This window comes from Bradyrhizobium cajani, from assembly GCF_009759665.1.
In the GTDB taxonomy this organism is placed as follows: domain Bacteria; phylum Pseudomonadota; class Alphaproteobacteria; order Rhizobiales; family Xanthobacteraceae; genus Bradyrhizobium; species Bradyrhizobium cajani.
Genome location: NZ_WQNE01000029.1, coordinates 1 through 55,735, shown reverse-complemented (window position 1 = coordinate 55,735; position 55,735 = coordinate 1). Strand labels below are relative to the sequence as shown.

55 protein-coding genes and 1 tRNA gene (1 of these 56 cut by a window edge) are annotated in these 55,735 nt (G+C 64.2%); 41 read left to right on the top strand and 15 right to left on the bottom strand.

The window, feature by feature from the left end:
- The 8 genes from GPL20_RS28540 to GPL20_RS28505 all read left to right on the top strand — a co-directional run.
- Window positions 1-883, top strand: the 3' portion of a protein-coding gene (locus tag GPL20_RS28540; RefSeq protein WP_167533267.1) for a 6-hydroxynicotinate reductase. Its footprint begins 575 nt before the window's first position; only the last 883 of its 1,458 coding nucleotides appear in the window; its start codon lies off the left edge, out of view; the stop codon is at window positions 881-883.
- Window positions 880-1,776: a UPF0280 family protein gene (locus GPL20_RS28535; RefSeq protein WP_157333919.1), complete on the top strand. Its 897-nt coding sequence runs from the start codon at window positions 880-882 to the stop codon at window positions 1,774-1,776. The genes GPL20_RS28540 and GPL20_RS28535 overlap by 4 nt, the downstream gene beginning before the upstream one ends.
- 27 nt (window positions 1,777-1,803) lie before the next feature.
- Window positions 1,804-2,388: an amino acid synthesis family protein gene (locus GPL20_RS28530; protein WP_084803796.1), complete on the top strand. Its 585-nt coding sequence runs from the start codon at window positions 1,804-1,806 to the stop codon at window positions 2,386-2,388.
- A 79-nt stretch (window positions 2,389-2,467) separates the two neighbouring features.
- The gene (locus GPL20_RS28525) at window positions 2,468-3,670 is read left to right on the top strand and encodes an ABC transporter substrate-binding protein (RefSeq protein ID WP_157333917.1); all 1,203 of its coding nucleotides are present in this window, start codon (window positions 2,468-2,470) and stop codon (window positions 3,668-3,670) included.
- 172 nt (window positions 3,671-3,842) lie between these two features.
- The gene (locus GPL20_RS28520) at window positions 3,843-5,732 is read left to right on the top strand and encodes an ABC transporter permease (RefSeq protein WP_157333915.1); all 1,890 of its coding nucleotides are present in this window, start codon (window positions 3,843-3,845) and stop codon (window positions 5,730-5,732) included.
- Window positions 5,729-6,520 carry an ABC transporter ATP-binding protein gene (locus GPL20_RS28515; protein ID WP_157333913.1) on the top strand — a complete coding sequence of 264 codons (792 nt, stop codon included), beginning with the start codon at window positions 5,729-5,731 and terminating at the stop codon, window positions 6,518-6,520. The genes GPL20_RS28520 and GPL20_RS28515 overlap by 4 nt, the downstream gene beginning before the upstream one ends.
- On the top strand, window positions 6,517-7,221 hold the full coding sequence (locus GPL20_RS28510) for an ABC transporter ATP-binding protein (RefSeq protein WP_157333911.1): 705 nt from the start codon (window positions 6,517-6,519) through the stop codon (window positions 7,219-7,221). Before GPL20_RS28515 ends, GPL20_RS28510 begins: the two co-directional genes overlap by 4 nt.
- Before the next feature lie 13 nt (window positions 7,222-7,234).
- The gene (locus GPL20_RS28505) at window positions 7,235-7,690 is read left to right on the top strand and encodes a MarR family winged helix-turn-helix transcriptional regulator (RefSeq protein ID WP_092183272.1); all 456 of its coding nucleotides are present in this window, start codon (window positions 7,235-7,237) and stop codon (window positions 7,688-7,690) included.
- Between the two features lie 123 nt (window positions 7,691-7,813).
- Here GPL20_RS28505 and GPL20_RS28500 read toward each other — a convergent pair whose 3' ends face one another.
- Window positions 7,814-9,010, bottom strand: a complete 1,197-nt coding sequence (locus tag GPL20_RS28500; RefSeq protein ID WP_157333909.1) for an amidohydrolase family protein — start codon at window positions 9,008-9,010, stop codon at window positions 7,814-7,816.
- A gap of 156 nt (window positions 9,011-9,166) precedes the next feature.
- Between GPL20_RS28500 and GPL20_RS28495 the strand changes: the two genes are divergently transcribed.
- From GPL20_RS28495 to GPL20_RS28470, 6 genes are all read left to right on the top strand, one after another.
- On the top strand, window positions 9,167-9,940 hold the full coding sequence (locus GPL20_RS28495) for a ferredoxin--NADP reductase (RefSeq protein ID WP_157333900.1): 774 nt from the start codon (window positions 9,167-9,169) through the stop codon (window positions 9,938-9,940).
- 95 nt (window positions 9,941-10,035) lie between these two features.
- Window positions 10,036-10,362: a hypothetical protein gene (locus GPL20_RS28490; RefSeq protein ID WP_157333898.1), complete on the top strand. Its 327-nt coding sequence runs from the start codon at window positions 10,036-10,038 to the stop codon at window positions 10,360-10,362.
- 117 nt (window positions 10,363-10,479) lie between these two features.
- Window positions 10,480-11,748, top strand: a complete 1,269-nt coding sequence (locus GPL20_RS28485) for a cytochrome P450 (protein WP_157333896.1) — start codon at window positions 10,480-10,482, stop codon at window positions 11,746-11,748.
- A gap of 145 nt (window positions 11,749-11,893) precedes the next feature.
- The gene (locus GPL20_RS28480; RefSeq protein ID WP_157333889.1) at window positions 11,894-12,079 is read left to right on the top strand and encodes a hypothetical protein; all 186 of its coding nucleotides are present in this window, start codon (window positions 11,894-11,896) and stop codon (window positions 12,077-12,079) included.
- A gap of 42 nt (window positions 12,080-12,121) precedes the next feature.
- Window positions 12,122-12,379, top strand: a complete 258-nt coding sequence (locus GPL20_RS28475) for a hypothetical protein (RefSeq protein ID WP_157333888.1) — start codon at window positions 12,122-12,124, stop codon at window positions 12,377-12,379.
- Between the two features lie 36 nt (window positions 12,380-12,415).
- A complete protein-coding gene (locus GPL20_RS28470; protein WP_167533259.1) occupies window positions 12,416-12,658 on the top strand; it encodes a hypothetical protein in 243 nt (80 codons plus the stop codon).
- 34 nt (window positions 12,659-12,692) lie between these two features.
- On the opposite strand, the gene GPL20_RS28465 is transcribed toward GPL20_RS28470, so the two are convergent.
- Window positions 12,693-13,943, bottom strand: a complete 1,251-nt coding sequence (locus GPL20_RS28465; protein WP_157333886.1) for a DUF763 domain-containing protein — start codon at window positions 13,941-13,943, stop codon at window positions 12,693-12,695.
- A gap of 128 nt (window positions 13,944-14,071) precedes the next feature.
- Between GPL20_RS28465 and GPL20_RS28460 the strand changes: the two genes are divergently transcribed.
- A complete protein-coding gene (locus tag GPL20_RS28460; RefSeq protein WP_157333884.1) occupies window positions 14,072-15,214 on the top strand; it encodes a mechanosensitive ion channel family protein in 1,143 nt (380 codons plus the stop codon).
- 41 nt (window positions 15,215-15,255) lie between these two features.
- Here GPL20_RS28460 and GPL20_RS28455 read toward each other — a convergent pair whose 3' ends face one another.
- Both GPL20_RS28455 and GPL20_RS28450 read right to left on the bottom strand, forming a co-directional pair.
- Window positions 15,256-15,399: a hypothetical protein gene (locus tag GPL20_RS28455; protein ID WP_246251053.1), complete on the bottom strand. Its 144-nt coding sequence runs from the start codon at window positions 15,397-15,399 to the stop codon at window positions 15,256-15,258.
- Between the two features lie 4 nt (window positions 15,400-15,403).
- A complete protein-coding gene (locus GPL20_RS28450; protein WP_157333882.1) occupies window positions 15,404-16,384 on the bottom strand; it encodes a tripartite tricarboxylate transporter substrate binding protein in 981 nt (326 codons plus the stop codon).
- 116 nt (window positions 16,385-16,500) lie between these two features.
- Between GPL20_RS28450 and GPL20_RS28445 the strand changes: the two genes are divergently transcribed.
- The 8 genes from GPL20_RS28445 (at window position 16,501) to GPL20_RS28410 (ending at window position 23,760) form a co-directional block, all read left to right on the top strand.
- On the top strand, window positions 16,501-17,211 hold the full coding sequence (locus tag GPL20_RS28445; RefSeq protein WP_157333881.1) for a TetR/AcrR family transcriptional regulator: 711 nt from the start codon (window positions 16,501-16,503) through the stop codon (window positions 17,209-17,211).
- Between the two features lie 74 nt (window positions 17,212-17,285).
- Window positions 17,286-18,242: an amidohydrolase family protein gene (locus GPL20_RS28440; protein ID WP_157333879.1), complete on the top strand. Its 957-nt coding sequence runs from the start codon at window positions 17,286-17,288 to the stop codon at window positions 18,240-18,242.
- Window positions 18,242-19,126 (top strand): amidohydrolase family protein, encoded by an 885-nt coding sequence (locus tag GPL20_RS28435; protein WP_157333877.1) that lies wholly within the window; start codon window positions 18,242-18,244, stop codon window positions 19,124-19,126. Before GPL20_RS28440 ends, GPL20_RS28435 begins: the two co-directional genes overlap by 1 nt.
- Entirely contained in the window at window positions 19,123-20,424 is a 1,302-nt protein-coding gene (dctA, locus tag GPL20_RS28430) for a C4-dicarboxylate transporter DctA (protein WP_157333875.1), read from the top strand. Before GPL20_RS28435 ends, dctA begins: the two co-directional genes overlap by 4 nt.
- A 67-nt stretch (window positions 20,425-20,491) precedes the next feature.
- Window positions 20,492-21,205, top strand: a complete 714-nt coding sequence (locus GPL20_RS28425) for a PIG-L deacetylase family protein (protein WP_027517331.1) — start codon at window positions 20,492-20,494, stop codon at window positions 21,203-21,205.
- Window positions 21,202-21,885, top strand: coding sequence for a 4-carboxy-4-hydroxy-2-oxoadipate aldolase/oxaloacetate decarboxylase (locus tag GPL20_RS28420; protein WP_157333873.1), 684 nt, complete (start codon window positions 21,202-21,204; stop codon window positions 21,883-21,885). Before GPL20_RS28425 ends, GPL20_RS28420 begins: the two co-directional genes overlap by 4 nt.
- 85 nt (window positions 21,886-21,970) lie before the next feature.
- On the top strand, window positions 21,971-22,840 hold the full coding sequence (locus GPL20_RS28415) for a substrate-binding domain-containing protein (protein ID WP_157333871.1): 870 nt from the start codon (window positions 21,971-21,973) through the stop codon (window positions 22,838-22,840).
- Window positions 22,837-23,760, top strand: coding sequence for a DUF1932 domain-containing protein (locus tag GPL20_RS28410; protein ID WP_167533266.1), 924 nt, complete (start codon window positions 22,837-22,839; stop codon window positions 23,758-23,760). Before GPL20_RS28415 ends, GPL20_RS28410 begins: the two co-directional genes overlap by 4 nt.
- Window positions 23,761-23,771: 11 nt before the next feature.
- On the opposite strand, the gene GPL20_RS28405 is transcribed toward GPL20_RS28410, so the two are convergent.
- A complete protein-coding gene (locus tag GPL20_RS28405) occupies window positions 23,772-24,083 on the bottom strand; it encodes a hypothetical protein (RefSeq protein ID WP_254125203.1) in 312 nt (103 codons plus the stop codon).
- Between the two features lie 201 nt (window positions 24,084-24,284).
- Window positions 24,285-25,526, bottom strand: a complete 1,242-nt coding sequence (locus GPL20_RS28400; RefSeq protein WP_157333867.1) for an amidohydrolase family protein — start codon at window positions 25,524-25,526, stop codon at window positions 24,285-24,287.
- A 147-nt stretch (window positions 25,527-25,673) separates the two neighbouring features.
- Here GPL20_RS28400 and GPL20_RS28395 point away from each other — a divergent pair, with 147 nt between their 5' ends.
- Together GPL20_RS28395 and GPL20_RS28390 are read left to right on the top strand one after the other, a co-directional pair.
- On the top strand, window positions 25,674-26,093 hold the full coding sequence (locus GPL20_RS28395; protein WP_157333865.1) for a nuclear transport factor 2 family protein: 420 nt from the start codon (window positions 25,674-25,676) through the stop codon (window positions 26,091-26,093).
- 177 nt (window positions 26,094-26,270) lie between these two features.
- Entirely contained in the window at window positions 26,271-27,179 is a 909-nt protein-coding gene (locus tag GPL20_RS28390; protein ID WP_157333863.1) for an amino acid ABC transporter substrate-binding protein, read from the top strand.
- A gap of 680 nt (window positions 27,180-27,859) precedes the next feature.
- Here GPL20_RS28390 and GPL20_RS28385 read toward each other — a convergent pair.
- Entirely contained in the window at window positions 27,860-29,071 is a 1,212-nt protein-coding gene (locus GPL20_RS28385; RefSeq protein ID WP_157333861.1) for an acyl-CoA dehydrogenase family protein, read from the bottom strand.
- A 47-nt stretch (window positions 29,072-29,118) separates the two neighbouring features.
- Window positions 29,119-30,744, bottom strand: a complete 1,626-nt coding sequence (locus GPL20_RS28380; RefSeq protein WP_157333859.1) for a long-chain fatty acid--CoA ligase — start codon at window positions 30,742-30,744, stop codon at window positions 29,119-29,121.
- A gap of 176 nt (window positions 30,745-30,920) precedes the next feature.
- Between GPL20_RS28380 and GPL20_RS28375 the strand changes: the two genes are divergently transcribed.
- From GPL20_RS28375 to GPL20_RS28345, 7 genes are all read left to right on the top strand, one after another.
- Window positions 30,921-32,780 (top strand): flavin-containing monooxygenase, encoded by a 1,860-nt coding sequence (locus GPL20_RS28375; protein ID WP_254125205.1) that lies wholly within the window; start codon window positions 30,921-30,923, stop codon window positions 32,778-32,780.
- 5 nt (window positions 32,781-32,785) lie between these two features.
- Entirely contained in the window at window positions 32,786-33,592 is an 807-nt protein-coding gene (locus GPL20_RS28370) for a shikimate dehydrogenase family protein (RefSeq protein ID WP_157334012.1), read from the top strand.
- A gap of 118 nt (window positions 33,593-33,710) precedes the next feature.
- Window positions 33,711-34,529 carry a lytic murein transglycosylase gene (locus GPL20_RS28365; RefSeq protein WP_157333857.1) on the top strand — a complete coding sequence of 273 codons (819 nt, stop codon included), beginning with the start codon at window positions 33,711-33,713 and terminating at the stop codon, window positions 34,527-34,529.
- A gap of 105 nt (window positions 34,530-34,634) precedes the next feature.
- Window positions 34,635-34,856, top strand: coding sequence for a hypothetical protein (locus tag GPL20_RS28360; protein WP_157333855.1), 222 nt, complete (start codon window positions 34,635-34,637; stop codon window positions 34,854-34,856).
- 12 nt (window positions 34,857-34,868) lie between these two features.
- Window positions 34,869-35,291 carry a hypothetical protein gene (locus GPL20_RS28355; protein WP_157333854.1) on the top strand — a complete coding sequence of 141 codons (423 nt, stop codon included), beginning with the start codon at window positions 34,869-34,871 and terminating at the stop codon, window positions 35,289-35,291.
- A 448-nt stretch (window positions 35,292-35,739) separates the two neighbouring features.
- Window positions 35,740-36,186 (top strand): MaoC family dehydratase, encoded by a 447-nt coding sequence (locus GPL20_RS28350; protein WP_157333853.1) that lies wholly within the window; start codon window positions 35,740-35,742, stop codon window positions 36,184-36,186.
- Window positions 36,187-36,284: 98 nt separating this feature from the next.
- Window positions 36,285-36,782, top strand: coding sequence for a hypothetical protein (locus tag GPL20_RS28345; protein ID WP_157333852.1), 498 nt, complete (start codon window positions 36,285-36,287; stop codon window positions 36,780-36,782).
- A 124-nt stretch (window positions 36,783-36,906) separates the two neighbouring features.
- Here the strand turns inward: GPL20_RS28345 and GPL20_RS28340 are convergent, their stop codons facing one another.
- Window positions 36,907-40,095: an efflux RND transporter permease subunit gene (locus GPL20_RS28340; RefSeq protein WP_157333851.1), complete on the bottom strand. Its 3,189-nt coding sequence runs from the start codon at window positions 40,093-40,095 to the stop codon at window positions 36,907-36,909.
- Window positions 40,096-40,255: 160 nt separating this feature from the next.
- Window positions 40,256-41,500, bottom strand: a complete 1,245-nt coding sequence (locus GPL20_RS28335; RefSeq protein ID WP_157333850.1) for an efflux RND transporter periplasmic adaptor subunit — start codon at window positions 41,498-41,500, stop codon at window positions 40,256-40,258.
- A gap of 200 nt (window positions 41,501-41,700) precedes the next feature.
- Between GPL20_RS28335 and GPL20_RS28330 the strand changes: the two genes are divergently transcribed.
- From GPL20_RS28330 to GPL20_RS28315, 4 genes are all read left to right on the top strand, one after another.
- On the top strand, window positions 41,701-42,303 hold the full coding sequence (locus GPL20_RS28330) for a TetR/AcrR family transcriptional regulator (RefSeq protein WP_157333849.1): 603 nt from the start codon (window positions 41,701-41,703) through the stop codon (window positions 42,301-42,303).
- Window positions 42,304-42,357: 54 nt separating this feature from the next.
- On the top strand, window positions 42,358-43,263 hold the full coding sequence (rnz, locus tag GPL20_RS28325) for a ribonuclease Z (protein WP_157333848.1): 906 nt from the start codon (window positions 42,358-42,360) through the stop codon (window positions 43,261-43,263).
- A gap of 171 nt (window positions 43,264-43,434) precedes the next feature.
- Complete coding sequence (locus GPL20_RS28320) at window positions 43,435-43,854, top strand: hypothetical protein (protein ID WP_157333846.1); 420 nt, start codon at window positions 43,435-43,437, stop codon at window positions 43,852-43,854.
- 441 nt (window positions 43,855-44,295) lie between these two features.
- Complete coding sequence (locus GPL20_RS28315; RefSeq protein ID WP_157333844.1) at window positions 44,296-44,592, top strand: hypothetical protein; 297 nt, start codon at window positions 44,296-44,298, stop codon at window positions 44,590-44,592.
- Between the two features lie 159 nt (window positions 44,593-44,751).
- Here the strand turns inward: GPL20_RS28315 and GPL20_RS28310 are convergent, their stop codons facing one another.
- The gene (locus GPL20_RS28310; RefSeq protein ID WP_157333842.1) at window positions 44,752-45,144 is read right to left on the bottom strand and encodes a hypothetical protein; all 393 of its coding nucleotides are present in this window, start codon (window positions 45,142-45,144) and stop codon (window positions 44,752-44,754) included.
- Window positions 45,145-45,226: 82 nt separating this feature from the next.
- Window positions 45,227-45,658, bottom strand: a complete 432-nt coding sequence (locus tag GPL20_RS28305; RefSeq protein WP_157333840.1) for a hypothetical protein — start codon at window positions 45,656-45,658, stop codon at window positions 45,227-45,229.
- 461 nt (window positions 45,659-46,119) lie between these two features.
- Here GPL20_RS28305 and GPL20_RS28300 point away from each other — a divergent pair.
- Together GPL20_RS28300 and GPL20_RS28295 are read left to right on the top strand one after the other, a co-directional pair.
- A tRNA-Gln gene (locus tag GPL20_RS28300) sits at window positions 46,120-46,193 on the top strand.
- Window positions 46,194-46,365: 172 nt separating this feature from the next.
- Window positions 46,366-46,728: a DUF1428 domain-containing protein gene (locus GPL20_RS28295; protein ID WP_157333838.1), complete on the top strand. Its 363-nt coding sequence runs from the start codon at window positions 46,366-46,368 to the stop codon at window positions 46,726-46,728.
- Between the two features lie 9 nt (window positions 46,729-46,737).
- Here the strand turns inward: GPL20_RS28295 and GPL20_RS28290 are convergent, their stop codons facing one another.
- The 3 genes from GPL20_RS28290 to GPL20_RS28280 form a co-directional block, all read right to left on the bottom strand.
- Window positions 46,738-47,304 carry an invasion associated locus B family protein gene (locus GPL20_RS28290; protein ID WP_167533258.1) on the bottom strand — a complete coding sequence of 189 codons (567 nt, stop codon included), beginning with the start codon at window positions 47,302-47,304 and terminating at the stop codon, window positions 46,738-46,740.
- A gap of 64 nt (window positions 47,305-47,368) precedes the next feature.
- On the bottom strand, window positions 47,369-50,515 hold the full coding sequence (locus tag GPL20_RS28285) for a multidrug efflux RND transporter permease subunit (protein WP_157333836.1): 3,147 nt from the start codon (window positions 50,513-50,515) through the stop codon (window positions 47,369-47,371).
- Complete coding sequence (locus GPL20_RS28280) at window positions 50,512-51,684, bottom strand: efflux RND transporter periplasmic adaptor subunit (RefSeq protein WP_157333834.1); 1,173 nt, start codon at window positions 51,682-51,684, stop codon at window positions 50,512-50,514. Before GPL20_RS28280 ends, GPL20_RS28285 begins: the two co-directional genes overlap by 4 nt.
- A gap of 381 nt (window positions 51,685-52,065) precedes the next feature.
- On the opposite strand from GPL20_RS28280, the gene GPL20_RS28275 reads away from it, so the two are divergent.
- The 3 genes from GPL20_RS28275 to GPL20_RS28265 all read left to right on the top strand — a co-directional run bounded on the left by GPL20_RS28275 (window position 52,066) and on the right by GPL20_RS28265 (window position 55,621).
- Window positions 52,066-52,305, top strand: a complete 240-nt coding sequence (locus tag GPL20_RS28275) for a hypothetical protein (RefSeq protein ID WP_025035676.1) — start codon at window positions 52,066-52,068, stop codon at window positions 52,303-52,305.
- Between the two features lie 227 nt (window positions 52,306-52,532).
- The gene (locus tag GPL20_RS28270; RefSeq protein ID WP_157334007.1) at window positions 52,533-54,929 is read left to right on the top strand and encodes a TonB-dependent receptor; all 2,397 of its coding nucleotides are present in this window, start codon (window positions 52,533-52,535) and stop codon (window positions 54,927-54,929) included.
- 2 nt (window positions 54,930-54,931) lie between these two features.
- Complete coding sequence (locus GPL20_RS28265; protein ID WP_157333832.1) at window positions 54,932-55,621, top strand: Fe2+-dependent dioxygenase; 690 nt, start codon at window positions 54,932-54,934, stop codon at window positions 55,619-55,621.
- Window positions 55,622-55,735: the final 114 nt, after the last annotated feature.

Sequence of the window (55,735 nt, the reverse complement as noted above, 5' to 3'; positions counted from 1 at the left end):
CGTGGAGCTGACCATCGACGGCGGCGCCAGCGTGGTGGTCCAGGCCGGCCAGCCGCCGACCGTCAACGGCGTCAGGGAAGAGCGTATGCGCGTCGGCTGTGGCTCGGCGACCATCGGCATGTTCGCCAAGCAATGGCACGGCAAGGTCGACGAGGTCGTCGTGGTCGACGACCACATCACCGGTGTGCTCAGCGAGCACCAGGCCGGCAAGCTGCTCGACATTGCCGACACCGGCATCAAGATGAAGGGCCGGCGTTCGACGCCCGGCCGCTATTTCCAGGTCGCCGACCCCGGCACGGGGTGGGGCGGCACCAACATCTCCGATCCGCTTGCGATCCTCGGGCCGTTCGATGCCAAGGAAGCAAAACCCGGTCTGACCATGCTGATGGTCTCCACCACCGGCGAGCATGCCTCTTACTACGTGCTCGACGAGGCCTTGAAGCCGGTCGAGACCGAGATGCCGGCCGACCTCAAATTTTCGGTTGAGCGCATCCAGGAGAATTGCGAGCCGGCGTTGTGCACGGTGCTGTTCATGGCCGGCGCCGGCGGCTCGCTGCGCGCGGGCGTCACCGACAATCCGGTGCGGCTGACGCGTTCGGTGAAGGACGCACTGACGCGGGTCACCAGCGGCGGCGCCCCGGTCTATGTCTGGCCCGGCGGCGGCATCACCTACATGGTCGATGTGACGCAGATGCCGGCGGGCGCGTTCGGCTATGTGCCGACACCGGCGCTGGTCGCGCCGATCGAGTTCACGATGAAGCTGTCGGACTATGCTGCGCTGGGCGGCCACATGGATTATGTGAGGCCGCTCGCCGAAGTGCAGGGCGGTGACGACGTCCGCCAGTTGCCCTGGCAGAACCCGATTCCGGGACCTCGGGCATGACGAGGCTCCCGCAAATCGCATTGCTGTCTGATGGCCGGCGGCTGCATTTGCAGGATGGACCGATTGATTTGATCGTCGAGGCGAGGGGGCGCGCGGACGCAGTGCGTGCGGCCTATGAGGCCGCGGCGCGGCGGTTCGCCGGGTTGCTCGACGAGCTCTGCACGGAACTGCCGGAACTGCGGACAGCTGCTGAGAAGCGAGCCGCGCTGAATGGCGTCGTGGCGCGGCGGATGCATGCCGCTGTCGTGCCTTATGCTTCAGACTGCTTCATCACGCCGATGGCCGCTGTGGCCGGCAGCGTTGCGGAGGAGATCCTCGGCGCGATGCTCGGCGCTGCGGCGCTTGATCAGGCGTATGTCAACAATGGCGGCGACATCGCGCTTCATCTCGGCGAAGGTGAGCATTTCTCGGTCGGCCTGATGGACCGGCCCGATCGTCACGGGGTGATGCGCACGATGAGGATCGCTTCGGACGACCCCGTGCGCGGGATCGCGACCAGCGGACGGCACGGCCGCAGCTTTTCGCTCGGCATCGCTGACGCGGTGACGGTGCTGGCGGCAACAGCGTCGCAGGCCGATGCGGCGGCGACGATCATCGCCAATGCCGTCGATCTGCCGGGCCATCCGGCCGTCATCCGCAAGCCTGCGAACGAGCTTCAGCCTGACAGCGATCTCGGCGCGCGTCTTGTCACCCGCGATGTCGGCGAACTGTCGCAGACCGAGATTGCGGCCGCGCTCGAATCTGGCGCGGAATGTGCAAGAAAATTGTTCGATCGCGGATTGATCGAGGGTGCCGTGCTGCAGCTTTGTGGTGATATGCTTGTCATCGGACCGAAAGATATTGAACGGCAAGAAGCGCGCCCGCTCACGCTGGAGAACGCGGTTCATGCCTGAACAGGGAAGTGCCCAAGGGAAGCAAACATGAGCGCGATCATCCGCAAGATCGTCACCGTCGTCGAAGAGACGCAGATGGAGATGGGTCGCCAGGTTTCGCCGCCGACCCGGCGGGCCGCGGCAATCGCCGTGATCGAGAATCCCTTTGCCGGAAAATATGTCGAGGACCTTTCACCGCTGATCGCGATCGGTGAGGAGCTCGGCGAACTCCTGTCGAAGCGCGCAGTGGCCGCGCTCGGCATCGATGGCGCGAAGGCGCAGAGCTATGGCAAGGCGGCTGCCGTCGGCGAGAACGGCGAGCTGGAGCACGCCGCCGCCATCCTTCACCCGAAGATGGGCGCGCCGGTGCGTAAAGTCCTGAGCAAGGGCGCGGCGCTGATCCCGTCGTCGAAGAAGCGCAGCGGACCGGGCACGACGCTCGACATTCCGCTCGGCCACAAGGATGCGGCCTTCGTGCGCAGCCATTTCGACGGCATGGAGGTGCAGATCAACGACGCGCCGCGCGCCAACGAGATCATGGTTGCGGTTGCCGTCACCGACAGCGGCCGTCCGCTGCCGCGCGTCGGCGGCCTGACGGTTGCGGAGATCAAGGGCGAAGACGGCCTGAGGTAGAGAATGATCCGGGGAAGCGGGCACAGGTTCTCCGGCAAGATCATACTGACGACGTAGAGAGTTCAAACTGGAGGTTGGGATGCGAGCAAGGAACATTTTTGTCGGCGCGGCCTTCGCGCTTCTGGCTGGCGGCATGGCCCATTCGGCCGTGGCGCAGGATATCAAGATCGGCGAGATCAACAGCTATTCGCTGCTGCCGGCATTCACCGAACCCTATCGCAAGGGCTGGCAGCTCGCGGTCGAAGAGATCAACGCGGCCGGCGGCATCAACGGCAAGAAGCTCGTCGTCATCTCCAAGGACGACGGCGGCAAGCCTGCGGACGCACAGACTGCGGCGAACGAGCTCGTCTCGAGCGAGGGCGTTGCGATGCTCGCCGGCACATTCCTGTCGAACATCGGCCTTGCCGTCAGCGACTTCGCCAACCAAAAGAAGGTGTTCTTCCTCGCGGCCGAGCCGCTGACTGACGCCATCACCTGGTCCAAGGGCAACAAATACACCTTCCGCCTGCGTCCCTCCAACTACATGCAGGCGGCGATGCTGGTGGAAGCGGCCAGCAAGTTGCCGGCAAAACGCTGGGCGACGATCGCGCCGAACTATGAATACGGCCAGTCGGCGGTCGCGGTGTTCAAGAAGCTGATGTCGGAGAAGCGCCCGGACATCCAGTGGGTCGACGAGCAGTGGCCGCCGCAGGGCAAGATCGACGCGGGCCCGGTGGTGCAGGCGGTTGCCGCCGCCAATCCCGAAGCGATCCTCAACGTCACCTTCGGCGCCGACCTCGTCAAGCTCGTGCGCGAAGGCAACACCCGCGGCCTGTTCAAGGGACGCGAGGTCGTCTCGTTCCTGACCGGCGAGCCGGAATATCTCGATCCGCTCAAGGACGAGACGCCCGAGGGCTGGATCGTCACCGGCTATCCCTGGTACTCGATCAAGACCCCCGAGCATGACGCGTTCCTCAAGGCCTATCAGGCCAAATACAACGACTATCCGCGCCTCGGCTCGATCGTCGGCTACCAGACCATCAAGTCGGCGGCGGCAATCCTGGCCAAGGCCGGCTCGACCGATCCGGAGAAGCTGATCGCCGCGGCGGAGGGGCTGTCGATGCCCTCGCCGTTTGGCGAGATCACCTTCCGCAAGATCGACCATCAGTCGACGCTCGGTGCCTATGTCGGCAAGACCGCGCTGAAGGACGGCAAGGGCGTGATGGTGGACTCGTCCTACAAGAAGGGCGCGGACTACCTGCCGAGCGATGCGGAAGTCGACAAGCTGCGCCCGAAGGATTGATCCTTCTTTATCTCTCCCTCTCCCCGCCCTTCGCGGGGAGAGGGTTGGGGTGAGGGGCTCTCTCCACGCTCCGCGCTCGTGGAGAGAGCCCCTCACCCGGATCGCAAGGGCGATCCGACCTCTCCCCGCAAGAGCGGGGAGAGGTGAAATTCAGACCTAACCCGGACCGCCGATGGCCTTTTACGTCGTACAGTTTCTGACCGGTCTCGCCAGCGCAGCATCGCTGTTCCTGGTAGCGTCGGGCCTGTCGATCATCTTTGGCGTGACGCGGATCGTGAATTTCGCGCATGGCGCCTTCTACATGATCGGCGCCTACATCGCCTTCACGCTCACCGAGCGGCTTTCGGGCGCGTTCGGCTTCTGGGGCGGGATCGTTGCTGCAGCGCTTGCCGTGGCGCTGATCGGTGTCATCGTCGAGATGGTGCTGCTCCGCCGCATCTATCACGCTCCGGAACTGTTCCAGCTGCTCGCGACCTTCGGCCTGACCTTGATGGTCGAGGATCTCGTCGTGCTGGTCTGGGGGCCCGACGATCTCGTCGGCCGCCGCGCGCCGGGCTTCAAGGGCGCGGTCGATTTCTTCGGCCAGAACATCCCGAGCTACGACCTGTTCCTGATCGTGCTCGGCCCGGTCGTGCTCGGGATTCTCTGGCTGCTATTCCAGCGCACGCGCTGGGGCGTGCTGGTGCGCGCGGCGACGCAGGACCGCGACATGGTCGCCGCGCTCGGCGTCAATCAAAAGTGGCTCTTCACCTCCGTGTTTGCGGTCGGCGTGTTCCTCGCCGCGCTCGGCGGCGCGCTCCAGATCCCGCGCGATGCCGTGCATCACGCCATGGACCTGCGCATCATCGTCGAGGTTTTCGTCGTGGTGGTGATCGGCGGCCTCGGCAGCATCGTCGGCGCGTTCGTCGCGGCCGTGCTGGTGTCCGAGCTCAATGCCTTCGGCATCCTGATCTTCCCGAAGATCTCCATCATCCTGGTCTTCCTGGTGATGGCGGTGGTGCTGATCGTTCGCCCCTGGGGCCTGTTCGGCAGGCCCGAGGCACCCGCGCGCAAGACGCCGGGCCTGACCGTCAATCCCTGGCGGCCGCTGACGTCGAACGAACGGCTGGCCGCGCTCGCAGCGCTCGTGATCGCTGCGACGTTGCCGTTGTTCGCCGGCAATTACGCGCTGACCGTCGGCTCGGAGATCGCGATCTTCGTCATCTTCGCCGTCAGTCTGCACTTCCTGATGTCGGTCGGCGGCCTCGCGTCCTTCGGTCATGCCGCCTATTTCGGGCTCGGCGCCTACGGCATCGCCTTCCTCGCCAAGATGGCGGGACTGCCGATGATCGTCTGCCTGTTGCTCGGCCCGCTGCTCGGCTGCATGGGCGCGGCCGTGTTCGGCTTCTTTGCAGTACAGCTCTCCGGCGTCTATTTCGCCATGCTGACGCTCGCCTTCGCGCAGATCGTGTGGTCGATCGCGTTCCAATGGGTGAGCGTGACCGGCGGCGACAACGGCATCCTCGGCGTCTGGCCTTCAAGCTGGGCGGCGAGCCCGTCGCATTTCTATTGGCTGGCGCTGGGCGTCGCCACGCTCGTCACGGTCGCGCTGCGTGTCATGGTGTTCTCGCCGTTCGGCTACGCACTCAGGGCGACGCGCGACTCGCTGCTGCGCAGCGAAGCGATCGGCATCGACGCCAAGCGCATCCAGTGGACAGCCTTCGTGATCGCGGGCACGACCGCCGGCATCGGCGGCGCGCTGTTCGCGTACCTGAAGGGCAGCGTCTTCCCCGACAATCTCGGCATCTCGCTCTCGGTCGATGCGCTGGTCATGGTGCTGCTCGGCGGCGTCGAGACGGTATCTGGCGCGGTGATCGGCGCCATCGTCTACAAGGCGCTCAACATCTGGCTGGTGAGCCAGACCGACCTGTCGAAACTGGTTCTCGGCGGCTTCATCGTGCTGATCGTCGTCGTCTTCCCCAAGGGCATCGTCGGCATGCTGGAGATGCTGGCCCAGCGTCGCCGGAAGTCATCGCCGCCGGGATCCCCCTTGCTTGCCAAGCCGATCGAGTCCGCCGAATGAGCGTCGCACCCCCACTTCTCGCAGTCGACGGCCTGACCAAATCCTATGGCGGCATCCATGCCGTGCGCGGCGTGTCGTTCTCGCTGCGCGCCGGCGAGATACTGGCGCTGATCGGCCCGAACGGCGCGGGCAAGAGCACCTGTTTCGACATGCTCAACGGCCAGAACAAGCCGGATTCCGGCCATGTTCGCCTGCTCGGCGAGGAGGTCACGGCCAAGAAGCCGCGCGAGATCTGGCGGCTCGGCGTCGGGCGCACCTTTCAGATCACCGCGACCTTCGCCACCATGACCGTGCGCGAGAACGTGCAGGTCGCGCTGATCTCGCATCAGAAGCAGTTGTTCAACCTCTTCGGCTCGGCGCCGATTTTCGACCGCGGCGAGGCTGGCCGGCTGCTCGAGCTCGTCGGCATGGGCGGCTATGCGGATCGCCCCTGCGGCGAGCTCGCCTATGGCGACCTCAAGCGGCTCGAGCTTGCGGTCGCGCTCGCCAACCAGCCGAAGCTCCTCCTGATGGACGAGCCGACCGCCGGCATGGCCCCGCGCGAACGCGTCGATCTGATGCGGCTGACGGCTCAAATCGCGCGGGAGAAATCGATCGGCGTGCTCTTCACCGAGCACGACATGGACGTGGTGTTCGAGCATGCCGATCGCATCATCGTGCTCAACCGCGGCACGCTGATCGCCGAGGGCTCGCCGGCCGAGGTGCGCGGCAACCCGCAGGTGCAGGCGGTCTATCTCGGCGAGGGCCTCGTCTACGATGCCCGCCACCGCGAAGGAGCCTCGTCATGAAGCTGACGGTCGAAGGGCTCAACAGCCATTATGGTCCGGCGCATATCCTGTTCGACATCGGCTTCGAGGTTGGCGAGGGCGAGGTGGTCGCGCTGCTCGGGCGCAACGGTGCAGGCAAGTCGACGACGTTCCGCTCGATCGTCGGCCTGGTCGCGCAGCGTTCCGGCCGCATCATGTTCGAGGGCAAGGATGTCTCGGCGCGCCCGACGCACGAGATCGTGCGCGAGGGGCTCGGCTATGTGCCGGAGGAGCGGCGCATCTTCACCGATCTGACGGTGGAGGAGAATCTCGAGGTCGGCCGCCAGCCGAAGCGACCAAACGCGCCGCACTGGACGCGCGACAAGCTGTTCGCGTTGTTTCCAAATCTCGGTGAGATGAAGAACCGCCCGGGCGGCCGCATGAGCGGTGGCGAGCAGCAGATGCTCACCATTGCGCGCACGCTGATGGGCAATCCGTCGCTGGTCCTTCTCGACGAGCCCTCCGAAGGCCTGTCGCCGAAGATCGTGGAGCAGATGGTCGACGCCATCCTGACCATGAAGAAGGAGGGTGTCAGCATTGTCGTCTCCGAGCAGAATCTGCATTTCGCGCGGCTGATTTCCGACCGCGCCTACATCATCGAGCGCGGCCGCATCTGCTTTGGCGGCACTATGGCCGAGCTCGATGCGCGTCCGGACATCCGCGACGCGCATCTGTCGTTGTGAGGGCGGGGAACGGATGGCGAGAAGCGTTGCGGCCAAGAAGAGCGTCAAACCGGCAAAACCGCCTTACGTGCTCGACGAGCAGGTCGGCTTCATCTTGCGCCAGGTCTGGCAGCGCCACAGTTCGATCTTCTCGCGCGACATCGGCACCAATCTGACGCCGACCCAATGGGCGGCGCTGTCGAAGCTCGCCGAGACCGGGCCGTGCTCGCAGAACCAGCTCGGGCGGCTGACGGCGATGGACGTCGCGACGATCAAGGGCGTGATCGATCGCCTGACGGCGCGCGGCCTGACCGAGACGAGCCAGGATCCCGAAGACGGACGGCGGCTGCTGGTGAGCCTGACGCGCGCGGGCCAGCAGCTTGCCGAGAAGCTGGCGCCGAACGCGCTTGCGATCACCCGCGAGACGCTGGCGCCGCTCGACGCGAAAGAGCGCGAGACACTGATGGCGCTGCTGAATAAGCTGCGGTGAACCCACCTGTCATTCCGGGGCGCGACGAAGTCGCGAGCCCGGAATCCATAACCACCGGCTGGTTATGGATTCCGGGCCTGCGCCTTACGGCGCATCCCGGAATGACGACGGTGTATGTGGCGGCTACTTCGCCACCACCTCCGGCACCTTGCCCGCCGGTGGCGTATTCCGGCTACGTTGCGTCCGCACGATGCCGTCGATGATGGTCATGCCGATGCCCGGGAGATCGCCGAGCTGGACGCTCTCCAGGATGGTCTTGCCGGGCGAATGCTGGGCCTTGTCCATGATGACGAAGTCGGCGGAGCGGCCGATTTCGATCAGGCCGCAATCGAGCTCGCGCATCCGCGCGGTGTTGCCGGTGGCGAGACAGAAGGCGATCTCGGCCGGCAACTCGCCGAGCGAGGACAGCATCGAGACCATGCGCAGGATGCCGAGCGGCTGCACGCCGGAGCCGGCCGGCGCGTCGGTGCCGAGGATGACGCGATGCAGGTCGCCCATCTCGCGCGCGGTGCGTAGCGTGAACAGGGCCGAGCGCTCATTGCCGTTGTGAACGAGCTCGAGGCCGCGCTTGCAGCCCTCGCAGATGCAGCGGATCTGGTCGTCGGGAAGCGCCGTGTGGCCGCCGTTGATGTGGCCGACCACGTCGGTGTCGGCTTCCAGCACGACGTCCTTGTCGATCAGGCCGGAGCCGGGGATCGAAGGACCGCCGGTGTGGATCGTGCTCTGGATGCCGTATTTGCGCGCCCAGCCGACCATCTTGCGCGCGGTCGGGCCATCCTTGACGCCTCCAAGGCCGACTTCGCCGAGCAGCTTGACGCCGTTGGCGGCCATTTCCTTGAAGTCTTCCTCGACCATCTCGCATTCGATCACCGGCGCGCCGGCGTGAACCTTCACGCCGCCGGGACGCAAGGTCCAGAACGCGCGCTGGGCGAACACCGCCATCGCCTTCAAGCCGACGACGTCGCGGGGGCGGCCAGGCATGTGCACTTCGCCGGCCGAGATCATGGTGGTGACGCCGCCATGGAGGTAGCTGTCGATCCAGTTGATCTGGTTCTGTCGCGGCGTCCAGTCGCCCGCAACAGGATGGACGTGGCTGTCGATCAGGCCCGGCGCCACCGTGGTGCCGTGGGCGTCGACGATGGTGGTCGCGCCTTCCGTGTTGACGTCCTTGTAGCGGCCGATCGCTGTGATCTTGCCGTTCTCGGCGACGATGGTGTCGCCGTCCAGGATCGGCTTCTCCAGGGCGCCGGACAGGATCAGGCCGATATTCCGGATCACGAGCTTCGAGGGTCCGGTGGCCTGGGGGGCGTCATGCGCCATGGAAGGGCTCCTTATTCCTAGCTGCAACGCTTTCGATCTTGGGCAGCCTTGACCGCGGGATCAAGCCGGATTATTCATTAGTATACGAATGATCGTGTACAAACGACGCATAGCTGACCGCCTCGGAACCGCATCGATGCGACACGGAAGGGTGAGATGAGCAATTTCAATCAGGAAAGCGTTTTGAGCGTCCACCACTGGACCGACACGCTGTTCTCCTTCAAGACCACCCGCAGCCCGACCTTCCGCTTCCGTAACGGCGAGTTCACCATGATCGGGCTCAAGGTCGGCGAGAAGCCCTTGCTGCGGGCCTACAGCGTCGCCAGCGCCAATTATGAGGACACGCTGGAGTTCTTCTCGATCAAGGTGCCGGACGGACCGCTGACCTCGCGGCTCCAGCACCTCAAGAAGGGCGACGAGATCATCGTCAGCCGCAAGGCGACCGGCACGCTCGTCATCGACAACCTGGAGGAGGGGCGCAACCTCTACCTGATCGGCACCGGCACCGGCCTCGCGCCGTTCCTGAGCGTGATCAAGGACCCCGAGACCTACGAGCGGTTCGAGAAGGTCGTGCTGCTGCACGGCTGCCGTCACGTCAGGGAGCTTGCCTATGGCGAGATGATCACCGAACATCTGCCGAAGGACGAGCTGCTCGGCGAGTACATCCACAACCAGCTCATCTATTATCCGACCGTGACGCGGGATCCCTTCCGCAACCGCGGCCGCATCACCGACCTCATCACCTCGGGCAAGCTGTTCACCGACATCGGTCTGCCGATGCTGGAAGCCGCCCACGACCGCGTCATGATCTGCGGCAGCCCGGCGCTGGTGGCGGACACCCGCGTGCTTCTGGGCGAGCGCGGCTTCGTCGAAGGTAACCACGGCGAGCCGGCGCAGTTCGTGGTCGAAAAGGCCTTTGCCGAGCGCTAAGTCCGCAATAAGACCGCATTTTCGCCGTCCGAGGCCCGTTGCGGCGCCGATTCGGCACACGATACTATGTGGGAACGAATCAGCGGAGTTCCCACATGGTTGCGGACAGCGACAGCAACATCGCCTGGCACCGGGTTCAGTTGAAGAAGAATCGCGCCGAGCTGAAGGCGCTCGAGACCGCGCGCTTCACGATGGGCGAGATCGCCTCGTCGAAACGGAACGGCCAGACCCAGAAGGCCGTCGCGGAACTCAAGCGCAAGATCATGCAGTCCGAGCGCGCGATTGCCGATTACGACAAGCGTACGCGCCGACCGCTCGCGACCGACCTGCGAAGCCTCAGCAACGGCAGCTGGAGCCATTGGGACGCCTACACCAGCCAGCAGCAACGCAAGACCGGTCAGCGTTCACCGGGGCGCGGATAATTCCCCTTCTTCTCCCTCGCACCGCTCTTGCGGGGAGAGGTAAGTTGCAGCCGCCCCTTGTGCCGGCCGCGCCGTGCACCATCTCGGTGAGATACCACCAACCGCTCCGGTGACTCCATGACACCGCGCCTCGATTTCACCAGCGAGGCCTTCTTTCGCGATCCGCCCAAGGCGATCGCGGCGCTGCGCGCGTCCGGTCCCGTGGTCGCGACGCGATTTCCGCTCGTCGGCGATGTCTGGATCACCACGACTCATGACGCCACGGCGCAGGTCCTGAAGGACAGCACCGTCTTCACGCTGCGCAAGGAGGATGGCGACGTCGCGGGTCTGCGCTGGTGGATGCCGAGATACGTCCGGACCATCGCCAACAATATGCTGACGATGGACGAGCCGGATCACACCAGGCTGCGCAGCATCGTGGACGAGGCCTTTCGCCGTCGCGCGATCGTCGCGATGGAGCCGCGCATCCGCGCCATCGCCGACGGTCTCGCCGACGAGCTTTTTGCGAACGGAAGTCCGGCCGATCTCGTCCAGCGTTACGCGCGCATCCTGCCGCTCGCGGTGATCTCCGAACTCCTGGGCCTGCCTCCGGCCGATCGTCCGCGATTCATCGCTTGGGCCAACTCAATGTCCTCGCTGACGAATGTCGTCAGCTTCTTCCGCCTGCTGTTCGCGTTCCGCAACATGCGGGCCTACCTCGAACAGCAGCTGCAGGTCGCGCGTATGCAAGGCGGCGAGGGCCTGATCGCCGAGCTGATCGAGGTCGAGCGCGACGGCGGCCAGATCACGCCGGACGAAATGGTCTCGATGGTGTTTCTGCTGCTCGCAGCAGGCTCGGAGACCACCACGCATCTCATCAGCGGTTCCGTCTACGAGCTCCTCGGAAATCCGGGCCTCCGCGATTGGATCGAACAGGACTGGAGTCGCGTCGGGCTTGCAGTCGAGGAGTTCCTGCGCTTCGTGTCGCCGGTGCAATTCTCCAAACCGCGCTATGTGCGACGGGATGTCGAGGTCGAAGGCGTGCGCCTGAGGAAGGGCGACCGCGTCATGGTGATGCTCGCTGCCGCAAACATGGATCCGGCGGTGCATGATCGACCCGAGACTCTCGATCTCGAACGCAAGCCCAACCGCCACGTTTCCTTCGGGACAGGAATCCATTTCTGCCTCGGCCATCAGCTCGCGCGCATCGAGGCGGCATGCGCGCTGGAAGCGCTGTTCGTGCGATGGCCGAAACTCGGTCTCGCCGTCGATCCCGTCGAGATCCATTGGCGCAGGCGGCCGGGCCTGCGCGCGATCGCGAAGCTTCCTGTCGCGGCAGAAGCCCGTGGAACAGACGCCGCGGCCGCGCGAACGCCGGTTGATCGTTCCCTCGCGCGGGCGGACTGACATTTCCCTGCTCTTCGGAAAATCGTCGCAGGCCGGGATCAGCAGGAACGGTGTGCGGTGATTGCTGTTGTTCACCAGGGCTTCGGCACGCAATGGCAATAGGTTCCGTGCCGCAAGGCTTCCGCATCTCTCAAGGAGGCTGACCATGGCAGGCAAAATGCCACCTGTTCCACCGGACAATCAGAGCCGAAAGGGAACTGGCGACACCAAGCAGATGTCGCCCGATCAGACGCCGCACGGCCAACAGCGCGCGGAAAATCCGGACCAGCAGGGACAGCAAGGCAATATCAAGCAGAACACGACCAATCAGGGATACCAGCAAGATCGCTGAGGAGGACTACGGGCGGAGGCAGGTGAAGATTGGAGACCTCGAATGCAAGGCAGAAAGACCCACGAACAGCAGGTGCGCATCCTCGAGCGCAAGCCTGACGTTCCCGATGCGCGGGAGCTGGATCGGGCGTTGGGCGACAATGTCGAGGACATCGCTGTCCATCGTGCGCAGCCCGAAGCGCGGCGCGGTGAGTTTCCGGTGAGCCACGGCGGCCTCAACCAGGAAAACGACAAGCACAAGGATTTTGAACAGGGCGGCCACCAGCGGCCAAGACCAAGGCCGGGACAACGGAAGCACTGAAGCTTCGGGGGGCGATCACTGCAAGAGGAGAGACCGATGCCAACTGGGCACGGCAGCAAGACGCATTTCAGATCGGGCATGCATGGCAAGGGCGATGGCACAGGCGCCATGGCCGAAATTCCCAAGGACAAGATCGGCGACAACATGGTGCTGTCCAACCGCGACAAGGCGCAGCATTCGGACATCCGAGGGATGGATGGCAAGTTCATCCAGACCGAACAATATCAGGACCACGCAGCCAACCGGCTCGACGAGAAGCCGGAGAACGACGAGACCTGAGAGCGTTCCTCCCGACCAACTTGCGGACCGGCGCTCAGCCGGTCCGCTTTTTTGTCGGCACGAGATCGCGCTCCCAGCCGAACACGGAGCGGCCGTCGAGACCGGGCGAGGCGGCGCGCTCGCCGGCGATGTAGGCCTCGACGGAAGGGCCCTGCGCGGTGCGCTCCAGCCGCCGCGCCTGGTCGTCCAGACGCCTGATCGCCTGCATCTCTTCCTCGCGCCCGAGCTTGGCGTTCTGGATCGCGCCCTTCAGCACGCGGATGGTCTCGTCATAGACCTTGATCGGGACCGGGTAAGGATGCCGGTCCTTGCCGCCATGGGCGAGCGAGAAGCGCGCGGGATCGTTGAAGCGGTACGGCGCACCGTGCACGACCTCCGCGACCATTGCGAGCGAGCGCACGGTGCGCGCGCCGACGCCCGGCGTCAGCAACAGCTCCGGGAAGTCGACCGGGCCGCGCTCGGCCGCCGCGGCCAGGGTGCCGTGCAGCCGCCGCGCGAACACGTCCTTGGGCCGGACCTCGTGATGCGCCGGCATGATCAGGTGCGGCAGCATGGCTTGCGCCGGCTCCGGCGCAGTCCCGGTGAGCCGTTCGAATTCGGAGACGATGCGATCGGGACCGAAGTCGCTCAGGAGCTCGAGCTGCGCCGTGCGCGAGACATCGGCGCGGTGGTCGGTGAGATTGACGATCTCGCCTTGCTCCGGGCCGTCGATCGCGCTGTGCGGCGCATCGACAAAGCTCTTCAGCGCCTCGGAATGCCAGTGATAGCGCCGGGCCTGCCGCTTGTCGCCGTTCATGCCCTGCTGCACGACCGTCCATTTGGCGTCGGCGGTGACGAAGAAACCGTGGAGATAGAGGTCGAAGCCGTCCTGCACGGCCGCGCTGTCGACCTTCGCCACCAGACGGCTCGCGCGCGTCAATCTTGCGCCGTCGAAGCCGATGCGCTCGCCGAGCTGCAACAGCTCGTCCGGCGTCTTGCGCGAATGCTGGCCGCGACCGCCGCAGACATAGATGCCGAGCTCATCCTGGAGCGGGCCGAGCCCGCGCTTCAGCGCGCCGATCACAGAGGTCGTGATGCCCGAGGAGTGCCAGTCCATCCCCATCACGGCGCCGAACGATTGAAACCAGAACGGATGGGACAGCCGCTGAAGAAACGCATCGCGGCCGTAATGATGAACGATCGCCTGCGTGACGATCGCCCCTAGCGAGGCCATGCGGCTCGCAAGCCACGGCGGAACCCGTCCGGTGTGGAGAGGAAGATCAGCGCTGCCGGTACGTCGAGTCATGAATGCCCGAGGCTAGCGCAGTTCGGCGACGGTTGCACCAGCGGAATGCTGCGTTGCACGGGACGGGGGAGCCAAGCTGGCCCGGAAGGCGTTGAGCGGATTACGCGAACGCAATCGTGGGGACAGCGATGAATTGGCAGGCCCTCATGGCCGACATCGACGCGATGTTCGGCTGGATACCGTCATGGTTTGTCGGCCTCAGCCTGGTTGTCGGTGCGATCCTGCTCGCCCTATCCGTCTACCGGGTCGCCATCTGGCTGTTCGGTCGTGCCTTCGGAACGCGCTTTCCCCTCATGAGCGTGTTCGTCGATCGGACCGCGGGCCCGGCGCAGCTCGCCCTATGTCTGGCCGCCGTCGCGCTGGTGCTGCCGCTCGCGCCGCTCGACGATACGATCCGCACGCCGCTGATGCGGCTGTTCGTGGTGGCCTTCATCGCGCTGATTGGCTGGATCTCGATCCGGATCGTCGACATGAGCGCGGCGCGCTATCTTCAGAACTTTCGCGACGTCACCGAGAATTTCATCGCGCGCAAGCACGTTACGCAAGTGCGCGTGTTCAAGCGTGTCACCGACACCATCATCGTCATCATCACGGTGTCCACCGCGCTGATGACGTTCGATTCGGTGAGGCAATACGGCGTCAGCCTGTTCGCCTCCGCCGGCGCCGCCGGTATCATCGTCGGTCTTGCCGCGCGGCCGCTGCTGAGCAATCTGATTGCCGGCCTGCAGATCGCGATCACCCAGCCGATCCGCATCGAGGATGCCGTGATCATCGAGAACGAGTGGGGCTGGGTCGAGGACATCGCCTCGACCTATGTCGTGATCCGGCTGTGGGACTGGCGTCGCATGGTGGTGCCGCTGTCCTATTTCATCGAGAAGCCGTTTCAGAACTGGACCCGCGACACCGCGTCTCTCATCGGCGTGATCGCGCTCCATGTCGACTATCGGGCCGACGTGCCGCGCATCCGGCGCTGGCTGGAGGAGGCCGCGAAGCAGTCCAAGCTCTGGGATGGCGCTGTGGTCAATCTTCAGGTGATCGACGCGGATTCGCGCACCATCGAGCTTCGCGCCCTGGTCAGCGCGCGCAACGCGCCGCAGTCCTGGGATTTGCGCTGCGAGATCAGGGAAAAGCTGGTGGCTTTCATTCGCGACGAGATGCCGGAAGCGTTGCCGCGCGAGCGCGCCATCCTGATCCCGTCCGCCGACGATGATGCCGATTTCCTGCGGCGCCCCGCAGCGCCGGAAAACATGCAGGCGAGGGCGCGCAATTGAATGCGGCCCTTCCCACTGGGGCCGCGGCCTGCGAGCCGGTGCTATTCGCGCGTGGCCTTGGTCGCGCCGCGCAAACCCGCCTGCTGCTGGATCGTGTCCAGCGCGCCGGACGACTGCTCTTCCGCGACGAAGCGATTGAGCAGCGGGAGTGCGTCCTCGCGACCCGTCGGGATGGCGATGGCCATACCTTCACTGCGCGCGGATGTTTGCGGCCTTCAGCACCGGCTCCCATTTGGTCGCCTCGGCGTGCATGTAGGCGTCGAAGTCCTTGGCGGAGGAGCCGACCGGGGCCGCGCCGATCTTGCCGAGTGTCGACAGCACGTTCGGGTCCTGAAGCGCCGCCTTCAGATCGGTCTCGAGCTTCGCCACGATCTCCGGCGGCATTTTTGCCGGACCAAGAACGCCCCACCAGACCGAGACGTCATAGCCGGCGACACCGGACTCGGCGACGGTCGGAATATTCGGCAGCGCCTTGGAGCGCTCGGCCGAGGTCACCGCGAGGGCGCGCACCGGGCCGCCTTCGAGCTGGCCGATCGCTTCCGCGAGCGGGTTGATGCTGAGCGGGATCTCGCCGGCGATCACGGCGGTGAGCGCCGGTGCGCCGCCCTTGTAGGGGATGGCGACGATCTTGGTGCCGGACATGTATTTCAGCAACTCGCCGGCGAGATGCGCCGAGGTACCGTTGCCGGACATGCCGTAGGAGAGCTTGTCCGGCTCTTTCTTCGCCGCCGCCAGCAGATCGCCCAGTGTCTTGTAAGGGCTGTCCTTGGCCACGACGATCGCGAGCGGCGAGGAGGCGACTTCGGTGATCGCGGTGAAATCCTTGAATGTGTCGTAGGGCACGCTCGGATAGATGAACTGGTTGAGCGGATGGCCGCTCGCGACCAGGATCAGCGTGTAGCCGTCGGGCGCGGCCTGCGTCAGCGCCTGCGAGGCGACGATGCCGCCCGCACCGGGGCGGTTGTCGATCACGGGCTGCTGGCCCCAGGTCTTCGCCAGCGCCTGCGCGAGCGTGCGCGCCAGCACGTCGACGGCGCCGCCGGCGGCGTAGGGCACCAGGATGTGAACCGGCTTGCTCGGATAAGTGTCCGCGGCCCGCGCCGCGCTGCCCGCGAGCAGCAGGCCGGCCCCCAGCATCAAAGCGCCGATCCTCTTGTTCAAACCCAGCATATCCCAGCACTCCTGGCGGGCATTCGCGTCGCTATCGGCGGTCTCCATGCCGTCCCCGACGCTGCCCATGGTTTTTGTTGACGAGACCTGATCTTTTGTACGATAGTACAAATCACATGGTACGCAAGCCCACCAGCAAGGAATCGGCCCGCAAGCCGAACATGCGCGAGGCGATCCTCGCCGCGGCCGAGGAGCTGTTCGCCACCAACGGCTTCAATGCCGTATCGGTCCGCGATATCGCCCAGGCCGCCGGCGCCAATCCCGGCAGCGTCACCTATCATTTCAAGACCAAGGACGGCCTGCTGCTGGAGATATACCGGCGCCATTGCGGGCCGATGAATTTGCGCCGTTCCGAGTTGCTCGCCGCCGCCAGGCGCGTGCGCGATCTCCAGGACCGGCTGGAAGCAGTCGTGCGGGCCTATGTGGTGCCGGCCTTCACCTCGGGCAGTGATCTCGCCGGTGGCGGAGCGCGCTTCACGCGGCTGCGCGCCGTGATGTCGGCTGAGGGTAACGAGGTCGCGCGAAAAATCATCGCGCAGACGTTTGACGATACCAGCCATGCCTTCATCGATGCGATCCACGAGAGCCTGCCGCACATTCCGCGCACCGATATCGTCTGGCGCAGCCACTTCCTGCTCGGCGCACTCTATTACTCGCTGGTGACCCCGGAGCGCGTCTCACGCCTGTCGCGTGGCGAGGCCGACGGCGGCGACGCCGCCAATGCCATCGAGCAACTGGTGCAAGCCACCGTTGCCGCATTCCAGGCGCCCGCGCTGGATCAGGCCGCGCCGGCGCGGCGGCGGCCGGTCGTCAGCAGCAAGACTTGAAAGAAACCGCCCGAGCGGAGGCGTGGTCTCGCGCTTCCGCTCGCAAGTGGACCATGTGACCAGGTGTTGAGGAAATGAACAGGCGGGAGTGCTTGCATCTCTTGACCGGGCTGGCCGGCGCCATGCTTGCGAGCGAGGCGCACGCGCAAGGTGACGAGAAGGCGATGCCGACGATCGCGCCGCCGGACCCAGAGCCGAAGAGCCCGGCTTTCAAGCTGCCGGCGAAATCCTGCGACAGCCACACCCACATCTTCGGGCCGGCGTCCCGCTATCCCTTCGCCGAGAAGCGCCCCTACAACACGGCCGATGCGCCGCTGGAGGCGTTCCGCAGCGTCCACGAGAAAATCGGCGTCGAGCGCTGTGTCATCGTCAACGCCACCGTCCACGGCACCGACAATCGCGTCGTCACCGACGCCATCGCCCAGAGCGAGGGCGCCTACAAGGGCATCGCCAACGTCAATGACGAGATGAGCGAGAAGGAGCTGGCCGCGCTCGACAAGGCCGGTATCTGCGGCTGCCGCTTCGCCTTCCTCAAGCGCCTCGGCGGCGTCGGCGACATGAATAAATTCCAGCGCATCGTGCATCGCGTCGCCGAGCTCGGCTGGCACATCGACGTCTATTTCGAGCCGGCCACGATCGCCGAATTCGCGCCCATCCTCACCGCGCTGCCGACGCCCTACGTGATCGATCACATGGGGACGGTTCAGGCCGCGAAAGGTCTCGAGGATCCCGGCTTCACCGCGCTGCTCGACCTTCAGAAGAAGGACGAGAAGTGCTGGGTGAAGATCACGGGCCTTGAGCGCGCCTCCGCCGCCGGCAAGCCGTTTCATGATGCGGTGCCGTTCGCCAAGGCGCTGATCGACAATGCGCCCGATCGCGTGCTGTGGGGCACCGACTGGCCGCACCCCAACGTCAAGATCATGCCGAACGACGGCGATCTCGTCGACCTGATCCCCCTCTACGCGCCCGATGAGAAGGTCCGGCAAAAACTGCTGGTCGACAATCCCGCGCGCCTGTTCAAGTTCAGCTGATGAGTATGATGTACACGCCGACCATTCCGCCGCCCGATCCGAACACCCGCACGCCGAAGTTCAAGCTGCCGAAGCTGTCCTGCGATGCGCATTGCCACATCTTCGGACCCGGCGCGAAATACCCCTATGCGCCGGATCGATCCTACACGCCGCCGGACGCGCCGCTGGAGGATTTCCGCGCATTGCACGCCAAGCTCGGCGTCGAGCGTGCCGTCATCGTCAATGCCAGCGTGCACGGCACGGACAATACCGTGGCGCTCGATGCCATCGCCGAGAGTAACGGCGCCTATCGCGCGGTCGCCAATATCGACGACACCATCACCGAGCGCGGGCTTCGCGTGCTGCACGAGGGCGGCTTCCGCGGCTGCCGCTTCAATTTCGTCCGTCATCTCGGCGGTGTTCCCGACAAGGGCGTATTCGACCGCGTCATTGCCATGGTCGCGCCGCTCGGCTGGCATATCGACCTGCATTTCGACGCGATCGACCTGCCCGAATATGCCGACATGCTGGCAAAGCTGCCGCTGAGCTACACAATCGATCACATGGGGCGGGTGAAGGCGGCGGACGGCCTCGACCAGTTGCCGTTCAGGATCCTGATCGAGCTGATGCAGCGCGACGAGAAATGCTGGGTCAAGATCTGCGGATCGGAGCGCGTGTCCTCGGCTGGTCCGCCCTTCACCGATGCCGTGCCGTTCGCGCGCAAGATCGTGGAGACCGCGCCCGACCGCGTCATCTGGGGCACCGACTGGCCGCATCCCAACGTCAAGGTGATGCCGAATGACGGCGACCTCGTCGATTTGATCTCGCTGCTCGCGCCGGAACCGGTGTTCCAGCAGAAGATCCTCGTCGACAATGCCGCGCGCCTGTTCGGGTTCGATCAATGACGGATCTGGCGATCGACAAGCAGCACGGACGCGCCTGGTGGAAGGAGCTCTGGATCCAGGTGCTCATCGCCATGGCGGCCGGCGTCGCGCTTGGGATCGCCAGTCCCGAGGCCGGCGCCAAGATGCAGCCGCTCGGAGACGCCTTCATCAAGGCGATCCGGATGCTGATCGCGCCGATCATCTTCTGCACGGTCGTTCACGGCATCGCCCATATGGCCGACATGGCGCGGGTCGGGCGGGTGGCGGTCAAGGCGATCGTCTATTTCGAGATCATGACCACGATCGCGCTGATCATCGGTCTCGTCGCGGTGAACCTGCTCAAGCCCGGTGTCGGCATGAACATCGATCCCGCCAGCATCAATGCCAGCGCGATCGAGCCCTATGTCAAGCAGACCGGCGCGATCGGCTTCGTTCCGTTTCTCCTCAACATCGTGCCCGCCACCTTCGTCGGCGCCTTTGCCGAGGGCAACATCCTCCAGGTGCTCTTCATCTCCGTGCTGTGCGGCTTCGCGCTGGTGCAGCTCGGTGAGCGTGCGGCCCCGTTGATCCATCTGATCGACATCGCCGCCAAGATGGTCTTTGCCGTGGTCGGCTTCGTGATGTGGGCGGCGCCGATCGGCGCGTTCGGCGCCATTGCGTTCACGGTCGGCAAGTTCGGCGTCGGCTCGCTGGCCTCGCTCGGCAAGCTGCTGGGCGGCTTCTATCTCACGTGCCTCGTCTTCATTGTCGTGGCGCTCGGTCCCGTCGCGCGCCTCTGCGGCTTCTCGCTGCTCAAGCTGATCCGTTACATCTGGGAAGAACTGTTGATCTGCATCGCGACCACGTCATCGGAGACGGTGTTGCCGCGGATGCTGATCAAGCTGGAGAAGGCCGGCTGCGAGAAGAGCGTCGTCGGGCTCGTGATCCCGACCGGCTATTCCTTCAACCTCGACGGCACCTGCCTGTATCTCGCCGCTGCCTCGGTATTCCTGGCGCAGGCGACCAATACGCCGTTCGGGCTCGCCGAGCAGATCGAACTGCTGCTGATCCTGCTCGTGACCTCCAAGGGCGCGGCTGGGATCGCCGGCGCGGCCTTCGTCGTGCTGGCGGCGACGCTGTCCGCCACCGGCACCATTCCGGTGACGAGCGTCGCGCTGGTGCTGGGCATCCATCGCCTGATGTCGCAGGGGCTGACGCCGACCAACCTGATCGGGAACGCGGTCGCGACCATCGCGATTGCCAGATGGGAAGGTGCGCTCGACGGCGAGCGCCTGAGGCGTACGCTTGACGGTGAGGAAGGCGCGGCCGCGGCGGCTTGACGAACGTGCTGCCGGCATGGCGCGGGCAGCCTACGATGCTTACGATTGAGAGAGGGGAGTTTGTCCCATGAAAACAGGTCTCGTGATCACCGCCCATCCCGGCGATTTCGTCTGGCGCGCCGGTGGCGCCATCGCACTGCATGCGAAGAAGGGCTATCGAATGAAGATCGTGTGCATGTCCTTTGGCGAGCGCGGCGAGAGCCAGTTCGCCTGGAAGGAGAAGGGCGCGACGCTGGAGTCGGTCAAGGCCGGCCGCAAGGACGAGGCGGAGCGGGCGGCAAAGCTGTTAGGTGCCGAGATCGAGTTCTTCGACTGCGGCGACTATCCGCTGAAGCTCACCGAGGCGCATTTCGATCGCATGGTCGACATCTACCGCGAACTCAATCCGAGCTTCGTGCTGACGCACGCGCTGGAAGATCCCTATAATTTCGACCATCCGAATGCGGCACATTTCGCGCAGGAGACCCGCGTGGTCGCGCAGGCGATGGGCCACAAGCCCGGTGCGCAGTACAAATATTCCGCGCCGCCGGTGTTCCTGTTCGAGCCGCACCAGCCGGAGCAATGCAACTACAAGCCGGACCTCCTCCTCAAGATCGACGAGGTCTGGAAGGAGAAGTACGAGGCGTTCCAGATCCTCGCCGCGCAGAAGCATCTCTGGGGCTATTACGAACGCGTTGCGCTCAATCGCGGCATCCAGGGCAGCCGCAACACCGGCGTGCCCATGACCTATGGCGAAGCCTATCAGCGCCTGTTCCCGACGGTGGCGGAGGAGCTCGCATGAGGCCGGTCGTCGTTCGCAACATCAAGCGTGCCGATCCTGCCGGCATGGCGGAGTACGGCGTCTCGACCGTGCACGAGGCCTATGGCCGCATCGGCCTGATGAAGCCTTACCTGCGGCCGGTCTGGCCGGGCGCGGCGATTGCCGGTCCCGCGGTCACCGTGCTGGCGCAGCCCGGCGACAACTGGATGATCCATGTCGCGGTCGAGCAGTGCAGGAAGGGCGACATCCTCGTCGTCGGCTGCACCACGGACAACACGGACGGCATGTTCGGCGAGTTGCTGGCGACCTCGCTCCAGGCGCGCGGCGTGCAGGGATTGATCATCGATGCCGGCTGCCGCGACGTCAAAGCGCTGCACGAGATGAAGTTTCCGGTGTGGTCGCGCGCGGTCTCGGCCAAAGGGACGGTGAAGGCGACGCTCGGCTCGGTCAACGTCCCCGTGGTCTGTGCCGGCGTCAATGTCGATCCCGGCGATATCATCGTCGCCGATGACGACGGCGTCGTGGTGGTGCCGGAGCGATACGCCGCTGAGGTCGCCGAGAAGGCGAAGAAGCGCAACGCGGACGAAGGCGGCAAGCGCAAGCGTCTTGCCTCGGGCGAACTCGGCCTCGACATGTACAGCATGCGCGAGGCGCTGGCGAAGGCGGGACTTGTCTACGTCGACAGTCCCGAGGACGTCTAGGGCGAAGTATTGTTTGAGCGTGATCTCTTTCGGAAAACCGCTGCGCACTTTTCCGGATCATGCTCGTGAGAAGCGGAGCGGGCGGATGGATCGTCTCAAGCTGAAGGCGGTGCTCGGCAGTCACCCCCATGTCCAGGCGGTGAAGGCCGGCGAGCTCCGCTCCGACCTTTTCGATCTCGACTTCGTCGAGTACACGCCGACCAACACCGCGTTCAAGCCGATGGTGCGCGACCAGGCCTTCGACGTCTGCGAGATGGCGATCGTCACCTATCTGATGGCCAAGGCGCATGGCAAGCCGCTGGTGCTGCTGCCGGCTACCATGCTCGGCCGTTTCCAGCATGCCTACGCGCTGTACAATCCCGCGCGAGGGACGCTCGGGCCGTCCGATCTCGAAGGCAAGCGCGTCGGCATCCGTTCGTTCACGACGACGACGGGGGCGTGGATCAGGGGCATCCTCGCCAACGACTACGGCGTCAATCTCGACAAGATCCGCTGGGTCACCTTCGAGGATCCGCACGTCGCCGAATATGTCGACACCACGGAGCGCGCGCCGAAGGACAGGAAGATCCTTCAGATGCTGCTCGACGGTGAACTCGATGCCGTCCTCGGCGAAACTTCGAACGATCCGAAGCTCAAACCGCTGTTTCCCGATCCGGCTGCGGAAGCCGCCAAATGGTACGCCCGGCGCAGAATCGTTCCCGTCAATCATCTCGTGGTCGTGACCGAGCAACTCGCGAAAGCACGCCCCGAAATGGTCGCAGGCATCTATGATCTCCTCAAGCGCAACAAGGATCTGGCGGGCCCCGCGGCCTCACCCGACCTTGTGCCGTTCGGGATCGAGGCCAACCGGATGCCGTTGGAGCTGATTGTCGACTACGCGTTCCAGCAGGCGCTGATCCCGCGCCGCTATGCGGTCGAGGAGCTCTTCGACGCGACGACACGAGGATTGAACTGATGTCTGATCCGAAGCGATGGCAGATCGGTCTGGTCGGCTACGGCGAGGTCGGCAGGATATTGGCCGAGGACTTGCGCCAGCAGGACATCAGGGTCGCGGCCTATGACATCAAGCTCGGAGGCGAGCAGGACGCTGCGCTGAAAGAACATGCGGCGAAGTTCGGTGTTGCGCTCGCGGCGTCTCACGCCGAGCTGACCGCGAAGTCCGATTTCATCATCTCGGCGGTCACGGCGAGCCAGGCCGTGCCGGTCGCAAAGGCCTGTGCGGTCGCGATCAACCAGGGCACCTGGTTCCTCGATTTCAACTCGGCGTCTCCGGGCGCCAAGCAGCGCGCCGCCGCGCTGGTCGACGGCGCGGGAGGGCGCTACGTCGAGGGTGCTGTGATGACCTCGGTGCCGCCTTATCGCATCAAGGTGCCGCTGCTGCTCGGCGGTCCTGACGCGAGGGAGCTGGAGCCGCTGCTGAACGCAATCGGCTTTGCGGCAAAGGTCGCCAGCGACAAGCTCGGTGTGTCCTCCGCGGTGAAGATGTGCCGCAGCATCATGATCAAGGGCCTGGAGGCCATGGTCATCGAAAGCTTCACCACTGCGCGCGCCTATGGCGTGGAAGACGCGGTGCTGGCTTCGCTCGCGGAAACCTTTCCCGGCATCAATTGGGAAAAGCAGGGCGCCTACTTCTTCCAGCGCGTGATCGAGCACGGCCGCCGCCGTGCGGAGGAGGTGCGCGAGGTTGCCGAAACCGTGCGCGAGGCCGGCCTGACGCCATGGTCTGCGCAAGGCACCGCCGAGCGGCAGGCCTGGGTGGCCGATCTCGCCGATGAGGGGCTGTTCGGACCCAAGGGCACCACGGAGTTCGCCCGCAGCGCCGATTGGCGCATCGAGGCGGACCGGATCCTCGCCACGATCAAGCGCGAGAGGTAGCTGGCGTCAGCTCACGATTTTGCCGCGCGAAAGCCCGTGAGCTCGTCGCGGGCGCGATCGATCAGCGCCATCAGGTCGTCGGCCTTGCGGACCAGCCGATCGCTCGCGGCTTCAGTGCGGAATTCTGCGCAGATCGTCCGGATGCACCTGTCGGCGGTATCGAGCGTCAGCAGCGCGCGCGTCAACTCATCCTGGGTCCGGACGGCCGCAAGATCGAGGTCCGACAGGACATGGCCGATGCCGTCGAGCCGCTTCAGGGCCGCTTCAGTCGGCGTTCGCGCGCCTTTTGAATGATGGTCGATGTTGCTGAAGGCACTGAACACGTCGATGCTTCCCGGTTGAATGCGGATATCAGTGCAGGTCCCAATATGACCGGCACCGCGGGACTTGCATGCGTGCACCTATCGGGAATCGGCGCGCATCGACTATCCGGGATAGTACCGGATTCAGAATTGTGAACCGATCAGCGGTACCATCGAACGGCAATCCGCCGCGCTTCAATGCAGGTATGCATTGAGGGCGGTTCAGGGGCCGGGGCGGAACAGGGCGGGCCGTGGCCGCTCGAATGTCTGCCGGCCATTCTTGAAGCCCATCACGATATCCGGCAGCTCAGCTATGGCAGAACTGCTGTCTTGTGTGTCGAGCACGATCAGGTCGGCAGGATTGCCGACCCTGATGCCGTAGTCGCGAAGGTTCATCAGCCGCGCCGGCAATTCGGTCACGAGATCGAGACAGGTGTCGAAATCGCCCACCGAGGCATGCGCGACATTGGCGTAGAAGTTCGCCATCCGCAGCAGCGAGGCGTCGCCGAACGGCGTGAAGGGATTGAGGACGTTGTTGGTCGCGACCGAGCACACGACGCCGTTGTCGGCGAGCTTGTGGGCGAGCGTCAGCCCGCGCGGCGTGTTGTGGGTGGCCTCTCGCCCCATCAGATAGAGATCGGTTGCGGGCAGCACGGTGACGGCGACGCCGGCCTTCGCCAGCTGTGCGGTGGCGGCCTTCATCCGTTCCGGCGGCAGGGCCGAGAGTTTTGTCGCGTGGCCGATCGCGACGCGTCCCTGATAGTTGCGCCGTTCGGTCTGGCGGCAGACCTCGTCGAGATGCCACCAGGACGGATCGAGGTCGAAGTCGAGATGGAGATCGACGTCGACGTCGAATTCCTGGGCGAGGTCGAAGATGCGCTCGAGATGGGCGTTCGGGTCGGTGTCCGTGTACGGACAGCCGCCGATCGTCTCGCCGCCGTCGCGCAGCGCCTGGATCAGCAACTCCTCGGCTCCGGGATCGTTGGTCAGGCCTTCCTGCGGGAAGACGCACAGCGACAGGTCGATAGCCCAGGCATAATCGCGCTTGAGCGCCTTGATCGCCTCGAAGCTGCGCAGGGCAATGCGCGGATCGATCTCGACATGGGTGCGCATGCGCGTCGTGCCGTGCACGATGGCACGTTCGAGCACTTTCGCGCCGCGCGCATAGACGTCCTCGACCGTAAAGTCGCGCTTCATTCCGGCGACAGCGCGGATCGCTTCCGGGAGGCTGCCGTGATTGTGCTCGCAACGGCCGAGCAGGCAGGCCTTGTCGAGATGGATGTGGGTGTCGACGAAGCCGGGCAGGGCCAGCTGCCCGCCGAGATCGATCTCGGCCGCTTCGCTCCTGATCGTCGGCTCGATCGCGGCGATGCGGCCACCGCGCACGCCGATGTCGAAGGGTTCGGCGGCTCCGCGCAACAGGGCGCGGCGAAGGATCAGGTCGAAGGCGGTCTGCGCGGTCATGGCAACGACTTTTGCTGTGGGATAGTGCCGCAGTCAATCGCGGCACGGGCTCGGAGTGCGTCAATGCAGCAATGCAGATGTTCAAAATATACGCATGCATTCCCAGGGGCGGACGATAGTATTTCGCAAACTCAGGAGCAGGGCGCCATGTCCGTAATCGCAGAAGCCGAGACCAGACCGTTGTCGGACGCCGAGATCGTGAAAGCCTATCTCACTGCATCGATGATTCCCGATCCCGATGCCGCGGCGGCCTATGTCGCGCCGGGCACGATCATCACTTTCACGGGCGGGCGCGAGTTCGACCATCCCCGGGGACCGACCGCCTTCAACGCCGGCCGCTACCGCTGGGTCAAGAAGAAGATGGACCGGTTCGACGTCTGTCCGGGCGAGGGTGAGACCGTGGTTTATAGCGTCGGTACGCTCTACGGCGAATGGAAGGATGGCACCGCGTTCGAGGGTAACCGATATGTCGACCGCTTCGTCGTGCGCAATGGCAAGATCACCAAGATGGATGTCTGGAACGACAGCGCCGAGCGCATCCTGGTCCAGCGCGGCATCGAGGCGTAAGGGCCATCCCGGCGCTCAGGCCAGGGACGCTTCGGTGAAGACGAACGGCCGGCCGTCATATCGAAAGCCGCGATAGCTGATAAGCGCAGGCTCGTCTGGCGGCTGACGCATGCCTCCGCTATCAACGCTCGCGATTGCGCCCGGCACGGAGGCGCAAGCCCCCTTTAGGAGCAGCCGATGCGCTTACCCACCGTTATTCTGGCCCTGACATGTCTTGCGGGCGCAGCTTCAGCCGAAGACCTGTCGGGCACGCTCCAGAAGGTCAAGGAGACGAAGAAGATCACGCTAGGCTACCAGGAGGCCTCCGTCCCGTTCAGCTATCTTGACGGCAACCAGAAGCCGGTCGGCTTTGCCATGGATATCTGCCTCAAGGTCGTGGATGCCGTGAAGAAGCAGCTGGGCATGCCCGACATCGCCGTCGACACGCTCGCCGTGACCTCGTCGAATCGCATCCCGCTGATGGTCAACGGCACGCTCGATCTGCACTGCTCGGCGACCACCAACAACGCCGACCGCCAGAAGCAGGTCGCTTTCACCAACACGCACTTTCTCAGCGCAACGCGGTTTGCGGCCAAGAAGGCATCAAAGATCAACACCATCGACGATCTCAAGGGCAAGGCGGTCACGGCGGTGGCGGGCTCGGTCAACCTGACCCAGCTCGCCAAGGTCAACACCGAGCGCAATCTCGGCATCAACGTGATGCCAGCCAAGGACCAGGCCGAGGCCTTCCTACTGCTCGAGACCGACCGGGCCCAGGCCTACGCGCTCGACGACGTGCAGCTCGCGGTCGCGATCGCGCGATCGAAGGAGCCGCAGCTCTACATGATCAGCGAGGAGGCGTTCTCCAAGCCCGAGCCCTACGGCATCATGCTGCGGCGGGAGGATGCACCGTTCAAGGCGCTCGCCGATCGCACGACGGCAGAGCTTTACGCAAGCCCGGAGATCGAGGCCCTGTACAGGAAATGGCTGCAATCGCCGACCCCGCCGAACGGCCTCAACTACAACGTCCCGATGTCGCCGACTTTGCGCAACGCCTTCAAGAAGCCGAGCTCGAGCGCCGATCCCGATGTGTATGTGGTGAACTGATTGGCCTGCAAGTTACTGCGCCCTCTCCCCTTGTGGGAGAGGGCAGCTCCGCTGGTTGATATTAGGAAACTGCCGTCGCCGCCATCGCAGGATATCGCGACGGAGCGCCACTTCTAAGTGCCGACGCAGCGATGGAGACGCGGGTGCCATGTGCCGGTACCGCAAGTTGGCTGAGCGACACAGAGATGAAGGCGCGGGTGCAACGTCGCGCCCTCTCCACAAGTTGGCTTCGCGACACAGAGATGGAGCCGTGGATGCAGAGTATATCCCGCTGCGCATGTTTGAGCGTGGGCGCCGAACGCGATCAACGATACTGTCGCCGCCGCACCAACCAGAGAGAAGAGATAGGATTTCGACATCCGCTGTTCTCCTTTGCGCCTGAAAAATCGCTCGCTGACCCTCTGCTAGCTCGCAAAAACGACTTTGATATAGATCAAAAAGAATTCGCGTTCCGGATGGATGACTGAGATGTTACAACATCAGCGGGTCTAGCGCTTAGGCTTCTCCGGCGGCTTATTTCACAGCTATTCCGCGGCTTCGAATCCAGTACTAAAATCCAGTATCGTCGAAGCCGGCAAAGCGCGATAATGCTCTGCTTTCAATATCTTCTGTGATCGCAGGACTCTCCCCAAGGGGAGAGGGAAGAATGCGCTGCGTCGCCTCACGAGTATGGGCAGCTCTCAAGCGTTCGAATATTTCTTCAGCTCGAACCGCGCGATCTGGTTCCGATGCACCTCATCGGGCCCATCGGCGAGACGCAGCAAACGCGCCGTCGCATACGCCTGCGTCAAGCCGAAATCGTTCGAGGTGCCGCCGCCGCCATGGGCCTGGATGGCCCAGTCGATGATCTGGCAGGCCATGTTGGGCACGGCGACCTTGATCATCGCGATCTCGGCTTTCGCCACCTTGTTGCCGACGGTGTCCATCGCGTAGGCGGCGTTGAGCGTGAGCAGCCGGGCCTGCTCGATCATGATGCGCGCTTCCGCGATGCGCTCCTGCGTCACCGTCTGCTCGGAGACCGGCTTGCCGAAGGCGACACGGCTGCGCACCCGGCGGCACATCTTTTCCAACGTGCGTTCGGCCAGCCCAATCAGCCGCATGCAGTGATGGATGCGGCCGGGACCGAGGCGGCCCTGTGCGATCTCGAAGCCGCGGCCTTCGCCGAGCAGCATGTTTTCCCTGGGCACGCGGACGTCGGTGAAGACGACCTCGGAGGCGCGGTCGGGCACGCCGTAGAAGCCGAACACGGGCAGGGGACGTTTCACCTCGATGCCCGGCGTGTCCATCGGCACCAGGATCATGGATTGCTGCTTGTGGCGGTCGGGATTGTCGGGGTCGGTCTTGCCCATGAAGATGCAGATCTTGCAGCGCGGGTCGGTCGCGTTGGTCGTGTACCATTTGCGTCCGTTGATGATGTAATGGTCGCCGTCGCGCATGATCGAGCTCTCGATGTTGGTCGCATCGGACGAGGCGACCGCCGGCTCGGTCATGGCGAAGCAGGAGCGGATTTCGCCTGCGAGCAGCGGCTTCAGCCAACGCTCCTTGTCCTTCTCCGTGCCGTAGCGCTCCAGCACCTCCATGTTGCCGGTGTCGGGCGCCGAGCAGTTGAACACTTCGGGTGCCAGATGCGAACGGCCCATCACCTCGCACAGCGGCGCATATTCGAGATTGGTGAGACCGGCGCCATGGCTCGATTCCGGCAGGAACAGATTCCAGAGACCTTCGGCCCGCGCCAGCGGCTTGAGCTCCTCGACGACCGGGTAGACTTTCCACGGCCCGAGCTCTTCCGCCTCGCGGTAGAAGCGTTCCTCGTTCGGATAGATGTGCCGGTCCATGAAGCTTTCGAGCTTGCGCTTGAGCTCGACGACTTTGGGTGACATCGGATAGAGCATCTTTCGTTTCCTTGATCGATGGACAGTCTGCGCAATGGCGCATCGCTTCAAGCGACGCGGTATTCCCTGAACTTCTCGCGCAGAGCTGACTTCAACACCTTGCCCGTGCCCGTCATCGGGAATTCGTCCAGGAATTCGACGGCGTCCGGCATCCACCAGCTCGCGATCTTCGGGCGCATGTGGTCGAGCAGCGTCTTGCCGTCGACGGTCGTACCCTTCTTGCGGACGACGAGGAGCAGGGGACGCTCCTGCCATTTCTCATGCGCGATGGCGACCACGGCGGCCTGAAGCACGTCCGGGTGGGACAAGGCGATATCCTCGAGCTGGATCGAGGAAATCCACTCACCGCCGGACTTGATGACGTCCTTGGAGCGGTCGGTGAGCGTAACGTGGCCTTGGCTGTCGATCACCGCCATGTCGCCGGTGATCAGCCAGCCGTCGCGGTCGAGGCCCTCGTCGAGCTTCATGTAGCCGGAGGCGACCCATGGTCCCCGAGCGCGCAGATGGCCAACGGTTTTGCCGTCGCGCGGCAGCTCGTTGCCGGCATCGTCGACGATGCGCAAACGGGTGCCGAAGCAGGCGCGGCCCGAGACCTGGCGCCGGTCGAACTTCTCCTTGTCGCTGAGGTGCTCCGAGCCGGGCCGCAGGCCCGGCATCGAGCAGCCCAAGGCCTCGGTCATGCCCCAGGCCTGGATATAGTCGATATTGTATTCGCGCTTGAGCTTCTCGACCATGGCGCGCGGCGGTGCCGAGCCCGACGACAGCGTTGCGCGAAGTGTCGAGAAGCGGTTGCCGGTGCGGCCGAGCCAGTCGAGCAGGATCAGCCAGAAGCTCGGCACGCCCGCCGACAGCGTCACCTTCTCGCCTTCGAGCAACTCGTAGAGCTTGTCGGGTTCGTAATTGCGGCCGGGCAGCACCAGCTTCGAGCCGGTATAGGGCGCGGTGAACGGCATGTTCCAGCCATTGCCGTGGAAGAGGGGGGCCATCGGCATCATCACCTCGCGTACGCCTTCGACATGTCCCGGCAGGAAATCGAAATTGCAGCAGGTCATGGTCTGAAGGATCGCGGCGCGGTGCGAATAGATCACGCCCTTGGGATTGCCCGTCGTACCTGACGTATAGCAGATGGTTGAGGCGGATTTTTCGTCGAACTCCGGCCAGGCGAAGCCGGCATCGCTCTCTTTGTCCAGAAGCTCTTCGTAGCAATGAACGTTGGCAAGCGTCGTCTCCGGCATCCGCTCGCGCGAGGACATCACGACGTAAGCCTCGATCGTCTTCAATTGCGGCGCGATCGCCTCGACGATCGGCAGCGTGGCGCGATCGATGAACAGCAGGCGGTCTTCGGCATGATTGATGATGTAGACGAGCTGCTCCGGAAACAGCCGCGGATTGACGGTGTGCAGCACATAGCCCATGCCCGGCGCGGCATAGAACATCTCGAAATGGCGGTGGGTGTTCCAGGCCAGCGTGCCGACGCGGTCGCCTTGCGTCATGCCGAGCCGCTGCAACGCCAGCGCCATGCGCTTGATGCGCGGATGAGCGTCCGCGTAGGTGTAGCGATGGATGTCGCCCTCGATTTCGCGCGCGACGATCTCGGCCTCGCCGTGATAGTCGGCAGCATACTGGATCAGGCCGCTGATCAGCAGCGGCATGTCCATCATCAATCCCTGCATGGTCTCCTCCAGACCGCCACGTCGTTGCGTGACGCGCGCTTGTGATTTGCACGCACGGTAGCGGAACGTCACGCGGCGTTCACGCAAAAAACAAGGGACGTGATTGCATGCGTCACTTTTTCAGCGCTAAGTAATGCGAATTGCCCGCGAAGCAGCGCCTGCCGGGGAGGAAACGAGTGTCAGCGGAAAAACACAAGACCGGCGCAGCCGGCGAACCTACGATCGACATCGCGGCACTCCGTGCGCGTTATCGCGATGAACGCGATCGCCGTCTGCGTACCGAAGGCAAAGCGCAATATGTCGAGGTGACCGGCGATTTCGGCCGCTATCTCGACGACCCCTGGGCCGATTCCGGCTTTGCGCGCGCACCTGTCAGTGAACAGACTGAAGTGCTCATCGTCGGCGGCGGCTTCGGCGGCCTTCTGTGCGGGGCGCGTCTGCGCGAGGCCGGCATCGACGATTTCCGGATCGTGGAAAAGGCGGCCGATTTCGGCGGCACCTGGTACTGGAATCGTTACCCCGGAGCTGCCTGCGATACCGAGAGCTACATCTATCTGCCGCTGCTGGAAGAGACCGGCTACATGCCGGTGCGCAAATATGCGCGGGCGCCGGAGATCTACGAGCACTCCCGCCGCATCGGCCGGCATTTCGGTCTTTACGAGCGCGCGCTGTTTCAGACGATCATCTCACGGATGGGATGGCAGGAGCAGGATGGGCGCTGGCTGGTCGAGACCGATCGCGGCGATCGCATCCGCGCGCGCTTCGTCATTCTCGCCGGAGGCCCGCTGAGCCGGCCGAAATTGCCCGGCATTTCCGGCATCGAGACATTCAAGGGCCACAGCTTTCATACCAGTCGTTGGGATTATGCGTACACCGGCGGCAGTGCGGACGGTGGCCTCACCGGTCTTGCCGACAAGCGCGTCGGTATCATCGGCACCGGCGCCACCGCCGTGCAATGCGTGCCGCATCTCGGCCGCTCGGCCAGGGAGCTCTACGTCTTCCAGCGCACACCGTCCGCGATCGGTGTGCGCGATGATCGTCCGACGGACGAGGGCTGGGTGAAGAGCCTCACGCGCGGCTGGCAGCGCGAGCGCATGGACAATTTCACCGCGGTGATCTCCGGCGAGCCGTTCGAGCAGGATCTGGTGCAGGACGGTTGGACCGGCCTGCTCGGCGAGATCCTGCTGGCGCCGCGCCGTCAGCCGCAGCCGGTGACCTCGATGGAAGAGGCGCTGAAGGCGATCGAGCAGGCCGATTATCGCAAGATGGAGGAGATCCGGGCGCGCGTCGATGCGATCGTCAAGGACGAGGCGGCCGCGGCCGCGCTCAAACCCTGGTACAAGGCGTTCTGCAAGCGGCCGTGCTTCCATGACGAATATCTCGACACTTTTAACCGTTCCAACGTGCATCTCGTCGACACCAGGGGACGGGGCGTCGAGCGCATCACCGAGAATGCCGTCGTGGTCGATGGCAAGGCCTATGAGCTCGACTGCCTGATCTGTGCCAGCGGCTTCGAGGTCGGCACCGATTACGCGCGCCGCATGGGCTTTGAGGTCTATGGGCGCGGCGGCATGAGCCTGACCGAGCGCTGGCGCGACGGCGTCAAGACCCTGCACGGCTTCTACAGCCGGGGTTTCCCGAACTGCTTTCTGATCGTCACCGTGCAGGCCGGCCAGAGCGCCAATTTCCCGCACATCATCGACGAGCAGTCGCAGCACATTGCCTATGTGGTCGCCGAGGCGCGCAAGCGCCAGGCCCGGACGCTGGAGCCGACGCTCGCCGCCGAGAACGCCTGGGTCGACGAGGTCGTCAGGGCGGCACTCGGCCGCCAGACCTATCTCGCCGAATGCACGCCGGGCTACTACAACAATGAGGGCGTGTTCGATCCGATCGCGGCCAGAAACAGCCAGTATTGGCGCGGGCCCGTGGCCTTCCTGCGGCTGCTGGACAGATGGCGGAAAGAGGGCAATCTGGACGGATTGGAGTTGAGCTACGGGACAACGGCGGAGGCGGGTGGCACCCAGGCTCCGGCTTGAGCGGCCTGATCCCGGCGCCATCAGGCGCCACGCGACTCTATCTCATCGTCGGCGATCCCATCGCGCAGGTGCGCTCGCCGGCAGGCGTGTCGGCCGCCTTTGCCGCACGGGGGCACGACGGCATTCTGATGCCGGTTCAGGTCGCGCCGGCGGATTTGCCCGACTTCCTCTCTGTGGCAACGCGGTTGAAAAATCTTGACGGCATCGTCGTGACCATCCCGCACAAATTTGCCTGCTACCAGGCCTGCGTGAGCGCGACGGAACGTGCCCATTTCCTGCGTACCGTGAACCTGATGCGCCGGCGCGCCGACGGCGCGTGGCACGGCGACATGGTGGACGGCCTCGGCTTTGTCGGTGCGGCGCGGGCGAAGGGGATTGATCCGAAGGGGATGCGGGCGCTGCTCGTCGGTGCCGGGGGCGCGGGATCTGCGATTGCCCTTGCGCTGATCGAGGCTGGCGTGAGCGAGCTTGCAATTCACGACAGCGCGGCCGAGCGGCGCGACGCGCTGATCGGCCGGCTCAACGGTCTCGGCAAGGCGCCGGCGCGGGCAGGCACCATGGACCCCGCGGGCTATGATTTCGTCGCCAATGCGACACCCGCCGGGATGAAGGAGGGGGACCCGCTGCCGGTCGATGTCATCAGGCTCATGCCGTCGGCCTATTGCGGCTGCGTGATCACCAAGCCCGAAGTCTCGCCCTTCATCGCAGCGGCCCGGAAAGCCGGCTGTGTCACAGGGACCGGCACCGACATGTATCGGCGGCACCAGGGCATCCTGGTGGACTTTCTGCTTCATCGCGCCGGCGAAGGATAGGCGATCGCCCCGGTGTCAAGGTGCCCGTTGCTCCCACTGGGGCTTGAGCGATCAGAGCCGACGTAGGATCATGCGCCCGCGCGAGCCGGTCGCGCATCCCAAGAGAGAGGAACGAGGAATGACCAAGGGCAGGACCGTAGCGGCGGCCATAATCAGTGTTGCGGCGCTGCTTCTCTCTCTGGCGCCCGCTGCCGAGGCCGCGCAATGCGGCAGCTCGCCGGCCGGCTTCGAGGCCTGGAAGCGTGAGTTCAGCGCGGAGGCGCAGGGCAAGGGCATCGGTCCGACCGCACTCTCGGCCCTGATGCAGACCAATTACGCCAGCGCCACCATCGCGGCCGACCGCGGCCAGCGCAGCTTCTCGCTGTCGCTCGAGCAGTTCCTCGCCAAGCGCGGTGCCACCACCATCGTCGCCAAGGGGCGGCAGCTCAAGCAGTCGCAGGCTGCCTTGTTCGCCTCGATCCAGCAGCGCTATGGCGTCCCGCCCGGGCCGCTGATCGCGATCTGGGGCATGGAGACCGGTTTTGGCAGCCAGCGCGGCAATCAGAACATGCTGTCGTCGATCGCGACCCTGGCGTATGATTGCCGCCGTCCCGAATTCTTCACCGACCAACTCTATGCGGCCTTGAAGCTGATCGATCGTGGTACACTGTCGGGAGCAACCCGTGGCTCAATGCATGGCGAGGTCGGCCAGACCCAGTTCATGCCGAAGAACATTTTGGCTTATGGTACGGGCAATCTCGAGGTTGCCGCCAACGCGCTGAACTCGACGGCGAACTTCCTCAAGGCCCATGGCTGGCGCGCGGGAGCCGGTTACCAGCCGGGCGAACCGAATTTCGCCGCGATCGAGGCTTGGAATGCTGCCGGCGTCTATCAGAAGGCGATTGCCCTGATGGGACGGCAGATCGACGAGGGAGGAGGGGCGGCCGCGTCGCGTTGAGGCCGCAAAGGACTCGGCCGAGCAGGAGAAAGTTCTTGCGTTAAGGAACTGACGGCACGAGGTTTGCTTTGATCGGGGGCAGGGCTGGGCATGAGGAGACTCAAGATGGCAACCCAGATCGTGATGGATCAGACGGGCGACACCCGCCACGAGTTTGATCCCGACAATGCCGAAGCGCTGGCGCGAGCCGAGCACCGCTTTCGGGAGCTGACCGGAGCCGGATTTACCGCCGCGCTCCGGACCGGACCCGGCGAAGTCACCCGGATCCGATCGTTCGACCCGACCGCGCAGGAAACGCTGTTCTATCCCCGCCTGGTCGGCGGTTGACCTGAGCTGCACATGATCGCGGCACTCTGGTTTCGCGCGCCGGCGCGCGCGCGCCTGCATGCGCTGCGCGAGCTCTACCGGCGCTTCTTCGGCGAGAACACGCCGGATGCCCGCGGCCGCCGGCTGCTGGCCGAATGGTTGTCGCCGGCGCAGTTCGCGCAGTTCGAGCAGTACCGGTATTTCGACGTCATCGGCTGCGATACCGGCAAGCGGTACCGCATCCACTACGGCACGGCGGCCAATGTCCACGAAATCGATGATGCCGGCATCGCGACGATGGGGTGGTGTTTCGTCCCGTCAGGCTTCCTCGTGCCCGGCGACGTGATGCTCGCGCAGAAGATCGCGCTCGAGACCGACGAAAGGCAGGCACTAGCACTCGCCAACAGGTTTCCGCCGGCAACGCATTCGGAACACTTCTACCGGCGGCCATTCTAGTGCCGGGAGGATATGAACGGGGCTCGACATTCACCACTCCCTGCGGGAGTGGTGAAGCGAGCTACCGCGGCGATCTTGGTCAGTAGTGCGTGGTGCGATAGGCGTCCAGCGCATGCGCGGCAAAGACACCGACGCTGCAAAGGGCGAGCAGGCCCGAGATCAGCTCGATCATAGCTCGTCCTCCCGCAGCGGCTGAGCGACGAGATTTTGGCAGCAGGAATAGTCCAGAATGAGGTCGAGGAAGAATTGCATGGTGGCCGTCCCTGTATGATTTTGACAACCACTTAACCGGCGATCTGTTTCAGGCGTGTTTCGTCATATTGGGAAAGGGGTTTCGCGGGAACCCCGGGGCTGGTCTGTGTGCCGCGGACCCGCTACATCCCGCCGTTGGTCGATCCTTTTGGCCGCGCGCTCCGGCGGGCGGTGCATCCTATTGCGAGGCAATTTCATGGCGCAGGTCGAGTGGTTCGACGATCTCACCGTCGGAATGCGGTTCAAATCCCCCGAAGTGGAGGTCACCGAGGCCGACATCAAGCGCTTCGCCGCCGAGTTCGATCCGCAGCCGATGCACCTCGACCACGAAGCCGCCAAGGCGACCCTGTTCAAGGGACTTGCTGCCTCGGGATGGCACACCGCGGCAATTGCCATGAACCTCGCAATCCAGACCCGCCCCTTCGGGCCGCACCCGCTCATCGGCGCGGGCGTCGACGGTCTGCGCTGGACCATTCCGGTACGGCCCAACGACCGCCTGCACCTGGTCGGCGAGGTCATGAGCCTGACGCCGTCGAAATCGAAGCCGCAGGGCATCGCGCTGGTGAAATGGACGATGTTCAACCAGAACGGCGAGGAGGTTTACACCTTTACCCCGATCGCGATCGTGCCGCGACGGGGCTAGGACCGCCAGCGCCGCCATTGCCCGCGTGCAGGCGCGTGAGAGCCTTTGCGGGTCGACTGCGGAGGTGGTCATCTCCGTCCGGGGAACTGGAGGCTGACATGAAACGCGTCCTTCTCGTCGCCGGAATGCTCGCCGGTGCCCTCAGCGCCGCGCCTGTGCTTGCGCAACAATCCAGGGTCGGCGACTGGACCATCGAGAAGCGCACGCAGGACACGCATTGCAACGCGAGTCGCGGCTACAAGGACAAGGACGACGAGAATCGCGACTACGTCATCGTGATCACCTATTCCGAGAAGGCGATCGTGATCGTGATGATCTACGACGCCTGGGAATGGGACAAGGTCGGCGAGATCCTCAGGGCCGATGTCGGCACCGACGACGCCGGCATCATGAAGAAGGCGAAATGGGAGGTCATGGACAAGACCACCGTGCGCGGCATCTTCGAGTACGATCAGTCGATCATGGACCGGCTCTCGAAGGCCAGGCGCCTCACGCTCGATTTCGAGGACGATGACGAAGACAGCATCGAGATGCAGATCCCGCGCGCCGGCGAGGCGCTGGCCGCGCTGAAGTTCTGCGAAGAGAACAGGAAGTAGAGCCGTGAAGCCGGCAGCGGGCCGGCAAGCCCTCGGTAGCAGAGCGGGGGCCAGTGGGTGGAGCGCCCCAGGAGGCGGGCGAGCACGCCACCGTCACGCTCGAGACGTCGGGCGCGCCCCGGATCTAGTGCCCAACCCCCTGGACCGGCGCCGCGCTGGTGTCGCTGCCGTGATGCGTCAGCGGCTTCATGCCGGTGACGGTGCGAAGCAGCACGTAGAACACCGGCGTCAGGAACAGACCGAACACGGTGACGCCGATCATTCCTGAAAACACTGCAACGCCCATGGCCCGCCGCATCTCCGATCCGGCCCCGGTCGAGAGCACCAGCGGCAGCACGCCCATGATGAACGCCATCGAGGTCATCAGGATCGGCCGCAACCGCAGCCGGCTCGCCTCGATCGCGGCTCGGATCGGCGTGCGTCCCGCGAACTCCAGCTCGCGCGCGAATTCGACGATCAGGATCGCGTTCTTGGCGGAGAGACCGACCAGCACGATCAAGCCGATCTGGGTGAAGACGTTGTTGTCGCCCTTCGCGACCCAGACGCCGAACATCGCGGCCAGCAGGCCCATCGGCACGATCATGATGATCGAGAGCGGCAGCGTCAGGCTCTCATAGAGCGCGGCCAGCACCAGGAACACCAGCAGAATCGCCAGCGGGAACACCCAGATGCCGGAATTGCCGGCGATGAACTCCTGATAGGTCAGGTCGGTCCATTCGAAGGCAAAGCCGGGCGGCAGCACTTCCGCCGCGATCCGCGTCGCGGCTTCCTGCGCCTGGCCCGAGGAGAAGCCGGGCGCAGCCGCCGCGTTGATGTCGGACGACAGGAAGCCGTTGTAGCGGATCGCGCGCTCGGGGCCCGCGCTCTGGCGGATCTTCAGCAGCGCCGACAGCGGCACCATGTCGCCGGAGGACGAGCGCACCTTCAGCTGCCGGATGTCGTCGGCCCGTGCGCGGAACGGCGCGTCGGCCTGGACGCGGACGGAATAGGTGCGGCCGAATTTGTTGAAGTCGTTGACGTAGTAGGAGCCGAGGTAAATCTGCAGCGTGTTGAACACCTCCGTCACGGGCACGCCGAGCTGGAGCGCCTTGGTGCGGTCGATGTCGGCGAAGAGCTGGGGCACGTTGACCTGGAAGCTCGAGAACACGCCCGCGATTTCCGGTGCCTTCTGCATCGCTGCCATGAAGGCGTTCGTCGCCTCGTTCAGGGCTTCATAGCCGAGTCCGGCACGATCCTCGATCTGCAGCTTGAAGCCGCCGATCGTGCCGAGGCCGTTGACCGGCGGCGGCGGGAACATGGCGATGAAGGCTTCCTGAATGCCGGCATATTTCTTGTTCAGCTCGGCCGCGATGGCGGGGCCGCTGAGCGCGGCATCCTTGCGTTCGTCGAACGGTTTCAGCGTCGAGAACACGATGCCGGCGTTGGAGGAATTGGTGAAGCCGGAGATCGACAGGCCCGGGAAGGCGACCGAGCTCTCGACACCGGGCTGGGTCAGCGCGATGTCGCTCATCTTGCGGATCACCTCCTCGCTGCGATCCAGAGTCGCGCCGTCGGGCAGACGGGCGAAGCCAACCAGATATTGTTTGTCCTGGCCCGGCACGAAGCCGCTCGGCACCTGCTGGAACAGCAAGGCGGTGAGGCCGACGAGGGCCACGTAGAGGCCCATCACCGCGGCCTTGCCCGAGATCACCTTGGTGACGGTGCCGCTGTAACTCTGCGACGAGAAGGTGAACGCCCGATTGAAGCGACGGAAGAACCAGCCAAGGCTCTTTTCCATGATGATCGTCAGCTTGTCCTTTGGCTCGTTGTGGCCCTTGAGCAGCAGCGCCGACAGGGCCGGCGACAGCGTCAGCGAGTTGACGGCGGAGATCACCGTCGAGATCGCGATCGTCAGCGCGAACTGCTTGTAGAACTGTCCGGTGAGGCCGGAGATGAAGGCGAGCGGCACGAACACCGCGATCAGAACCAGTGCGATCGCGATGATCGGGCCCGAGACCTCGCGCATCGCCTGATAGGTGGCGTCGCGCGGCGACAGCCCGGCCTCGATGTTGCGCTCGACGTTCTCGACCACGACGATGGCATCGTCGACGACGATGCCGATCGCAAGCACGAGGCCGAACAGGCTGAGCGCGTTGATGGAGAAGCCGAACACGTGCATCACCGCGAAGGTGCCGACGATCGACACCGGCACCGCCAGCAGCGGGATGATCGAGGCGCGCCAGGTCTGGAGGAACAGGATCACGACCAGCACCACCAGCGCGATGGCTTCCAGCAAGGTGTGGATGACCGCCTCGATCGAGGAGCGCACGAACTGGGTGGGGTCGTAGACGATTTGGTAGGACACGCCTTCCGGCATGTTCTTCTTGATCTCGGCCATGGTGGCGCGAACGTTGTCGGAGATCTGCAGCGCGTTGGAGCCGGGCGCCTGGAAGATCGGGATCGCCACCGCCTGCTTGTTGTCGAGCAGCGAGCGCAGGCCGTATTCGGACGCGCCGAGCTCGATGCGCGCGACGTCGCGCAAGCGCACGACTTCGCCGCGCGCGCCGGTCTTGACCACGATGTCGCCGAACTGCTCCTCGTTGGCGAGCCGCCCTTCCGCATTGACCGACAATTGCAGGTCGATACCCCTTACGTTCGGGGAGGAGCCGACGACGCCGGCGGCGGCCTCGACGTTCTGCGCCTGGATCGCCTTGACGATGTCGCTGGCGGTCAGGCCATGCTCAGCAGCCTTCTGCGGATCGACCCACACCCGCATCGAATAGTCGCCGGCACCAAAGAGCTGCACGTCGCCGACGCCGTCGATCCGCGCCAGACGATCCTTGACGTTGAGCACCGCGTAGTTGCGCAAATACGTCATGTCGTAGCGGCCGTTCGGCGACAACAGATGCACGACCATGGTGAGGTCGGGCGAGGACTTCTTGGTGATGATGCCGAGCTGGCGCACCACCGCGGGGAGGCGCGGCTCGGCCTGCTGCACCCGGTTCTGCACCAGCTGCGTCGCCTTGTCGGGGTCAGTGCCGAGGCGGAAGGTCACCGTCAGCGTCATCGCGCCGTCGGTGGTCGCCTGGCTCGACATGTACAGCATGTTCTCGACGCCGTTGATCTGCTCCTCGATCGGCGTCGCCACCGTCTCCGCAATCACCTTGGGATTGGCGCCGGGATAGGTGGCGCGCACCACGACGGAAGGCGGCACGACATCGGGATACTCCGAGATCGGCATCGCGAACAGCGAGATGAGCCCTGCGAGGAAGATCAGGACCGAGAGCACGCCGGCGAAAATCGGGCGATCGATGAAGAATTTCGAGAGATTCATGGCTTTGCCCCTGGGCAATATCCTGCTGTTCTCCGACAGCTCCACCGTCATTCCGGGGCGTGGGCGAAGCCCGCGAACCCGGAATCCGGAGGTGAAGTGGTCGGAGTTTCAAACTTCTGGATTCCGGTTCGCGCTACGCCCGCCCCGGAATGACGGAGAACTAGCGTTGCACGACGTCCTGGTTGCTGTGGTTGGAGGCCTGCTGCGGCCCGCGCGCGCCCATCGCCGCGATCTCCGTCTTGAGGAGGGCGCCCGGACGCACGCGTTGCAATCCGTTGACGACGATGCGATCGCCTGGCTTCAGGCCCGTGGTGACGATGCGCAAGCCATCGACCGCGCCGCCGAGCGTGACCGGCCGATAGACTGCGCGGCTGTCGTCACCGACCGCCATCACGAACTTCTTGTCCTGGTCGGTGCCGATCGCGCGCTCGTCGATCATCACCAGCGTCTGCTGCTTCGGCTGGCCCATGCGCACGCGGGCGAACTGGCCGGGGATGAGACGGCCGTCCTCGTTGCGGAACACCGCGCGGACGCGGATGGTGCCGCTCTGGCCGTTGACCTGGTTGTCGATGAGCTGGATGTGGCCTTTCGCCGAGAGACCGCCGGAGGTCGTCATCTCGACCGGGATCTGGTCGAGATTGCCGCGCTTGCCGGACGCATCCGCGATCGAGTTCAATGCGCGCAGCACGACCTCTTCGTCCGCATCGAAGGAGGCGTAGATCGGATTGACCGAGACCAGCGAGGTCAGCACGGGAGAGGCGGTGCCGGCGGCGACGAGATTGCCGACGGTAACCTCGATCTTGCCGACGCGGCCGTCAACCGGCGCGCGAACCTCGGTGTAGTCGAGATTGAGCTTGGCGGTCTGGAGCGTCGCTTCGGCCGCCTTGACGTTGGCGACGGCTTCGCGATTGGCGTTGTCGCGCTGGTCGTAGTCACGGCGGGTGACGACGGCGTTGCCGACGAGCTGCGCGCCGCGCTCGAGCTCGCTCTGGGTGAACACGACGCGGGCCCTGGCAGCCTCGAGCTGGGCTGCGGCCTTGTCCACCTCGGCCGCGTAAGGCGCCGGATCGATCTTGAACAACACGTCGCCGGCTTTCACCAGTGCGCCTTCGGTGAAGTTGGTCGCAAGGATCGCGCCCGCCACGCGCGGCCGCAGCTCGACGCGGTTGATAGCCTCCAGGCGGCCGGAGAAGTCGTCCCACAGCACGGTCTGCCGCGGCTCGATCATGGCGACCGTGACGGAAACGGCTTGTTCCGCCGCGGCGGCCGTTGCGGTCGCCTGCGCTGCGTGAAAGTAACGGCCGGTCGCGATCGAGCCGGCTACGGCGAGGGTGCCCACGATGGCGACGCCGCCGAGAAGGCGGCGGAAACGGCCGGCGCGGGAGGTATTTTGGGAGGGGGGCATTTGCGCGCTCCAGATATGTAGTGTTCACTACAGATGTGGAGCTGGATATCGCAGTGCAAGATACTTATGTACCATTCACTAAGAAAATTGTACGCCGATACCGCGACGATTGGAAGACACAAGAAAAAGAAAGCTAGAACAAATAGATAGGATTTGACGTTAAGCCTCAGGCAGAACGCGAAGTCCGAGGAGACAGGCACATGGGTATGGGACGCCCCCGCGAATTCGACGCCGACACGGCGTTGGATCAGGCGATGGAAGTGTTTTGGCGCCATGGCTATGAGGGTGCCACCATTGCCCAGCTGACCGAGGCCATGGGCATCAATCCGCCGAGCCTCTATGCCTGTTTCGGCAACAAGGAAGGCCTGCTGAAGGCCGCGCTCGACCGCTACACGAAACTGCGCGGCGTCTGGATGGACGAGGTGGTGGCCGCATCCACGGCCCGTGAGGTCGCCGAGCGGATGCTGATGGGCATCGCCGACAAGCAGACTGATCCCGCCAATCCGCCCGGCTGCCTTCTGGTGCAGGGCGGCATCGCCTGTGGCACCGGCTCCGAGAACGTCCCGTTCGAGCTCGCCTCCCGCCGCGCCCAGAACGAGGATCAACTCCGCGACCGCTTCATTCGCGCCAAGGCTGAAGGCGATCTCAAGCGGACCTCAGACCCGGCCGCGCTCGCGCGCTACGTCTCTGCCGTCGCCGTCGGCATGGGCGTGATGGCGTCTTCGGGCGCGGATCGTGAAGCGCTGCGGCAGGTGGCAAGCGTGGCCGTGCAGGCGGTTGAGGCGCAGTCGGAGCGGGGGTAAGGCTCGGCCGAGCCGAGCGCATGAGCTCTCCGGCCTGCTGGACAAGTCGCACCAATGTTCGCCCTGACATTTCTCGGGACCTCCGCCAGCGTTCCCTCGGCAGAACGCAACCATCCTGCGCTTCTCGTGGAGGCCGCGGGCAGGCGCATCCTGGTTGATTGCGGCGAGGGCACGCAGCGCCAATTGCTCCGCAGTGGCGTCGGCTTCCGGCGGCTCGACCGCATCCTGCTGACGCACGGTCATCTCGATCACGTGCTCGGCATCCCCGGTCTCTTCTCGACGCTGGGATTGCGGCAGACCTCCGAGATGATGACCATTCATGGCGGACAGGGCACGCTCGACATCGTCATGCGAATGCTCGCAGGCCTGTGGGGTGCGGGCAGGGCGCCGATCCCGGTGACATTCGTGCCGCTGAGCGAAGGACAGGTCATCGACGCCGGCGAATTCATCGTCGACTGCTTTCCGGTCCGTCATCGCGACACCGATAGTTTCGGCTTCGCATTCCAGAGTCCCGCACGCCGTCATCTTCGGCCCGACCGCCTCGCGGCGCTCGGTGTTCCGGACGGTCCCCTGCGCGGAGAGCTGGCAGAGGGACGACCGGTCGTGATCGCCGATGGCCGAACGGTCGACCCGGAGGACGTTCTGGGGCCGCCGAGCGGCGGCAGGAAGCTCGTCGTGATCGGCGACACCGAGACCACGGAGGGGCTGTCCGACCATGTCGCGGGCGCCGACGTGCTGGTGATCGAAGCGACCTTCCTCGATCGCGACGCCGCAACCGCGCGGGACTACGGCCATCTCACCGCAGCGGAGGCGGCTTCGTTTGCCGCGGCGAACAACGTCAGGCAGCTCGTGCTGGTGCACCTGTCGGGTCGCTATCAGGACGAGGAGATCCTGACGGAGGCAGCAAGGATCTTTCCGAGCAGCCGGATTGCCGCCGATTTCGATCGCATCGTGATCTAGCCATGTGCGCGACTGTACATTCGGGCCTATGAACAGCGGGCGCTCGATCAGTATCCCCAGCAACGGAAACTGGATCGATGGGCGGATCGTAAACAATTACATCTAGGGGGCGTCTATGCGCCGGCTTGCGGCGACAACTGTCGTTTCACGGATAACGCCTGCAATGGCCTGTTGGTCGCGCTTGAACTTGGCAACCAAGCCGGCGCCGGCGCGATGCTGGTCAATCACAACCACGTCGCTGCCGCGGGCGGCCGTTTGTTGTTGCGTGGCGGCGGCCGCTCACTCTGTCGAACGGCTGGACGACGCTGGCGGGCGGCTACGAAATTCCGCGCGCGTCGCCTGCGCGATGGCACCTGTCATATCTCCGGCGACATCTCCAACGGCACGACGACGGTTGCGGCTGTGTTCGCAACCATTCCGGACGCTGCGTTCTATCCCAAGCACGTCTGCATCAGGTCGGGGCCGAACAGCACAAGCGGCGTAGTCAATTTGGGGATCAACAATGGTAGCGGAGCGATGTCGTTCCGCAGCACCGGAGATGCGGCTGGAACAGGAATTTTGTGCACCCATATGGGCGCTCCGATCAACTGATCCCCGTCAGTTCCAAATCCCTCGGTTGAGATAGCGCCAAAAGCGGTTGGCCCATCTTCGAGCAGGACAATGGTTGATTGGTAGGATTGTAGATGGTTGATTGGTAGGATTGTAGTCAACATCTGGCCAGCGCGTCGAGGGCCAGCGTCGCCTTAATGTCCAGGGTGGCATGGCTATTCCCCTCGTTGTCGGCGCGTCTTCAACTAGCCTTTGCACGGGCCGCTTCCGTGATTCCGGCGCAGCCTGCTCGTCGTAGGGCGGCTCGTTAAGACCAGCCCGTTCGTGACCCTCGCGGCCCCCGGTTGGTCCCGGTCGCCTTGGGCGCGGGTTCTGTCCACATGAAGGGCAACACCGTTCCTCCGATCTCGTCACTGACTCCCTCATGAAACAGAGGAATTCCGCAGAACAACGCACGTGCCCGCGATGAGGACGGCGAGGGACGTGTCGTGCGCATCGACCAGGTGGTTCGCGGTGCGCCTCGAGTACAGCGACGAGAAGAAGCGCTGGCAGTGCGAAGCCTACAAGCAGCTCGGCCACCTCGAGAAGAACAGTTTCGAAAAGGTCAAGCACAGCGAGGATTTCGTGGAGCTGCTGCGCGATATCCTGGATCTGCCGGCGTTCTGCGCCGGCGCGCGGGCGCTACTGATCGAAGCCGGTAGCCGCGTGGCCGCCGAGAAGCTTGTCCGCGATCGCGGCCACAGTCGAATGGCGCTCTTGCTGGCGAAGCATTTTTGCTAGGTGAGGGCAGAGCGATAACTGCGCTTGATGCTGGGACTTCCTCTGTCATAGGGCTGCTTCTTTCGCCTGCGTAGGACTAGCAGCCTATGAACTCCTGTTTTGCGAAGGAGTAAGCAATATTTCGGTCAAAGCGAAAAACGCCCAGTAGGTCCTGCTGGGCTATTTCCATGTAATTGAATAGCTCCGCCCGTTGGAGTTCGGATCGCTGTTGTCGCTGGCCGAGAAGATGATGCCGGCGCCGAGCCAATGCGAATAGCTACCGTTGGCCACTTTTGAAGGGCTGTGCGGTGGGCCGAGCGGTTTTCCATCTTCGAGCAGGACAATGGTCGATCTGACCGGCATGCTGCCAAAATCTGCGAGCCCTTCGAGTTTTGGCACAAGAGCCTGGTAGGCGGTCGGATCAATCTTGCGGAAGGGACCGGTTAAATTCGCGGACTTCGGCGGGTCCGGTTTCGGAACGTAGCTGTAGTGCAGGTAGAGCGCGACTGGGAAATAGACGGCGAGCACGACTAAGACCACTTTGGTAGCTTGTGAAAGTGTCAAAGACGGCATGGTTATTCGCCGCCCTTGTTTGACAGCCCAACGCACTCCCGGACAGTGAGCGCCCTCGAATCGCGGCGAAGCATTCGCTTCCTCAAGGAGTTTCAGCGCCGAGCAATTTTGCCCTGCGCAGACTCTTGTGAATTGGCCGCCTTGGAGCCGACGAAATGTCGTATCCCAGGAACGCCAGGATTAGTTGAAGGCCCGCCAGAAACGGCAGGGCGGCGAGCATGACGGTTCCGGCGGTTGCTGTTGCACCGATGTGTGCACCGGCGACCCATCTGCTCAGTCCGAATATTGCGCCGCCGAGCATCAAGGCGAGACCGAGGGGAAGTTTGAACGATGCAAGCGAAAGGTCTCGAAGATAGTAGTTATATATAATTCTCTTCACGAAATTTCGCAAATGCTTGAAGGCGAACTCCGCGACGATCTTAGAGATTTTGAGATTGCTTTGCTCGTCGCCGTATTTTGCATCCATCGGAATGTCGATGACGACCGCGCGAATGATGTTGAGACGAAACAGCACGTCCGTCTCGAAGAAATATCGAGTGCACGCCCTAATTAGGACACCGGAGAAGGCAGATGAGGACAGTGCCCTCATTTTGAGATCGGCCCGCTTCCGACGGCTGGAGCGCATCCACGATGGTATTCTTGCTGGCACTTCGCGTAGTCGTCGTACAGGAAGTAGGTAACGACCACGATTACGAGGACCATGAAAGCAAGAGCTATCTTCTGCCTCATTCATTGACACCTGCAGAGGAGTTGGGACACCTCGCCGAAGACCGCTGAGCCAAATCAACGGTTCCGCGAATTAGGACACTCTCGAATTCAAAATAGGACACAGGGGGCCAAATACGGATAGTACCCCACAGAAGGACTGGACCACGAACGTCGGCGCGGCTATATGAGCGACCTGCAAGCGCTGATTTGCTCTTCGCTAGCCTTGCAAGACTTCCGAAGAAAGCTTAGCGATATCAAGCACTTCGGTGGGGAATGGTGTAACGGTAGCACAACAGACTCTGACTCTGTTTGTCTTGGTTCGAATCCAGGTTCCCCAGCCAATTCCGGGCGCTTTCCCTAGGGCATCATGCCCTCGGCATCTGATCGCAGGCCGGAAGGCTCACCGGGCGCGCCACCGCGAGCGACCGTTTGCCTCAGCTGAAAATCGTGGGCCCGGGTCGGATATCCGACCGCTGCAACGTCCTTGGGACACACAATCCAAGGAGTTCTGTGATGCCCTATGTCGATGGTTTCGTGCTCGCCGTGCCGAAGGACAAGATCGAGGCCTACAAGGTTCTGGCGCGAACGGCCTGCGCGATCTGGATGGAGCACGGCGCGCTCGATTATGTCGAGTGCATCGGCGATGACGTGCCCTATGGCGAGCTGACGTCGTTTCCGCGCGCAGTGATGGCGAAGGAGGAGGAGATCGTGGTGTTCGCCTGGATCGTCTACCGCGACCGGGAATCCCGCGATGCCGTCAACAAGAAGGTGATGGCGGATCCGCGGCTCAAGGGCGGCGATATCCCCTTCGACGGCAAGCGCATGATCTATGGCGGCTTCACGACGCTGCTGCGGGCAAGCGACATCGCGACCTGACGGTGCCCGTTACTTGATCTTGTCGTAGGCCGCCGCGAAATCGTTCAGCGGCATCGGGATCGCGATGGTCTCCTTGGCCATGTTCTGGAAGGAGACCTTCAGCTGCTTGCCCGAACGCAACGCTGCCAGCAGGTCCGGCGCGACCGGCGTCGAGGCGTAGCAGCCGCGGTTCTCGCAGGTCTGGATCTGGAGGTCGGCCGTCTTGCCCTCGTCGACCTGGAGCTTGGCGCCGACGGGAAGGTTGAGGCCCAGCGGCAGTTGCAGCAGCGCCACCGGCGTGCGGGTGTCGGGCGCGATGCGGATGTTGACAAGCACGATGGTCTGGCCGGTCTTGGTCAGCACCGCGTTCTGCTCCATCGCGCATTCGAGCGGCGCGTCGCGGCTGACGCTGGTGCAGCGCACGATCCAGCCGGCCTGCTGCGCCGGAGCGCCGTCCGCCTGTGCTTGTGTCGGCGCGGGCTGTGCGGCCGGGGCGGGGGACGCGGCGTTCTTCTTGGCACCCTGCTGGGCATGCGCAGCGCCGGTCGACAACAGGACAGCGGCGGCGAGGGCGACAAGTCTGGATTGCATGGGCATGACGAAACCGCGTTGGCGTGAACCGGGGGCCCCGCTGTAGCGTCGCGGGAGCCGCGGTGCAAGCTTACTCGGCGGCTTCCTTGACGGTGCCGTGCTCGGGCGCCTCGTCGCCTTCGCCGCCGCCCGAACGGCCCCAGTCCGAGAACCAGTTATTGAGCTTGTCGAGATAGAGATAGACGACGGGCGTGGTGAACAGCGTCAGCGCCTGGCTGACGATCAGGCCGCCGACCATGGCGTAGCCGAGCGGCTGGCGGATCTCGGCGCCGGTGCCGTGGCCGAGCATCAGCGGCACGCCGCCGAGCAGCGCGGCCATCGTCGTCATCATGATCGGGCGGAAGCGCAACAGCGCGGCCTGACGGATCGATTGCTCCGGCGTCTTGTGCTCGTCGCGTTCGGCGGCAATCGCGAAGTCGACCATCATGATGCCGTTCTTCTTCACGATGCCGATCAGGAGGATGATGCCGATCAATGCGATCAGGCTGAAGTCGAAGCCGGCCGCCATCAGGATCGCGAGCGCGCCGACGCCGGCCGAGGGCAGGGTCGACAGGATCGTGATCGGATGGATGTAGCTTTCATAGAGGATGCCGAGGATCAAATAGACCACGACGAGGGCTGCGAGGATCAGCAGCGGCACGGTGCCGAGCGACTGCTGGAATGCCTGCGCGGTGCCCTGGAAGCTCGAATTGAGCGTCGGCGGCGCGCCGAGTTCGGCCATCGCCTTCTGCACGGCCTCGGTGGCCTGGCCGAGCGCAACGCCCTGCGCAAGGTTGAAGCTGATCGTGATCGCCGGGAACTGGCCCTGGTGGCTGATCGAGAGCGGCCGCACCGGATCGGTGGTCCAGGTTGCGAAGGTCGAGAGCGGCACCTGGTCGCCGGTCAGCGGCGACTTCAGATACAGCTTGTTCAGGCTGTCGAGATTGCCCTGCATCTCCGGCAGGATCTCGAGGATCACCTTGTAGGTGTTGAGCTGGGTGAAATACTGCGTGACCTGCCGCTGTCCGAAGGCGTCATACAGCGTGTCGTCGATCAGCTGCGGCTGGATGCCGTAGCGCGATGCGGTGTCGCGGTTGATCTTGAGCTGCACCGTGGTGCCCTGCGTCTGCTGGTCGGTCGCAACATCGCGCAGCTCCGGCAGCGTCTGCATCTTGGCGAGGATCTTCGGCGCCCAGTCGTTGAGCTCGGCGAGATCGGCGTCCTGCAGGGTGAACTCGAACTGCGTGCGTGTCGGCCGGCCGCCGAGCCGGACGTCCTGGGCCGCCTGCATGTAGAGGCGGGCGCCCGGCACCTTCTCGAGCTTTGGACGCAGCCGCGCGATGATCTGCTGCGCCGAGGCCTCGCGCTCGTTGCGCGGCTTCAGCGTGATGAACATGTTGCCGTTGTTGCCGGCGCGACCGCTGCCGCCGATGTTCATCGCAATGGTGGCGACGTCCGGGTCCGCCATCACGATCTTGCCGAGCTCGACCTGGCGGCGCTGCATCTCGGCGAACGAAATGTCCTGTGAGGCTTCGGAGGTGGCGGTGATCAGGCCGACGTCCTGCTGCGGGAAGAAGCCCTTCGGGATCAGGACGAACAGGTAGATCGACAGGCCGAGCGTGGCGAAGAAGATCGTGAGCGTGGTGCGCCGCCAGGCGAGGGCATGGTCGAGCACATATTCGTAGCCGCGCAGCATGCCGTCGAAGGCCCGCTCGCTCCATTGGTAGAACCTGCCGTGGGTCACTTCGCCATGCGCGCGCAGGAACCGCGAGGCCATCATCGGCGTCAGCGTCAGCGACACGAACATCGAGACGAAGATCGTCATCGCCAGCACGACGGCGAATTCGCGGAACAGGCGCCCGATGATGCCGCCCATCAGCAGCAGCGGGATCAGCACCGCGACCAGCGAGATGCTGATCGAGACGATGGTGAAGCCGATTTCCTTGGAGCCCCTGAAGGCCGCCGCCATAGGCGATTCGCCCTCTTCGATGTAGCGCGTGATGTTTTCCAGCATCACGATGGCGTCGTCGACCACGAAACCGACCGCGATCGTGAGCGCCATCAGCGACAGATTGTCGAGCGAATAGCCGGCCACCCACATCAGGGCGCACGCGCCCAATAGCGCCAGCGGCACCGTGATGGTGGGGATCACCGTCGCCCAGAAGCTGCGCAGGAAGATGAAGATGACCATGACCACGAGCGCGATGGTCAGGAGCAGCGTGAACTGGACGTCCTCGACCGCGGCGCGGATCGTCGTGGTGCGGTCGCTGATGAGCTCGATCTTGATCGCGGGCGGGATCGCCGCCACGAGGCGGGGCAAGGTCGCCTTGATCCTGTCGACGGTCTCGATGACGTTGGCGCCCGGCTGCTTGAATATCACCAGGAACACGCCGCGCTTGCCGTTGGCCCAGGCCGCCTGCTTGGCGTCTTCAGCGCCGCTGACGGCCTGGCCGATGTCGCGGATTCGCAAGGGGCCGCCGTTGCGGTAGGCGATGATGACGTCGTTCCAGTCCTTGGCCTGGGTGAGCTGGTCGTTGGCGTAGATCGTGTAGGCGCGCTTGGGCCCGTCGATGTTGCCCTTGGGGCTGTCGACCGTGGTGATCGCGATCTGACTGCGCACGTCCTCGAGCGACAAGCCTTTGGCGACGAGTTTCGCCGGGTCGATCTGAACGCGGATGGACGGCTTCTGCTGGCCGCCGATGAACACCTGAGCGACGCCGGAGAGCTGGCTGATCTGCTGGGCGAGCTGGGCGTCGACGGCGTCGCTGACGCTTGTCAGCGGCAGTGTCTCGGAGGTCGCCGACAGCAGCAGGATCGGGGCGTCCGCCGGGTTGACCTTGCGGTAGGTCGGCGGCGAGGGCAGGTTCTTCGGCAGCTGGCCGCTTGCCGCGTTGATGGCGCCCTGCACGTCGTTGGCCGCGCCGTCGATGTTGCGATTGAGGTCGAACTGGATGGTGATCGACGCGGTGCCCAGATAGCTCGTCGAGGTCATCTGGGCGATGCCGGGAATCTGGGCGAATTGCCGCTCGAGCGGCTGCGCCACCGACGAGGCCATGGTCTCGGGGCTGCCGCCCGGCAGGTTGGCGGTGATCTGGATGGTCGGGAAATCCACCTGCGGCAGCGGGGCGACCGGCAACAGGGGGTAGGCGACGAGACCGACGAAGAGAATGCCGGCCATCAGCAGCGAGGTGCCGATGGGATAACGGATGAAAGGTGCCGAAATCCCGCCTTCGGTCATTCCTGTCGAACCTTGTTCTGCGCCGGATCAGAGCTCGCCACCGCCGTCGAGACCAGGCTTCCGGGCTGCACCTTGAACTGACCGCCGGTGATCACCTGCTGCCCGGGCGTAAGGCCTTCATCGACGACCGAACGTCCGTCGATGCCATAGCTCACCTTGATCTTGTGCACTTCGGCCTTGTTGTCCTGATTGACGGTATACGCATAGAGGCCGTTGGTCGAATGCTGGACCGCATCGTCGGGAACCACCGTCGCGTCCTTCAGCGTCCGCACCAGCAGGCGCGTGGAAACCGACTGGCCCGGCCACAACGCGTGGTCCTTGTTCTCGAACACCGCCTTGAGGCGAACGGTCCCGCTGGTCGTGTCGACCTGGTTGTTGATGACGGCGAGCTTGCCCTCGGCGAGCGTCTTCTTGCCGTCGGTGGTGAACGCAATCACCTTGAGCGCGCCGGCCTTCTGCCCCTCGCTGATATAGGGGAGCTGGTCCTCGGGCGCGGTGAAGATCACCGAGATCGGCTCGACCTGCGAGATCGTGACGATGCCGGTCTGCGTCGAGGCGTTGACGATGTTGCCGATGTCGACCTGGCGGAGGCCCGCGACGCCGGTGATCGGCGCCTTGATCTGGGTGTAGTCGAGCTGGGTCTGGGCGTTGGCGATCGCAGCTTCGTCGGCGGCGATCTGGGCGTTGAGTTGGGCGACGGTCGAGCGCTGGGTGTCGACCCGCTGCGCGGTCGCGAATTCGCCGAGCCTCATGGCGCGCTGAAGTTCGAGATTGGCGTTGGCCAGGTTCGCCTCGTCCTGCGCCTTCTTGGCCTTGGCCTGGTCGAGCGCGGCTTGATAGGGGCGGGGATCGATCGAGACCAGAAGCTCGCCCTCCTGGACGATCTGACCCTCGCGGAAGGCGAGCTTGTCGATCTGGCCATCGACGCGCGAGCGGACCTGGACGGTGTTGAAGCCCTGAACCGTGCCGAGACCGGTCAGGTACACCGGAAAGTCGACCTTCTGGACCGGCGCGACGCTCACGGGCACGGCGGCCGGGCGCGGCGGACCTTTCTGCGCGGTCTGGGATTTTCCGGCCTGAGGCGGGCCGAACTTCTGCCAGCCATAATAACCCGCGGAGGCCACGGCCGCCATGATCAGAATCCAGAGGATCGGCCGCGACTTTTTCATATCGTCTCGTGTCGGCTCTTGTGCCCTAAGCTTACGAATTATGGGGCAATCATAGGGTTCCAGCGCGCTTGTATAATACACGCCAAGTTCCAGTGTAAACAGCACTATCCGTCGGGAATCCTAAACAATTGGAAAGCTTTGCACCGCCTGGGCAGCAGGCTGGCGCGATCGTGTGCAGTGCTGCATTTTCCCGTGCGAACGATCGCGCGGGCAGCGGGTTTAGCAAGACGCGGAACTGGTGCGGACTGCGAGGTCCACCGGCTTGTTGCGAAGCGGCCCGAGCTTTCTTGCAAGAACGGTTCTAAATCGCCGCAGTGGCGTTTCGGTTGTCAGGAAAATCCGCATCGTTCATATCGGCGCGCCGCCACAAGGGAGCGCAGGATGGACGAACTGAACGGCAAGCTGATCGCGTGCCAGATTCTGATCACGGGACTGATTGCGCGCGTTGCCAACGAGCAGCGCGATCCCTTGCGCTTCCTCACCGACTTCCGCGACGAGATCAAAGCCGTCGTCAACGGCGTCAACATCGCCGGCATGGACAACACCGACCGCGTGCGCGCGGTCGCGCAGAAGACCGTCGATGAATTGTTCTCGCTGATGAAGCCGCCGAGCAGTGATTGATGCCAAGAGCGCGACGCTGATCTCGCGGTATTTTTCGCGCTTCCCTTAGAACGACTCCAATCCAGATTTAGAACGATTTCAAAGTCGAATTTAGAATCGTTTTGATCTCGACTTATTCCGGGGGCCTAAGGGCTTGCCCGCATTGACCGGTTATTTTGCGGCCGATACCAACTGTCCCATTCGCTCATCGAAGTGAGTGAGCGAACAAGATGATGGGGCGTTTTGTAATGGGGCAGGTGGTCGCACCGAAGTCGTTGCGTTCGGTCGTAGCGTTCGATCCGATGGATGAGAAGTCAGCGGGCATTTCCGGCAAGAAGGTTTCGGCCGTCGCGAGCCTGATCGCCGTGGCGTCGGTGTCGAGCGGCGCGCAGGCGCAGCAATCGAATTTGCCGCCCGTAACGGTCGACGCGCCTCACGAGCGCCCGCGGCCGACGGCGTCGAAGCCGACGGCCGAACAGGTCCGCGCTCGCAACGCGCTCCGCCGCGCCGCGCAGCGCCAGCAGGCGCAGCAGACGGCTCCCACCACACCGTCCGGCGCGCCCGACGGCAATCCCTATGCCGATCCCGCCGCGCCCTACAAGGTCGACCACGTCCAGGCTTCGGGCAAGTTTCCCGAGAAGATGCTGAACACCCCCAAGACCATCACGGTGCTCAGCAAGGAAGTGCTCGAGGACAAGAACGCGACGACGCTGAAGGAGATCGGGCGCTCGACCGCGGGCGTCACGCTGGGCTCGGGCGAGGGCGGCAACGCGTTCGGCGACCGCTTCTTCATCCGCGGCTTCGATGCGCGCAACGACGTCTTCATCGACGGCATCCGCGATCCCGCCGTTTCGATCCGCGAGAACTTCTTCACCGAGCAGATCGAGATTCTGCGCGGGCCGGCATCCTCCTATGCCGGCCGCGGCACCGCCGGCGGCGCCATCAACATCGTCACCAAGCAGGCCGGCGACGTCAACTTCAAGCGCGTGGACAGCGAGTTCGGCACCGACATGACCAAGCGCGTCACGCTCGATGTCAACCAGGTCATCGATCCGACCTTCTCGGTGCGCACCGGCGGCCTGTTCCAGGACGCCAACGTCGCCGGGCGCAACTACGTGACCGACAATCGCTGGGGCAGCTTCATCTCGACCAAGTACACCCCGACGAACGACATCAAGATCACGACGAACTACGTCCATACCGACCTCAGCGGACTGCCGGACTTCGGCGTGCCCTACTACAAGCAGGGCAATGTGCCGGTGACGTCGGCCGGCATCCCGCGTGGCAACTGGTACGGCTTCCTCAACCGCGACTTCCAGACCGCGCGGCAGGATTTCGGCACCGGCACGATCGAATACAAGGTCAACGAGGCCATCACGCTGACCAGCAAGGTGCGCGGCGAGCATTCGCTGCTCAACTACATCGGCACGTTGCCGCAAAATCCGAATACGACCAGCCCCAATCCGCTGCTCTGGACCACGACGGCGAGCGCGCAGAGCCGCTACCAGAACGTGGATGTATGGGCCAACCAGAACGAGGCCACGTTCAAGCTCGATACCGGCGGGGTCAAGCACACCGCTGTGTTCGGCGTCGAATATTCGAACGAGAACATCTCGATCGACCGCTACGCCGGCCTTGCGTCGGAACTGTCCGGCGCAGGCTTCCAGAGCAACGGCGCTGTCCAGAACGTCAATCTCTACTCCCCCCAGTTCACCAACATTCCGTTCGGCACGCCGTCGCTGGCTGGGAATCCGACGCGCTATGGTGTCAACACCACAAGCGTGTACGTCATGGATACCGCGAACTGGCAGGACACGGTCATCGTCAATGGTGGCGTGCGCTACGACGGCTATAGCCAGAGCTCGTCGACCAACGCGGCCTATCTGAAGCAGAACGCCGATCTGGTGAACTACAACGTCGGCCTGGTCTACAAGCCGATGTCGATCGGCAGCCTCTATGCGGCCTATGCAACCTCGGCCAATCCGTTCGGGTCGGAGCTTGACGCGACCGCGACCGATTACGGTGGCGTTCCGCCCAACACGGCCGTCCTGCTCGGGCCCGAGCGCAACAAGGCGATCGAGCTCGGCACCAAATGGGAGCTTGCAGACCGGCACCTGCTGGTGACCGGTGCGCTGTTCCAGACCACCAAGGACAACGCGCGCGAGACCGTCAATGGCCTGCTGACCTCGGGCGCTGCCTACAGGATCCAGGGCATCGACATCGAGGCGGAGGGCAAGATCACCGACCGCTGGAGCATCTTTGGCGGCCTGGTTCTGATGCAGTCGAAGGTCACGCAGAGCGGCGTTGCCTCGAATCTCGGTCTGCAGCTCGCCAACATCGCCCACCAGTCGTTCAGCATGTTGACCAAGTACAAGTTCGACGGCGGCTGGGAGCTCGGCGGGCAAGCTGTATACCGCTCCAAGGTCTATGGCGGCACGTTCGCGGCCAACACCAACGAGCTGCCGAGCTATTGGCGCTTCGACGCGTTCGTCGAGAAGAAGATCGACCAGAACTGGACCATGAAGTTCTACGCCCAGAACCTGACCAATAAGCTCTATTACGACTCGTTCTATCGCAGCAATGTGCCGTTCGTGGCGGTCGCACCGGGACGGGCGTTCTACATCGTGACGACGGCGAAGTTCTGATCATGTTGACCTGTCTGCCTGGCGTTCTCAGCAAGGATGATGTGGCGGATTTCCGCCGCATCATGGACGCCAGCGAATGGGAAGACGGCCGCTCCACCGCCGGCGCGCAGTCGGCGATGGTCAAGCGCAACGAACAGTTGCCGCCGGACAGCGAGGTCGCGCGCAAGCTCGGCAACCGCATCATCTCGGCGCTGACGGCGAACCCGCGCTTCGTCGCGGCGGCGATACCGCTCCAGATCTTCCCGCCGCTGTTCAACCGCTACGCGGCGAGCAGCGGCCACCATTTCGGCCTGCACGTCGACAATGCCATCCGCGGCGACCGCCTGACCGGCCTTCGCATCCGCACAGACCTGTCGGTCACGCTGTTCCTTGCCGAGCCGGAAGACTACGACGGTGGCGAACTTGTGATCGAGGACACCTACGGTTCGCACGAAGTCAAGTTGCCAGCCGGCGACTGCGTGCTCTATCCCTCGACCAGCCTTCACCTCGTCACGCCGGTGACGAGGGGAACGCGGGTTGCGTCTTTCTTCTGGCTTCAGAGCATGATACGGGACGATCAAGCCCGGAGCATGATCTTTGACCTCGACACCGCGATTCAGGCGCTGGTGGAACGGCTCGGGCGTGACGATCCCGAAACGGTCAAATTGACGGGTATCTATCACAACCTCATTCGCTACTGGGCCGAAGTATGAAGAGCATGACCTTCCAAGCAAGCCTTGCCGCAGCCGCCATGCTGGCGGCCGCCTTGCTGGCAACCCCCGTTTCCGCCCAGACCCAGACCCTGCCTGCTGCCCCGGCGCAAGCGG

Coding starts and splice junctions, on each gene's coding strand:
- GPL20_RS28490 (WP_157333898.1), top strand. CDS start 10,036: ATGGTTGCGGACAGCGACAGCAACATCGCCTGGCACCGGGTTCAGTTG.
- GPL20_RS28460 (WP_157333884.1), top strand. CDS start 14,072: ATGAATTGGCAGGCCCTCATGGCCGACATCGACGCGATGTTCGGCTGG.
- GPL20_RS28290 (WP_167533258.1), bottom strand. CDS start 47,304: ATGCCCATGCAATCCAGACTTGTCGCCCTCGCCGCCGCTGTCCTGTTG.
- GPL20_RS28440 (WP_157333879.1), top strand. CDS start 17,286: ATGAACAGGCGGGAGTGCTTGCATCTCTTGACCGGGCTGGCCGGCGCC.
- GPL20_RS28525 (WP_157333917.1), top strand. CDS start 2,468: ATGCGAGCAAGGAACATTTTTGTCGGCGCGGCCTTCGCGCTTCTGGCT.
- GPL20_RS28495 (WP_157333900.1), top strand. CDS start 9,167: ATGAGCAATTTCAATCAGGAAAGCGTTTTGAGCGTCCACCACTGGACC.
- GPL20_RS28510 (WP_157333911.1), top strand. CDS start 6,517: ATGAAGCTGACGGTCGAAGGGCTCAACAGCCATTATGGTCCGGCGCAT.
- GPL20_RS28465 (WP_157333886.1), bottom strand. CDS start 13,943: ATGACTCGACGTACCGGCAGCGCTGATCTTCCTCTCCACACCGGACGG.
- GPL20_RS28390 (WP_157333863.1), top strand. CDS start 26,271: ATGCGCTTACCCACCGTTATTCTGGCCCTGACATGTCTTGCGGGCGCA.
- GPL20_RS28330 (WP_157333849.1), top strand. CDS start 41,701: ATGGGTATGGGACGCCCCCGCGAATTCGACGCCGACACGGCGTTGGAT.
- GPL20_RS28295 (WP_157333838.1), top strand. CDS start 46,366: ATGCCCTATGTCGATGGTTTCGTGCTCGCCGTGCCGAAGGACAAGATC.
- GPL20_RS28400 (WP_157333867.1), bottom strand. CDS start 25,526: ATGACCGCGCAGACCGCCTTCGACCTGATCCTTCGCCGCGCCCTGTTG.
- GPL20_RS28395 (WP_157333865.1), top strand. CDS start 25,674: ATGTCCGTAATCGCAGAAGCCGAGACCAGACCGTTGTCGGACGCCGAG.
- GPL20_RS28380 (WP_157333859.1), bottom strand. CDS start 30,744: ATGCAGGGATTGATGATGGACATGCCGCTGCTGATCAGCGGCCTGATC.
- GPL20_RS28365 (WP_157333857.1), top strand. CDS start 33,711: ATGACCAAGGGCAGGACCGTAGCGGCGGCCATAATCAGTGTTGCGGCG.
- rnz (WP_157333848.1), top strand. CDS start 42,358: ATGTTCGCCCTGACATTTCTCGGGACCTCCGCCAGCGTTCCCTCGGCA.
- GPL20_RS28345 (WP_157333852.1), top strand. CDS start 36,285: ATGAAACGCGTCCTTCTCGTCGCCGGAATGCTCGCCGGTGCCCTCAGC.
- GPL20_RS28385 (WP_157333861.1), bottom strand. CDS start 29,071: ATGCTCTATCCGATGTCACCCAAAGTCGTCGAGCTCAAGCGCAAGCTC.
- GPL20_RS28425 (WP_027517331.1), top strand. CDS start 20,492: ATGAAAACAGGTCTCGTGATCACCGCCCATCCCGGCGATTTCGTCTGG.
- GPL20_RS28470 (WP_167533259.1), top strand. CDS start 12,416: ATGCCAACTGGGCACGGCAGCAAGACGCATTTCAGATCGGGCATGCAT.
- GPL20_RS28350 (WP_157333853.1), top strand. CDS start 35,740: ATGGCGCAGGTCGAGTGGTTCGACGATCTCACCGTCGGAATGCGGTTC.
- GPL20_RS28275 (WP_025035676.1), top strand. CDS start 52,066: ATGGACGAACTGAACGGCAAGCTGATCGCGTGCCAGATTCTGATCACG.
- GPL20_RS28450 (WP_157333882.1), bottom strand. CDS start 16,384: ATGCTGGGTTTGAACAAGAGGATCGGCGCTTTGATGCTGGGGGCCGGC.
- GPL20_RS28285 (WP_157333836.1), bottom strand. CDS start 50,515: ATGACCGAAGGCGGGATTTCGGCACCTTTCATCCGTTATCCCATCGGC.
- GPL20_RS28485 (WP_157333896.1), top strand. CDS start 10,480: ATGACACCGCGCCTCGATTTCACCAGCGAGGCCTTCTTTCGCGATCCG.
- GPL20_RS28480 (WP_157333889.1), top strand. CDS start 11,894: ATGGCAGGCAAAATGCCACCTGTTCCACCGGACAATCAGAGCCGAAAG.
- GPL20_RS28435 (WP_157333877.1), top strand. CDS start 18,242: ATGAGTATGATGTACACGCCGACCATTCCGCCGCCCGATCCGAACACC.
- GPL20_RS28475 (WP_157333888.1), top strand. CDS start 12,122: ATGCAAGGCAGAAAGACCCACGAACAGCAGGTGCGCATCCTCGAGCGC.
- GPL20_RS28415 (WP_157333871.1), top strand. CDS start 21,971: ATGGATCGTCTCAAGCTGAAGGCGGTGCTCGGCAGTCACCCCCATGTC.
- dctA (WP_157333875.1), top strand. CDS start 19,123: ATGACGGATCTGGCGATCGACAAGCAGCACGGACGCGCCTGGTGGAAG.
- GPL20_RS28265 (WP_157333832.1), top strand. CDS start 54,932: ATGTTGACCTGTCTGCCTGGCGTTCTCAGCAAGGATGATGTGGCGGAT.
- GPL20_RS28455 (WP_246251053.1), bottom strand. CDS start 15,399: ATGGCCATCGCCATCCCGACGGGTCGCGAGGACGCACTCCCGCTGCTC.
- GPL20_RS28340 (WP_157333851.1), bottom strand. CDS start 40,095: ATGAATCTCTCGAAATTCTTCATCGATCGCCCGATTTTCGCCGGCGTG.
- GPL20_RS28270 (WP_157334007.1), top strand. CDS start 52,533: ATGGGGCAGGTGGTCGCACCGAAGTCGTTGCGTTCGGTCGTAGCGTTC.
- GPL20_RS28535 (WP_157333919.1), top strand. CDS start 880: ATGACGAGGCTCCCGCAAATCGCATTGCTGTCTGATGGCCGGCGGCTG.
- GPL20_RS28280 (WP_157333834.1), bottom strand. CDS start 51,684: ATGAAAAAGTCGCGGCCGATCCTCTGGATTCTGATCATGGCGGCCGTG.
- GPL20_RS28530 (WP_084803796.1), top strand. CDS start 1,804: ATGAGCGCGATCATCCGCAAGATCGTCACCGTCGTCGAAGAGACGCAG.
- GPL20_RS28355 (WP_157333854.1), top strand. CDS start 34,869: ATGATCGCGGCACTCTGGTTTCGCGCGCCGGCGCGCGCGCGCCTGCAT.
- GPL20_RS28505 (WP_092183272.1), top strand. CDS start 7,235: ATGGCGAGAAGCGTTGCGGCCAAGAAGAGCGTCAAACCGGCAAAACCG.
- GPL20_RS28360 (WP_157333855.1), top strand. CDS start 34,635: ATGGCAACCCAGATCGTGATGGATCAGACGGGCGACACCCGCCACGAG.
- GPL20_RS28445 (WP_157333881.1), top strand. CDS start 16,501: ATGGTACGCAAGCCCACCAGCAAGGAATCGGCCCGCAAGCCGAACATG.
- GPL20_RS28420 (WP_157333873.1), top strand. CDS start 21,202: ATGAGGCCGGTCGTCGTTCGCAACATCAAGCGTGCCGATCCTGCCGGC.
- GPL20_RS28500 (WP_157333909.1), bottom strand. CDS start 9,010: ATGGCGCATGACGCCCCCCAGGCCACCGGACCCTCGAAGCTCGTGATC.
- GPL20_RS28515 (WP_157333913.1), top strand. CDS start 5,729: ATGAGCGTCGCACCCCCACTTCTCGCAGTCGACGGCCTGACCAAATCC.
- GPL20_RS28310 (WP_157333842.1), bottom strand. CDS start 45,144: ATGCCGTCTTTGACACTTTCACAAGCTACCAAAGTGGTCTTAGTCGTG.
- GPL20_RS28520 (WP_157333915.1), top strand. CDS start 3,843: ATGGCCTTTTACGTCGTACAGTTTCTGACCGGTCTCGCCAGCGCAGCA.
- GPL20_RS28335 (WP_157333850.1), bottom strand. CDS start 41,500: ATGCCCCCCTCCCAAAATACCTCCCGCGCCGGCCGTTTCCGCCGCCTT.